Source organism: Nonomuraea sp. KM90 (assembly GCF_052246675.1).
Taxonomy (GTDB): domain Bacteria; phylum Actinomycetota; class Actinomycetes; order Streptosporangiales; family Streptosporangiaceae; genus Nonomuraea.
In genome coordinates this window covers 1-57,446 of the sequence record NZ_JBQQCB010000030.1, presented here as the reverse complement: position 1 = coordinate 57,446, position 57,446 = coordinate 1, and the positions used below count along the sequence as shown (strand labels likewise).

Sequence of the window (57,446 nt, the reverse complement as noted above, 5' to 3'; positions counted from 1 at the left end):
CTGGGACACCACCGGCGCGGCCCGGCCCCGCGTGCTGCGCGGGCACGACCAGCCGGTCGGCGCCGTGGCGTTCGCCCCCGACGGTCGGCACGTGGCCAGCATCAGCAACGACGGAACCCTGCGCATCTGGCCCGTCGACGGCACGGGCCCGCCGCGCGTGATCAAGGTCAGCTCCGAGATGCTGCGCTACGTCGCCTGGAGCCCCGACGGCCGGTACGTGGCCACCTCCGGCCTCGACGGCCTGGTCCGCCTGTACGCCACCGCCACCTACGGCGCCCCGGCGGAGCTGCGCGGGCACGAGGGCATGGTGTGGGCGGTGACCTTCAGCGCGGACAGCCGCCGCCTGGCCAGTGTGGGCAGCGACGCCACCGTCCGCGTCTGGGACGTCGCCGCCCGCGGCACCCCGCTCGAACTGCGCGGGCACCAGGGCGCGGTCTGGCAGGCGGCCTTCGCCCCGGACGGCCGCTGGGTGGCGACGAGCGGACACGACGACACCCTGCGCCTCTGGCACGACGGCCGCCCGGGCACGCCCCTGACCGTCACCGGGTTCGCCGCCACCGTCGAAGCCGTCGCCTTCCGCCCGCCCGCCGCGCACGGGGACGGCGCCGTACGGCTGGCCACCGCCCACGGGGACGGCACCGTACGGCTGTGGACCTGCGACGCCTGCGCCCCGATCGAACGCATCCTCACCGAGTCCGACACCCGCCTGGCCGCCCCGACCGCCCCCGCCGGCTGACCCTCCCGCCACCGTTGAGCGACCGCCTGCGGGCGCACGCACGGCGCCTGACGGGCGGGACCGCGCGTCCCGCCCGTCCTCGGGCGTGATCAGAAGGACAGCTCGCGCCAGTTCTTCACCTCCTCGGCGGTGAGGGCGCGGGCGAGGATGGCGGCGCGGTCCACGGCGCCGGTCAGCCGCTGGCCGCCGCCCTGGTCGGCGCCGAAGCGCAGCGGGCGGGAGGTGCAGCCGGTGATGCCGTCGGAGGTGGCCTGGCCGGTCGCCTTGCGTTCGCCGTCCACGTAGACGGTGATGGCGCCGGTGCGGTCGAGGGTGACGACCAGGTCGATCCAGCGGCCGGTGGGCAGGGTGGTGTTGACGGTCACGTTCGTGCCGGCGCCGATGAGGCGCAGCGTGTTGCCGGGGGTGAGGTCGATGAGGACGCCGTCGGTGCCGGGGTCGCCGGACGGCTGGGAGTCGAACAGCCGGCGGTAGCCGCTACCGCCGATCTTGACCTCGGCGGCGAAGGTGGCCTCCTGGACGAACCCGAGCGTGGTGGGGGCGGTTTCGAGGTAGGTGTTGCCGTCCAGGACGAGGCCGCTGCCTGTCGGGGCGGTGGTGTCGTAGGCGGGGGCGCCGCCCGTGACGGTGGCGTCGCGGCCGTTGCCGGAGGCGTCGGTGACCGTGCCGCCCTCCTTCGGGTCCCAGACGACCAGGACCGAGCCCGGGGCCGGCGGGGCGCACGGGTCCAGGGTGAGCACGGCGCCGGCCGCGCCCTTCCACGAGTCGCCGGTCACCGCGGCGGCGGCGAGCGCGGCCCGGCGGGTGCCGTCGGACGGTCCCGGGGTGACGGTGAAGGAGGCGGTGCGGGTCAGGCCGGGCGCGACGGCCGCGAGGTGGCGGGTGGCCGGCTCGACGGTCCAGCCCCGGGGCACGGTGAGCGTCACGTCGGAGGCGGGCACCGAGCGGCGCCGGGTGGCGGTGACCGCGACCTCCGCCTGGAACGGCGTCCCCGGCACGGCCCCGGCGGGCACGTTCAGGGCGACGGCGGCCTCGTTCTGGATGGTGTACGTCTTGCCGGCCCGGGCGTTCCAGCTCAGCGTGTCGCCGTCGCGATGCGGCCCGACCTCGTGCCCCTGCTCGTCGTGGACCCGGTAGCGGCCGGCGAGGAACGTCGACCTGACCTTGATCGGGCCGGTCCTGCCGGGGCGCACGGTGACGGTGTCGGGGGCGCCGTTCTTCCAGGTGGCGTCCACGGTGACGTCGCCTCGGGCGCGCAGCCCGGTCACCGATCCGTCGCGCCACGCGGACGGCAGGGCGGGCAGCACGTGCACCACGTCGTGCTGGCTCTGCACGAGCATCTCGGCGATGCCGGAGGTGGCGCCGAAGTTGCCGTCGATCTGGAACGGCGGGTGGGTGTCCCACAGGTTGTCCAGGGTGGAGGACTTGAGCTGTTCGGCGAGCATCTTGTGGGCGTGGTCGCCGTCCAGCAGCCGCGCCCAGAAGTTGATCTTCCAGGCCTTGGACCAGCCGGTGCCGCCGTCGCCGCGCGCGGTGAGCGAGATCTTCGCCGCCTCCGCCTCCGGGCTGCCCGGGGCGATCTGGTTGCCGGGGTGCAGGGCGTACAGGTGGGAGACGTGCCGGTGGGTGTCGGTCGGGGAGTCCCAGTCGCCCTTCCACTCCTGGAGCTGGCCCCAGGAGCCGATCCGCAGGCCGGGGTCGAGCCTGGCCAGGGCCGCGCGCACCTCGGCCTGGAAACCGGCGTCCACGTTCAGCTTCCCGGCCGCGGCCAGGGCGTTGCCGAGCACCTCGCGGACGATCTGCTGGGACATCGACGCGCCGGCGGAGAAGTCGCCGTGCTCGGGGGAGTAGCTGGGGGAGACGACGAGCCGGCCGTCGCGGGGATCGGTGTGCAGGAAGTCCAGCCAGAACTCGGCCGCGCCCTTGATCACCGGGTACGCGGTGTCGCGCAGGTAGGCGGTGTCGCCGGTGAAGCGGTAGGTGTCGTAGAGGTGCTGGGTGGTCCAGGCGGCGGCCTCGGGGAACCAGAAGGAGCTGGCCCAGTCGTGCACGCCGGTGAAGCCGAACGGGTTGGTCTCGTTGTTGACCACCCAGCCGCGGGCGCCGTACATGTCCTGGGCGGTCTTGCGGCCGGGCGCCACCAGCGCGGAGATGTAGCGGTCGTACGGGGTGGTCGTCTCGTGCAGGTTGGTCTGCTCGGCGAGCCAGTAGTTCATCTGCAGGTTGATGTTGACGTGGTAGTCGGCCGACCAGGGCGGGCTGGTGGAGTGGTTCCACACGCCCTGCAGGTTGGCCGGGAGCACGTCGTTCTCGCGGGAGGAGGAGATGAGCAGGTAGCGGCCGTAGGCGAAGAACAGGGCCTCGAGCGCCCGGTCGTCGGCCGCGGCGCCGCCGGCGTAGTTCCTGCGCAGCTGGTCGGTGGGGACCTGCGGCGCCCGCTGGCCGAGGTCCAGCTCGACCCGGTCGAACAGCTCGCGGTAGTCGGCGACGTGCGCCCGCCGCAGCTCGTCGTAGCCCTTCGCGGCGGCCGTGTCGACGGCGGCGGTGACCTTGGCGTGCGGGTCCTCGCCCCGGTAGGCGGGGTAGGTGCCGGCGTAGTCGGTGCCGGCCGACAGCACGAGCACGGCGCTGTCGGCGCCGGTGACGGTGATCCTGTCTCCGTCGTCGGTCCTGGTGCCGCCCTGGGCGACCACCTGCACCTGCGCCTCGAAGCGCATCCTGTTGTCGCCGAGCTGCCCGCGGATGGTGAGCCGCCCGCCGGAGGCGGTGACCGTCTTGTCGTCGCGCGGCGAGGTGTGCCGCAGCGTGAACGACACCTTCCCGCCCTGGTCGGCGGAGAGCCGGCCGACGATCACGTTGCCGGGGTTGCTCGCGAAGAACTCGCGCGTGTGGCGGACGTCGCCGGCGGTGTAGCCGACCCGGGCGACGGCCTCGCGCAAGCTCAGCTCGCGCCGGTAGCCGGTGGGGCTCTGGGGCGCGTCCGGGAAGTCCAGGAACAGGTCGCCGAACGTCTGGTACGCGCCGAAACCGGTCTTGGGCTGCCCCAGCTTGGCCGCCACCGCCTCCGGCGTCATCCTGCCGTCGCGGTCGATCCGCTGCCGCACCTCCTCGATGGCCCCCGGGCGCGGCGTCCTCCAGTTGCCGGAGTCGTAGCCCGGCGACCCCGGGCCACCGGTCCACAAGGTCTTCTCGTTGAACTGGAGCCGCTCCGACGCCACGCCACCGAACACCATCGCGCCCAGGGGGCCGTTGCCGATGGGCAGCGCCTGGGTCTCCCAGTCGGTGGCGGGCTTGTCGTACCAGAGCGTCAAGTCATCGGGTGTCTCGGCGGCGGCGGGAGCCGCTGATGCGGGGGCGGACAGCCCGGTGGCGAGCATGAGAGCGGCGATCAGGCCGGGGCCGAAGCGCCGCCGTGGGGGGTGAGGCACGATTCCTCCGATCACAGGAGTGTTGATCCAAGGAGATAGCACCGAAACCCGGACGTAACAAGAGGGGCATCCGATGTCTTCGGAGACCTGGGTGCCCGTCATGATCCCCTTCGCGAGGGCGTCAGAAGGGGAATTGATCGGATGTCCTTGTCCATGAGATCCCCGTCCGGCCCGGGGGCGGCCGGACGGGATCGCTTCTTCTTACAGGCGGGTGGTGAACTCGTGGGTTCCCGCGCCCACCTCCCGCGGCTCGGCTTGCGGCAGGTCCACCAGCGCCGAGGTGCCCGGCGGCACGGTGGCGGTGACGGTGAGTGTCGTGCCGTCCGTGTTCCAGGAGACCGCCGCCGGCCCGTAGGGGGTGTCGAGGCGGGCCGAGGCGTGGGTGAGGCCGCCGCCGGGGCGGGGGGCGATGCGCAGCCGGCGGTAGCCGGGCTCGTCCGGGGCGAGGCCGGCGACGGTGCGGTGCAGGAAGTCGGCTACGGCGCCGAGGGCGTAGTGGTTGAAGGAGGTCATCTCGCCGGGGTTGACCGTGCCGTCGGGGAGCATGCTGTCCCAGCGTTCCCAGATGGTGGTGGCGCCCATGGTCACCGGGTACAGCCAGGACGGGCAGTTGCGCTGGGTCAGGAGCTGGTAGGCGGTGTCGTAGGCGCCGACGGAGCAGAGGGCGTCGCAGATGAGCGGGGTGCCGACGAAGCCGGTGCCGATGCGGTGGTCGTCGGCGGCGACCAGCTCGACCAGGCGGCGGCCGGCTCGCTCGCGCTGGCCGGGGCCGTCGAGCAGGTCCAGGCAGAGGGCGAGGGCGTAGGCGGTCTGGGTGTCGCAGGCCAGCCGTCCGGACGGGGTGACGAACTCGCGGCGGAAGGCCGCCCGCACCTCGGAGGCCAGTTCGGCGTAGCTGGTGGCGTCGCCGGAGTGGCCGAGCAGCGCCGCCGTGTCGGCCACGACGCGGGCGGTCCAGGCGTGGTAGGCGGTGGCGACGAGGGCGTGGTCGGTACGCGCCTTGCCGGGGTTGTCCGGGGGCGCGGCGGGGTCCAGCCAGTCGCCGAACTGGAAGCCCTCGTCCCACAGGTGGTCGGCGCCGGTGAGGGAGGTGACCTGGTCCACCCAGGCGGTCATGCTGGCGTACTGGGTGCGGAGCAGGCCGAGGTCGCCGGTGCGCTGGTAGAGCACCCAGGGGACGAGCACGGCGGCGTCGCCCCAGGCGGCGGTGGGTGAGACGTCGAAGGCCAGCGGCACCCACGGCACGTAGTGCGGCACGGTGCCCACCTCGGCCTGTTCGGCGGCCAGGTCGGCGAGCCAGGACGTCAGCGGTCCCGCGCAGTCGTAGAGGAAGGCGGCGGCCGGGGCGAAGACCTGGATGTCGCCGGTCCAGCCGAGGCGTTCGTCGCGCTGGGGGCAGTCGGTGGGCAGGTCGACGTAGTTGCCGCGCATGCTCCAGCGGACGTTGTCGTGCAGCCGGTTGAGCAGCGGGTCGGAGCACTCGAAGTCGCCGATGGGCCGCATGTCGGTGTGGCAGACCACGGCCACGACGTCGGAGGCCGGGTCCAGCTCGCCGGGCCAGCCGTCGATCTGGGCGTAGCGGAAGCCGTGGGTGGTGAAGCGCGGCTCCCACTCCTCGGGCTCGGCGTCGCCGCGCAGCGTGTAGGTGTCGAGCGCGGCCGCCTGACGCAGGGGCCGGATGGCGAGCGCGCCGTTCTCCAGGACCTCGGCGTGCCGCAGCGTGATGGTGTGCCCGGCGGGGCCCTGCACGCGGATGCGCAGGCGGCCGGCGATGTTCTGGCCGAAGTCGAGGATCGTCTCCCCGTCCGGGCCGGTCAGGACCGCGACCGGGCTCAGCGTCCCGGTGCGGCGCACCGGCGGGCCGGTGGGCGCGACGAGCCGGGCGGCGTCGTGGGGGAGCGCGTCGGCGGGCAGCCAGGAGGAGTCGTCGAAGCCGGGCTCGGACCAGCCGGACGGGAGCAGCCGGGCGTCGTGCTTCTCGCCGTCGTACAGGCTGGTGGCGGTGACCGGGCCGGGCGCGCAGCGCCACCCGTCGCCGTCGGTGGTCACGACGTCGGTGCTGCCGTCGGCGTAGGTGATCTCCAGCTGGGCGATGAGCGCGGTGCGGTCGCCGTAGAGGTCGGTCTTGCCGCCGAGGAAGCCGATGCGGCCGCGGTACCAGCCGTCGGCCAGGGTGGCGCCGAGGGTGTTGCCGCCCTCGCGCAGCAGCTCGGGGACGTCGTGGGTGCGGTAGCGCAGTCGGTGGGCGTAGCTGCTCCAGCCGGGGGCGAGCACGTCGTCGCCGACCACCCGGCCGTTGAGCTCGATCTCGTACAGGCCGTGCGCGGTGACGTACAGGCGGGCCCGCTCGACGGCGGCGCGGGCGCTGAAGTCGCGGCGCAGCAGCAGCGCCGGGCCGTCGGGCACGCCGAGCAGCTCCAGCGGCGGCGCGGCGGCGGCCGCCTGCCAGTCGGCCGGGTCCAGCAGGCCGGCCTCCACGTAGGACCAGGGGCTCCAGTCGCTGACCGAGCCGTCGGCGCCGTGCACGCGCACCCGCGCGCCGCGCCGCTCGCGCGACCCGAGCGGCGCGCCCGGCCAGGGCACGAGCACCGACTCCGCCGAGTCGACGCGGCCGGTCGTGGTGCCGTCGCCGAGCTCGATCTCGTACGCCTGCTGCCGCCAGCCGGGGGTGTCGGCGGTGACGGTCCAGGACAGGCGGGGTGCGGGTTCGCCGATGCCGAGGGGCTCGCGATGGTGTTCGAAGGTGGGCGTGCTGACGTTAAGCAAGGCGCTCCTTAGCCCTTGATGGCGCCGGCGGTCATCCCGGCGACGATCTTGCGGTTGAAGAAGATGAACAGCACCAGGGGCGGGATCGTGATCAGGACGATGTCCATGAACAGCAGGTTCCACTGGGTGTTGTACTGGCTCTGGAAGTTGTAGAGGGTGACCTGCACGGTGGCGTTCTCGTCACCGGGCAGCAGGTAGAGCGGGTTGACGAAGTCGTTGAAGATCTGCACCGAGCTGGTGAGGATGACCGTGATGGTCACCGGCCGCAGCAGCGGGAAGATCACCCGGAAGAACAGCCGCAGCCCGCCGCAGCCGTCGATCTGGGCGGCCTCGTCCAATTCGCGGGGGATGGCGGCGATGAACGCCCGGAACAGCAGCATCGCGAACGACAGGTTGAAGGCCACCTCGGCCAGGATCAGCCCCGGCAGGGTCTTGAACAGCCCGAGCGCCTGCAGCAGCCAGATGGTCGGCACCACCGCGGGCGGGATGATCAGCCCGGACAGCACGAGGAAGTCGGCCAGCTTGGCGACCTTGCCGGGACGGCGCTGCAGCACGAACGCGGCCATGGCGGCGAAGACGACGATCAGCGCCACGGAGGCGACGGTGATGATGGTGCTGTTGACATAGGCGCGCAGCAGCACGTAGTCGCGGGCCTCGATCACGGCCAGGAAGTTCTCGACGATCGGCCAGTTCGTGGGCCAGGCGAAGTCGAGGTCGGTGGCCTGGGTCTGGTCCTTGACGGCGGTCAGCAGCATGAGCGCGAACGGGACCAGGAAGATCACGGTGGCCAGGACCAGGGCGACCGCTTCCGCGCTGAGCCTGCGGAGTGCTCTCATGCGGTGACCTGCCTCCTGCCGAGGAAGTAGTTGAGCGGCACGGCGATGGCCGTGACGATGAGGAACAGCAGCACGTTCCCGGCGGTGGACAGGCCGAAGAAGCCCGCCTGGTACTGCTTGTAGATGATCGAGGCGATGGTGTCGCTGGTGAAGCCGGGCCCGCCGCGGGTCATCGTCCAGATCAGGTCGAACGAGCGCAGCCCGCCGATGAACGACAGGATGATCACCGAGTACGTGGCCGGCCACGACAGCGGCAGCGTCACGTGCCGGAACCGGTGCCAGGCGCTGCCCCCGTCCACGGCGACGGCCTGGTAATACTCCGACGGGATCGACATGATGCCGGCGATGTAGATGACGGTGGCCAGGCCCACGCCCTTCCACACGTCCACCAGCGCCACCGACAGCAGCGCGGTCGAAGCGTCGCCCAGCCAGTCGCGCCCGTCGATGCCGACCAGCCCGAGGGCCTGGTTGACCAGGCCGGTGTCCGGCTTGAGCAGCATGCTGAAGGTGATGCCGACCGCCACCGTCGAGACCAGCACGGGGAAGAACACCACCGAGCGCAGGAAGCCGCGCAGCCGCAGCCGGGAGGTGAGCAGCACGCCGAGCAGCAGGCCGAGCACGACCTTCAGGCCGCTGGTGACGACCGCGTAGACGAGCGTGTTGACGAAGCCGATGCGCAGGTTCTGCTCGGCCAGGAAGTCGCGGAAGTTCTCCAGACCGACGAAGGTGCTGTCGAACAACGTCCAGCGGGTGAGCGCGAAGTAGAAGGCCATGGCCGTCGGCACCAGGAAGATGACCAGGTAGACGACGGCGGCCGGCAGGTACAGCCAGTAGGGGTAGGCCGCGTTGCGCCGGCGGCGGGAGGCGCGGGCGTGACCCGGCGCGGCAGCCGGGCCGGGCCCCGTGCGGGGCCCGGTGTCCTGCTTCGTCACCACCCTGCGAGCCCCAGCTGCTTGGCCTGCTTCTCCACGTCCTTGTCGTACTGGGCGGCCCCCTCGGCGGGCGGCGTCAGTCCCGAGCCGACGGCGACGGTGATCTGCTCAAGGGACGGGCCCTTGACCGGGGAGACGAACTCCAGCGCGGGGGCGGTGGTGCCGCCGTCCACGTAGGCCTGCAGGTCCTTGGCGGCCTGGATGGCGTCCTCGGGCAGCTTGGCCCCCTGGATCCGGTACGGCCCCGTCGGTGGCACGACCTTGTTGACCGCCTCGGCCGAGGCCGGCGAGGCGATGAAGGCGAGGAACTTCTTGGCCGCCTCCAGGTTCTGGGTGGTCTTGGCGATGTAGATGCCCGGGGGCTCCCAGACCGTGGCGCCGTTCTTGGCCGCGTCGGTGCCCGGGATGCCGAAGAAGCCCACGTCGGTGGCCGCCTGCGGCAGCGTGGCGATCACCGGCGGCAGGGCGGAGCTGAGCATCGCGTAGTGCGCGCCCTTGCCCTCGGCCAGCATCTTGACGCCCTGGTCGTTGGTGGCCGAGCCGAAGCCCTCGTTGAGGTAGCCCTTGGCGTGCACCTCGGCCAGGTGGTCGAACCCGGCCTTCGCCGCGGGCGTGGACGCGAACTTGACCTTGTTGGCCGTGTAGTCCTGCGCGAAGGTCGGCACCGCCGCCTGGACGTTGTAGTAGTCGCCCAGCACGAACAGCTGCGAGGTCCAGGTGTCCTTGAACGTCGTGATCACGGGGGTGATCCCGGCCGCCTTGATCTTGTCGTTGTTGGCCATGAACTCGGCCCAGGTCTTCGGCACCTCCAGCTTGAGCTGCTCGTAGATCTTGCGGTTGTAGAGGATGCCGCCGCCGGTGAGGGTGCCCGCCGGGACGCCGTACACCTTGCCGTCCTGGCTCACCACCGGCAGGAAGTCCTTCTGCACGTTGGCCAGCACCGGGTCGCCGGTCAGGTCGACCATGGTCTGCGCCGGGTTGAGCGCCTGGAGCAGCGAGCCGGAGTTGTACCAGAACACATCCGACATGTCGCCCGTCGAGAGCCGGGTCTTGACGATGTTGTCGCCCTCGCTGCCTCCCGGGCGGGTCTCGGTCTCGATCTTGATCTTGGGATTGGCCTGCATGAAGGCGTCCGCGAGCGCTTTGGCCGTGCCGGTCGTCCCGGGGCTGTTGTCGACGAGGAACTTCAGGGTGGCCGAGCCGTCGGCGGCGGGCTCCGAGCCGGCGCCAGAGCCCGAGCCGCACGAGGTCAGGGCCGCCATCGCGAGAACGGCCAGGGCCGCTCCAGTCATGCGGTGCGAGGTCTTCACAACGCCCCTCCGGGTTCGTTGAAACGTTTTAAGCGTCCCCCGATGCGAGTTAACGTAGGCGTTACACGGCAGAGCGTCAAGAGGACGATTGGGGAACGGTCCCCAATCGTGATTCTCGTCAGGAGGGGCATCCGGGCAAGGATGCGGGATCTGCTGGGTAACGTTACCCATCGCGTACGATGCGGCGGGGCTCGTACAATCGGGCGGCGTCGCGTTCAGGAAGGCGGCACATGGTCACACGAGACCGGCAGCGCAGAGTGACGATCACCGATGTGGCCCAGCACGCCCAGGTCTCCACCACCGCGGTGTCGAAGGTGCTGCGCAACGCCTACGGCGTCAGTGAGGCGATGCGGGCCAAGGTGCAGGCCGCCATCGACGAGCTCGGCTACCGCCCGCACAACGCGGCCCGGGCCATGCGCGGGCGCACCTTCACCATCGGCGTGCTGCTGCCGCACATCCGCAACCCGTTCTTCGCCGACATCCTCGACGGCCTGACCGAGGAGATCTCCGCCAGCGGCTACCAGGCGATCATGGTCCAGAGCGGCGGCCGCGACCCCGCTGCGGAGCGCCGCGCGAGCGACGCGCTGGTGGACCGGCAGGTGGACGGCGTCCTCTGGGTCGCCCCCGCCTGTCCCAAGGCGCAGCTGGAGAAGATGGCCACCGACACCCCCACCGTGGTGCTCGGCCGCCACGACCGCTCGGCGCTGTACGACTGCGTGCTCGACGACGACGAGGTCGGAGCCGAGCTGGTCGTCGAGCACCTCATCACGCTCGGGCACCGCCGCATCGCGCACATCACGCAGAAGGACACCATCGGCGGCCGCTCCGCCGCCCTGCTGCAGACCATCCGGGCCGCGACCTACGAACGGGTGATGACCGAGCACGGCCTGGCCGGCCACATCGCCGTCGCCGCCACCTCCTACACCGAGGAGGGCGGCTACGAGGGGGCGCGCGAGCTGCTGGCGCGTGACCCGCGCCCCACCGCCATCTTCGCCGGCGCCGACCAGGCCGCGTTCGGCGCCCTGGCGGCCGTGCACGAGGCCGGCCTGGCCGTGCCCGGGGACATCTCCGTGGCCGGCTACGACAACGCCCGGATGACCGGCCTCGCGCACGTCGCGCTGACCAGCGTCGACCAGGACGGCGCCATCATGGGCAAGACCGCCGGCCGGCTGCTGCTCGAACGCATCGGCGGGCGCACCTCCGCGGTGCGCTTCTCCGTCACCCCGACCCTCGTGCCCCGCCGCTCCACGGCGCCGCCCGCGACCCGGTAGCCACCCGCCTGTGGCGGCGGGCGGCGAGAGGTGCATTTCGTGCTAGCTCTGGCGCACTCCGGCCTAGCTGCGTGCCCGGCCGGGACGCAGGATTTGGCTTGGCGGAAACCCCTCACAGCCGGAAGGCACCACCGTGAAATTACCGCGCTCAGCCCCTGGCCGCCGTGTCGCCCTGGTCGTCGCCGCCCTGACAGTCCTGGCCCCGGGAGTGCAGCTGATCGCCACGGGCACCGGAGCGGCGGGCGTCCGCGACGACTGCGCCGGCGTGCCGTGGATGGACAGGTCCAAGTCCCCGGAGCGGCGGGCCCGCGCGCTGCTCGCCGCCTCCACCCTCGACCAGAAGCTGCGCTGGCTCGACGAGCACTCGGCCAACGACCCGGCGCGCACCACGTTCACCACCGCCGCGCCGCGCGAGCTGCCGCCCGGCGAGTTCGTGCCCGTCACCTTCACCATGCCGCCGCAGGTGCCCTGCACCCCGGCGATCCAGTACACCGACGCGCCCTCCGCGATCGCCGGCGCGGGCGCCGGGGTGACCGTCTTCCCGGCCAACGTGTCGCTCTCCTCCTCGTGGGACCGGGCGCTGGCGTACGAGAAGGGCGTCGCGATGGGGCACGAGGCCTGGCGCAAGCAGCGCAACGTGCTGCTCGGCCCCGGCATCGCCGGCGGACGCGACCCGCGCAGCGGGCGCACGTCGGAGTACCTCGGCGAGGACCCGGTCCTGTCCGGCCTCATGGCCGGCGCGTACAGCAGGGGCGTCGGCGCGAACGACGCCGAGCCAGTGCAGGCGCAGCTCAAGCACTTCGTGGCCAACGAGCAGGAGACCGACCGCAACAACAGCTCCTCCAACGTGGACGGGCGCACGCTGCGGGAGATCTACACCCTCCCGTACGAGATCGCGATAGACCGCGGCGACGTCGGCTCCGTCATGTGCTCCTACAACCAGGTCAACCACGACTGGGCGTGCGGCTCCCAGCAGTTGCTCGGGCAGATCCTCAAGCGGGAGATCGGGTTCGACGGCTGGGTGGTGTCCGACTTCGGGGCCCGGCACTACCTGACCGACGACCCGCCGTCGCTGAAGGCGGGCCTGGACCAGGAGCTGAACGCCTGGCGCTACTGGACGCCGATGGCGATCAAGGAGCAGATCGCCCATGGCCGGCTCAGCGAGGCCGACGTGGACGCGGCGGCGTACCGGATCGTGCGCGCGCACATCGCCTCCGGCCTGTTCGACGTGCCCCGGCTGAGCGCCCCCGACGCCGACGTCTCCACCCCGCAGAGCCAGGCGCTGGCCCGCAGGCTGGCCGAGCAGGGCTCGGTCCTGCTCAAGAACGACGGCGCCCTGCCGCTGTCGCGGTCGGTCAGGAAGATCGCCGTCATCGGCCCGACCGCCGCCAACACCCCGGCCACCGGCGACATCGACGCCTCCAGCGTGTGCCTGCACACCGCGCCGAACATCCCCTGCACGGCCAAGGCCCCGCTCGACGCCATCACCGCGCGTGCCCAGGCCGGCGGCGCCACGGTCAGCTACGCCGACGGCACCGACCTGGCCGCCGCCGCGGCCACGGCGGCCGCCGCCGACGTGGCCGTCGTGTTCGGCCACTACCGGGAGGGCGAGTTCGCCGACCGCCCGAACATCTCCCTGGACGCCGGCGGCGACGCCCTGATCGCCGCCGTGACCGCCGCCAACCCCCGCACCGTGGTGGTGCTCCAGACCGGCGGGCCCGTGCTCATGCCGTGGATCGGCTCAGTGAGGAGCGTGCTCGAGGTCTGGTACGCGGGTGAGGAGATGGGCCCGGCGATCGCGTCGCTGCTGTGGGGCGACACGGCGCCCAGCGGAAAGCTCACGCACTCCTTCCCGAGGTCCGAGGCCGACCTGCCGACGGCGGGCGACCCGCGCCGCTACCCCGGCACGTTCTCCGACGGCTCGGTCGTCCGCCCGCCCGGCAACACCGAGCCGCGGCAGGTCGAGTACGGGGAGGGCCTGCGGGTCGGCTACCGCTGGTACGCGGCCCAGGACATCGAGCCTCTGTTCCCGTTCGGCCACGGGCTCACCTACACCACCTTCGCCTACGACCGGCTCCGCGTCACCGCGCACCGGGACCTGCGGGTGAGCTTCCGCCTCACCAACACCGGCAGGCGGGCGGGCACCGAGACGGCGCAGGTCTACGTCGAGCTGCCGCCCAGCGCGAACGAGCCGTCCAAGCGCCTGCTCGGCTGGGAGAAGGTCACCCTGCGGCCGGGCGAGTCCCGTACCGTCCGGCTGACCCTCAGCGCGGCCGACCTCGAGGACCTGCATCTGCTGCAGTACTGGAACACCGGCACCGGCAGATGGACCACCGCCAGGGGCGTCCACCAGGTCAGCGTCGGCACCTCCTTCGACACCTCCCTGCGCGGGCGCTTCGTCATCCGCTGAGCGCACGCTCCCCGCGACGAGCGGCGTCGCGCCGCTCGTCGCGCGGGGGCGGGGAGCACGCGTCAGCCGACCTGCCGCTGCTCGGTCCACGAGCGCAGGCGTATCGTGTTGTCCCTGAACTGCGTCCGGTACGCCGACGCGCTCATCCCGTAGTGCGCCCGGAAGCGGCGCGCGAAGTTGTTGGCGTCCGGCCAGCCGACGGCCTCGCCGATCTGGGTGATGGAGTGGTCGCCGTGCAGCAGCATGGCCGCCGCCAGCTCGACCCGGAACCGCGACAGGTAGGCCATCGGCGGCAGCCCGGTCTCCGCCTTGAACCGCCGCACCAGGTAGCCGCGGCTCAGGTGCAGCTCCGCGGCCAGGTCGGTGAGCGTCCACGGACGCGTCGGATCGGCCTCCATCAGCCGCATGGCACGGACGACCATGGGATGGCCGGGCCCGGTGGCCGCCTCGGAGCCGACGGCGGTGCTCGCCACGAACCGGGCCACGCCGCCGAGGAACTGGATGAGCCGGGCGATGACCTCGCTCCGGTAGAGGCTCAGGGGCCGGAACCGCAGCCGGTCGAGCGCGTCGAGCGGCTCGACGCACTCGGTGAGGGCGGTCGAGTCGAGCCGGGTGGTCAGCATGCCGCGGCGCTGCCCCGAATAGGGGCCGGTCCACAGCAGATGGTTGAGCAGCGGGTCCTCACGGGCCCACGCCAGCTCGCGCTGCAGCAGATCGCTGGAGAAGCAGCAGTTGAACACGTCGAGCCGCCGGCAGCCCTCGTAACCGTGCCAGACGCCGGGCCGCAGCAGGACGACATCGCCGACGGCCAGCGGCTGACGCCCGGCCAGCGAGACGTGCACCCCTTCCCCGCCGGTCACCACGGCCACCTCGACGAAGCTGTGCGCGTGCACCGGATGGCTCTGCTCGTGCAGGTAGTGACCGGCGTAGGCCAGCGTGCCCTCGGTGAAGTGCAGCAGCCCGCCCGCGCGGTCGATGGGTGGCTCGTCCATGCCCGGACTGTATCCACCGCGGGCCGGCCGCCGCCGACCGCCGTCAGGGGGCCGGCGGCACCCGCTGGGGCCGGGCGTCCCGGGCTCCCGGGGCGTGGCCGAGGTAGGCCGCGCCGTTGACCCAGTTCTGCGTGAGCCACCGCGCCGCCTCGTTGAGATCGCCGTCGCGGATCGCGGCGATGATGCGCCGATGCTCGTCGACGCTGAGCCGGGCCCGTTCGGCGCCGCCGAAATACATCGCGTCGTAGCGCTTCAGCAGGGGCTTGGTCTGGCAGATGAGCCGCATCAGGTGCGGGTTCGCGCAGGCCGACAGCAGCAGGCCGTGCCACTGGTCGTCGAGCGTGGCCAGGTCGCCCCCGCTCTCCACGGCGGTGCGCATGTCGTCGTTGAGCCGGTCGAGCCGGTCGAGCAGCCCGAGGAGATCCTGCGGGGTGCTCCAGCGGAGCGCGAGCGCTTCGAGCTCGCCCACCAGCGGGTAGAGCTTGCGCGCCTCGTCGAGGTCGAGCGGCGGTACGTGAAAACCGCGCCGTGGCTCGGCGACCAGCAGGCCACGGTCGGTCAGCTCGACCAGCGCCTCCCGCAGCGGGGTCCGGCTCACCCCCAGCTCGGTGGCGAGGCGGACCTCGTTCACCCGGGCCGCGGCCGCCAGCCTGCCGTCCAGGATGCGGGCGGTGACCTGGTCGGCGATCTCCCGCCGGAGCGGGGCGGAGTTGCTGTCCACCCCGGCATCATATTGCGTTCAAGCCGCAGATTCTGTATTCAATTTCTATGAATTGTATACAGCAACAGTTCGACGTCGCTCGCGCCCGGATGGAGACACCCGGGTGCACGCAGGTCACCCACCTGGACAACGCGGGGACCGCCCTGCCTCCCGCGACCGTGACGGACACGATGGTCGCCCACCTGCGCGCGGAGGCGCTTCGCGGTGGCTACCGGGCGGCGGCCGACGCCGCGCCGCGACTGTCCGCGGTCCGCGAGTCCATCGCCACCCTGCTGAACGCCGGGAGCGCGGACATCGCCCTGGCCGACAGCGCCACCAGGGCGTGGCAGGCGGTGTTCTACGCCCTGCCGTTCCGCCCCGGCGACCGCATCCTGACCTGCCGGGCCGAGTACGCGAGCAACGTCATCGCCTTCCTGCAGACCGCCGAGCGCACCGGGGTGCGGATCGACGTGGTCGACGACGACGCCGACGGACAGCTGGACGTGGCGGACCTGCGGCGGCGCCTGGACGAGCGGGTCCGCCTGATCGCCATCACCCACGTCCCGACCCAGGGCGGCCTGGTCAACCCCGCCGAGGAGGTGGGCGAGATCGCCCGGGAGGCGGGCGTCCCGTTCCTCCTGGACGCCTGCCAGTCGGCCGGCCAGCTCGACCTCGACGTCGAACGGCTGCGCTGCGACGCCCTCAGCGCGCCCGGCCGTAAATACCTGCGCGGCCCGCGTGGCACCGGCTTCCTCTACGTCCGGCCCGAGCTCCGCGAGCGGCTCCAGCCCGTGGTCCTCGACCTGCACTCGGCCACCTGGACCCATCCCGACCGCTACCGGGTGCGGGAGTCCGCGCGGAAGTTCGAGACCTGGGAGCACAACGTGGCCGCGGCGCTCGGCCTGGGCGCCGCCGTGGACCACGCGCTGTCCTGGGGGACCGCCGCCATCGAAGAGCGCGTCGGCCTGCTCGGGCGGCGGCTCAGGGAGCTGCTGTCACAGGTGCCCGGCGTACGGGTGCACGACCAGGGCACCCGGCGGTGTGGCATCGTCACCTTCACCGTGGACGGCGTGCCCGCGGCCGAGGTGCACGACCTGCTGGCGAAGGCGGACATCAACACCTCGGTCTCGTTGCCGGAATACGCCCGGTACGATCTCGCCGCCCGCGGCCTGCCCGCCCTCGTCCGCGCCTCGGTGCACTACTACAACACCGACGCGGAGCTGGAACGGCTCGCCGAGGCGGTCGATCGGCTGCGCGGCTGAGGAGGGGCGGGCCGGCCGCCTCGGTACGCTGCAAGGACACCCGATCATGGAGGACACCGGTGAAGAGGCTGATCGCCCGGCTCTGGCTCGGCATCCGCGGGTCGACGCAGTGGCGGCTGCTCTACCTGTCCCAGGCCAAGTTCATGGTCGGGGTGACCGGTGTCGTCCGCGACCGGGACGGCAACGTGCTGCTGCTGCGGCACCGGTTCTGGGACGAGCGCCGGCAGTGGGGGCTGCCGACCGGCGGCGCGAAGCGCGGGGAGACGTTCGAGCAGACGGTGGTCCGCGAGGTGCGGGAGGAGACCGGGCTGGAGGTGAGCGTGGGGGAGCTGGTGCGGCTCAGGAGCGGGTTCCGGCTCAGGGTCGAGGTCGCGTACGCGGCCGCGTACGCCGGGGGCGGCACGATGCGGCTGAACCCGATGGAGATCCTGGAGGCCCGGTGGTGCGCCCCGGACGACCTCCCGGAGGGCCTGCTGGAGTCGCACCGCCTCCTGATCGAGTCGTCAGGTGGGCGGGGCGGCCGTGGTGGGGAAGGCGGGGCCGAGGTGCGCGGTGTCGTTGAAGCGGCGCAGGATCCATCGGGCCTCGGTCAGCACCAGGTGTGACACCGACGCGTTGTCGGGGCCGAGGAACGCGAACGGCCGCGACCCCGTGGCCGCCGCCAGCGCCTCGGCGATCACACCGCCGTGGGTGACGGCGACGATCCGCTGGCCGGGGTGGGCGGTGGCCAGCTTGTCGAGCACCTTGCGCACCCGCTCGGAGAAGGCGGCGGCGGGCTCGGCGCCCGGGATCACGTCCCAGCGTTCCTCGTCCGAAAGCCGCTTCGCGATCGGATGGCCCTCCGCGACCATGCGCCGGAACATGCCGCCTTCCCACTCGCCGAGGTGCACCTCCCGCAGGTCGGGCTCGACCACCGGCGTCAGGCCGAGCCGGGCGGCCAGCGGCGCGGCGGTCTGGGACGTGCGCCGCAGCGAGCTCACATAGATCGCGTCGATGGGCTCGGCGGCCAGCCGCAGGCCCACCCGCTCCGCCTGCTCGCGGCCCTCGGGCGCGAGCCCCGGGTCGCCCTGGCCGTCGACCAGGGGGAACGGCCGGTCGGGGCGAGCGGGCTCCGACTCGCCGTGCCGGACCAGGAGCACCTCGGTGGCGCCGGGCGGCGTACGGAATCGTCCCTGCCGGTACTCGACCGGCTTCCCGTTGTCAGGTCCCACAATTACCGAACATTACTCTATTGGCGATGGACGGGCCTCGCCGAGGAGCGGACGGTCAGGCGGCCGTAGGTGAGCTCGCCGCTGATCCGCACGTGCGGCCCGCCCGCCGGCCGGCGGCCCGCCGCCCTGCTGATCACCCTGCCCCATTCGGTGCGCAGCCCGTCGGTGTCGGCGCTCGCGCCGGCGGGCAGGATGATCGTGGCGCCCCCGTACGTGAGCCAGAGCTCGATGTCGATCCGCGAGTGCCGGATGACGGCCCGGGACAGGTCGAGCCGCACCCTGCCGTACTCCGACTCGACGTGCAGGCTGCGCGGGACGAGCCAGTCGCCCTCCCGGGTGATGCGCCCGCCGGTGGAGCCCAGCCGGACCACGTCGTCCGGCAGGTCGCCCACGATCGGCGCCAGCTCGTGGGCGGAGGCGGCGGTGAGCGCCCGTTCGAGTCGCAGCTCCAGCTCGGCGTGACCGAGCCGGCCGTCCGCGTACGCCTGCTGGACCAGCTCCACCGCCCGGTCCCGATCCCGGTCGGGCAGGAGGCTCATTTGCTGGCGGCCTTCTTGTACAGCCGCGTGGCCAGCGGCACGAACACGGCCAGGAGCACGACCGACCACAGCAGCGACACCGGCACCGCGTGCCGCAGCGGCCAGGCGGTGGGCACGGGGAGGCCCGGGCTGGTGTTGCCGAACAGCTCGCGCGCGGCCTGGACGAGCGTGGAGACCGGGTTCCATTCCGCGATCGGCTTCAGCGGCCCGGGCAGGCGCGCGCTGTCGACGAAGGCGTTGGACAGGAAGATCAGCGGCAACGACAGGAGGGTGGAGATGTTGTTGAACACCTCGGGGGTGCGCAGGGCCAGCGCGACCGTCGCCGTCACCCAGGAGAAGGCGTAGGCGAACAGCAGCAGCATCAGGAACCCGAGCGCGGCCTCGAGCGGGGAGGAGTGGATGCGCCACCCGACCAGCAGCCCGACGAGCGCCATCGTGACGATGCTGATCAGGTTCATGATCACGTCGCTGACGGTCTGACCGGTCAGCACCGCGGAGGGGGACATCGGCAGCGTGCGGAACCGGTCGAAGATGCCCTTCTGCAGGTCCTGCGTCAGGGTGTAGCCGGTGATCTGCCCGCTCTGGACGATCGTCATGACGAAGATCCCGGGGAGCAGGTATTCGCCGTACGACATGCCGGGCACGCTGATCATGCTGCCGAAGATGTAGGTGAACAGCAGCACGAACACGATCGGCAGCATGACCACGCCGCCCAGCAGGTCGGGGGCCCGCCGGATCTTCAGGGCGTTGCGCTTGGCGATCGTCATGCCGTCGGCGACGGCCAGTTGCAGGGCGTTCATCGGACGCTCTCCTCGGTCTTCTCGTCGGCCTGGTGTCCCGTGAGGGTGAGGAACACGTCGTCCAGGGTCGGCCGGCGCAGCCCGGCGTCGCGTACGGTGATCCGCTCGGCGGCCAGGTGGCCGAGCGCCCGGGGGAGCGAGGCCGCGCCCCCGGCGACGTGGATCGTCACCCGCAGAGCGGTGGCGTCGGTCTGCGGCTGCCCGACGGCCAGCGGTGCCAGCGCCCGCGCCACGGTCGCCAGGTCCGCCGCGTTCGTCACCGTCAGCTCGAGGCCGTCGCCGCCGACCTGGGTCTTGAGCTCGTCGTCGGTGCCGAGCGCGATCACGCGCCCGTTGGCGACCACCGCGATGCGGTCGGCCAGCCGGTCGGCCTCCTCCATGTACTGGGTGGTGAGCAGCACCGTCGTGCCGCCGCTCACCAGCTCGGCGATGACGTTCCACAGGCTCGCCCGGGCCCGCGGGTCCAGGCCGGTCGTGGGCTCGTCGAGGAACAGCACCGGCGGGTCGGCGACCAGCGCGCCGGCCAGGTCGAGGCGCCGGCGCATGCCGCCGGAGTAGCCCTGCACCGGGCGGTCGCCCGCCTCCGTCAGGTCGAAGCGCTCCAGCAGCTCGCGGGCGCGCTGCCGGCTGCGCTTGACGCCCAGGTGGTAGAGGCGGCCGACCATCTCCAGGTTCTCGGCGCCGGTCAGGTGGTCGTCCACGGCGGCGTACTGGCCGGAGGCGCCGATGTGGGCGCGCAGCCGGGGCGCGTCGCGTACGACGTCGAACCCGGCGACCGTGGCCCGGCCGGCATCCGGTCGCAGTAACGTGGTCAAGATCCGCACCGTGGTGGTCTTGCCGGCGCCGTTCGGGCCGAGCAGTCCGAACACCGTGCCCTCGGGAACGGTCAGGTCCATCCCGTCGAGGGCGGTCACGTCGCCGTAGGTCTTGACCAGACCCTCGGCCACTATCGCGTCAGGCATGAGCGGTCTCCTTGGTCGTCAGGAACGGTGGATGGCGATGTTGCCGTAGGCGGTGTGGGCACGCACCTCGACGACCTCGTCGGACTGGCCGGGGCCGTCGCTGGGGTCGAGGGCGACGTCCACGGTGCCGTACTGCGAGCTCACGTCGAGCCAGGCGGCGCTGCCCGCGCGGATGCCGAGCTCCAGCCCGCCGCCGGTGGTCTCCATGACGACCGCGCCGGACACCACCTCGCCGATCCGCGCGCTGCCGTACGAGGTCTTGATGGCGACGCCGGCCAGGGCGCGGTCGACGGTGATGTCGCCGTGGGCGTTGTGCAGCCGCAGGTCGCCGGTGATCGCGCCGAGGTGGAGCTCTCCATGGGAGTTGCCGAGCACCGCGGTGCCGTCGATCTCGCCGACGCGGATGTCGCCGTGGGTCGAGGTGATGTCGGCGTGCCCGGACGAGCGGGTGACCGAGATGTCGCCGTGGGTGGTCTTCAGGCGCAGCCGGCCGGCCTGCTCGACCCGGATGTCGCCGTACTGGCTGGTGAAGGTCACCTCGCCGAGCGGCCCCCGGCAGCGCAGGCCGGCCCCCGCCTTGGCGGTCACGCGGGAGCCGGACGGCAGGTCGATCGTCACGTCGACCGAGCCGTCCCCGACCAGCAGTGAACGCGCCCAGTTCGCGGGCGACTCCACGAGCTTGTCGAACGACAGGCCCCAGCCGTACGACGAACCGGCCCTGTCCTTGTCCGTGCGCACCAGGAGCCGGCCGTCGGCGTATTCGACCTCGGTGGCCTGGGCGACCTGCACGTCGGCGTCGTTGAGCTCGTCGCTCGGGCGGATCTCCACGACGGTGTCGGGGCGGTCGCTCGCGTTGATCCGGATGGTGGCGGTCGCCGAGTCGATGATGACGAGGATGGGTTCGGGAGTGTCGAAAGTCGGCATTGCGGTCCCCGCGTCGTAGGTTGGCATGAACATCAGCGCACCCAGCCGCTGTAGTGCTTACCGGACTGCTGGGCCGGGCCCCGGCCGGAGCGGCGGTCCTCCTTGCCGGGGTCGAGCGCGGCGGAGACCGCGCGGACGAGCCAGGCGTTGACCGACAGCCCGTCGCGGGCGGCGGCCTCCTCGATGCGGGGCTTGAGGTGCTCGGGAACCCGGAGCGAGATCCGGGACGTGCCGCCCTCCTCGGTGTCCGGCGGTGGCGGCGGGGCCGGGGGCGCCGCGGCCGGCCGGCTCCTTTCGTCCTCCTCCTGGAACGACCCGCCGCTCAGCGGTGGCGTCACGACGAAACTGGGGTCACGGCCGCGCAGGCGCACCTCGACCGAGCCCGGCGCGAGGTCATGGGTGATCTCGTCCGCGGCGGCGGACAGGGCGTCCAGCAGCGCGAGCCGGGTGGCCGACTCGAGCGTGGCGGCGAGCCGCTCGCCCAGCGCGTGGGCTTCCTCGCCGCCCGCCGCGGCGGCGATGGCCAGTTCGCGGCGAAGGTGATCGACATAGGGCGCAAGGTCCATGACGTCACTATGACACCATGATGGCGTCATGGCAAACCCCTTCGGCGGGAAGAGTGGCGTCATGTGGCGTCAGCCGCCGGTCTCGCCAGGGTGGTACTGGCGAGACCTAGTTTCGGAAGGGCCAGCTGGCGTATGTGTGCGGAGGGCTTCCAGGCGTTTCACTGGATGTGTGACCGCGGGTCACTGCTCGGAACGGGGGAACCGAAGAATGTGCACCATCACCACACCGAAGGCGCGATCGTACCGGCACGTGCTGGAGGAACAGCGCCGGCTGAGCGAGGACGCCGCGCACGCGCTGCGTACGCCGGTCGCCGCGCTGCGTGTGGAGCTGGAGGAGGCCCGGCTGAACCCGGGCAGCGTCGACCTGGACAGGCTGCTGGACCGCACCATCGGCGCCGTGAGCCGGCTCCAGGAGGTCATCGAGCAGCTGCAGCTGTTCGCCGACCCGACGCCCGCGGTCCTGGACGCGAGCCGGTTCGGAGAGCGGCTCCGGCGCTCCGCGCCCAGGTGAACCCGCGTCACCATGAGGACCTGTTGATCGGCGCTCTGACCCTGCTTTACCTGCGCGGATGCATACTGGCGAGATGAGGCGGCCAGGCGAGCTGCGCGACTTCCTGCGGTCCAGGAGGGCTCGCGTCTCCCCGGGAGACGTGGGTCTGCCCTGGCGAGCCGACGGCCGGCGGGTCGCGGGGCTGCGCCGCGAGGAGCTCGCCCTGGCCGCGGGGGTCAGCGTCGACTACTACACCAGGATGGAGCAGGGGCGTGTCGGCAACGTCTCCGACCAGGTGCTGCATGCCGTGGCCGGCGTCCTGCGGCTGACCTCCGAGGAGTTCCGCCACCTGCGCGAGCTGCTGAACGACGGGCCGGAGGCCCCGGAGGAGCCGGCCCGTGCGCCGATCCGGGCGCGGGCGGCGCTGCGCATGATGCTGGACGTGCTCGACCCGGTGCCGGCGCTCCTGGTGACCGAGGTCCTGGACATCGTGGCGATCAACCGGATGGGCGTCGTCCTCCTGGACGACTTCGAGGCCATGCCGCGCGCCGAGCGGAACGAGATCCGCTGGACGTTCCTCGATCCCAAGGCACGCGAGGTCTTCGCCGACTGGGAGGAGGTCGCGACGGAGTGCACCGCCTGGCTCAGGGGCGCCCTGGGCCGGGCCGGGAACGATCCGCGGCCGCAGGAGCTGGTCGACGAGCTGCTCGCGCGGTCCGCGGACTTCGCCCGGCACTGGGCCGATCATCGGGTGACGTACTGTACGTACGGTGTCAAGCGCATCCGGCATCCCGAGGCGGGCACGGTGACGCTCAACTGGGAGTCGTTCGCCCCGACCGCTGATCCGGACCTGTACCTCGTGGTCTACACCCCGGCGACCGGCTCCCCGTCGGAGGACATGATGACGGCGCTGGCCGAGAGCCGCCGAGGCGAGCGCGCGCACCAGGGCTTTCACGGATGCGGGCGGCACCCGGACCGGTGAGACCTCCCGGGAAACCGTGAGCTCCCGCCCCCCGCCTGGGTAAACCGCTTCCACACGACCGTTCCTCGCGCGTGTCGTCGTGTCCAGCGGTCGTCGAGTTGCCTGGTCAAGCGTGACCCCCAAACACACCCCAGCCCTCCGATTGAAGCGTATCCAGCCCGAAACCCCCCACTTGACAGGCGATTCCCCGCATGCTGCGATCAGTTCCTAGTAAACGGTTAAACAACTGGCCGTTTCCCTCGCGTTACGCCAACCCTGCAGGGAGCCCCCCATGGCGATGATGTCCCGACGGAATCTGCTCTTGAGCGCGGCGGCGGTCGGTGCCGCCGGGCAGCTCGGCCTGGCCGCCGGACCGGCGCGGGCCGAGGACGCGCGGCGGGTCGCGGCGGCGGGGCCGCTGGAGGACGGTGTCCAGCTCAAGTGGCTGGAAGGCGGTGCGCCCAAGCGGCTGGCGGCCGGGTCCACGTGGGGGGTGGCGTGGCCGAAGGGCGTGGTGCCGAAGGACCAGGCGTTCGCGTTGCGCACGGCGGCCGGGCAGCAGGTGCCGGTGCAGACTTGGGCGACGGCGTACTGGCCGGACGGGACGCTCAAGTGGACGGCGCACGCCATCGGCACCGAGGTGCCCCCGGCCGAGCAGTACGTGCTCGCCGCCGGCACCCCCACCGCGCCCGCGACCGCCGTGACGGTGAAGGACGGCCGGGACGAGGTCGAGGTGGCCACGGGCGTGATCACATGCCGGATCCCGAAAAAGGGTGACAAGCTGGTCCGCTCGCTCCTCCGGGGCACCACGGAGATCGCCCGCGACGGCGAGCTGGTCTGCCTGCGCCAGGACGGGATCGACGACGACGAGTCCGGGTCGGTGAAGACCGAGAAGTTCGCCGGCCGGACGGAGAAGGTGACGGTCGAGCAGTCGGGCCCGGTCCGCGCGGTGGTGAGGATCGAGGGCCGGCACCGGCACGGCGACCGGTCGTGGCTGCCGTTCACCGTGCGGCTCTACTTCTACGCGGGCAGCGACGGCGTCCGCGCCGTGCACAGCTTCGTCTACGACGGCGACCAGCAGCAGGACTTCATCCGGGGCCTGGGCATCCGGTTCGAGGTGCCGATGCGCGGCGAGCTGTACAACCGGCACGTACGCTTCGGGGGCCCCGGCGACGGTGTGCTGGCCGAGGCCGTCCGCGGCATCACCGGGTTGCGGCGCGATCCGGGCGCGGCCGTGCGCCGGGCGCAGGTGGCGGGCCAGGCCACCCCGGCGGTGGAGACCTGGGACACCCGGGTCAGCTCCCGCCTGCACCTCATCCCGGCCTTCGGCGACTACTCGCTGCGCCAGCTGTCGGCGGACGGGTTCCAGATCCGCAAGCGCACCAAGGCCGGGCACGGCTGGATCCCGGTGGACGCGGGCGGCCGGGCCGGGGGGCTCGGCTACGTCGGGAGCCCGGAGGGCGGGTTCGCGTTCGGCATGCGCAACTTCTGGCAGCTGCACCCGACCCAGCTCGACATCCGCGGCGCGGCCGGCGACCGGGCCGAGGTGACGGTGTGGCTGTGGTCGCCGGAGGCCGGGGCGATGGACTTGCGCTTCTACCACGACGGCCTCGGCCAGGACACCTACCCGGAGCAGCTCGAAGGCCTGGAGATCACGTACGAGGACTACGAGCCGGGCTTCGGCACCCCGTACGGGATCGCCCGCACCACGGAGCTGATGTTCTGGGCGCTGGCGGCCACCCTCGCCGCCGAGCAGATCGCCGAGCTGACGGACGCCGTCCGCACGCCCCCGCTGATCGTCGCGCCTCCCGCGCACCTGCACGCCGCCGGGGTGTTCGGCGACTGGTCGCCGGTGGACCGCTCGACCCCGGCCAGGAAGCTCATCGAGGACCGCCTGGACCTGATGTTCAAATACCACAGCGAGCAGGTCGACCAGCGGTCCTGGTACGGCTTCTGGGACTACGGCGACGTCATGCACAGCTACGACGGCGACCGGCACGTGTGGCGCTACGACGTGGGCGGCTACGCCTGGGACAACTCCGAGCTGTCCACCGACCTGTGGCTCTGGTACCACTACCTGCGCACCGGCAAGGCGGAGGCGTTCCGCTTCGCCGAGGCCATGACCCGCCACACCGGCGAGGTGGACGTCTACCACCTGGGCAAGTGGCGCGACCTGGGCACCCGGCACGGCGTGCAGCACTGGGCCGACAGCGCCAAGCAGGCCCGCATCAGCAACGCCGGCTACCGCCGCTTCTACTACTTCCTCACCGCCGACGAGCGCGTCGGCGACCTGCTGCGCGACCTGGTCGACTCCGACAGGACGTTCCTCGTCCTCGACCCCATCCGCAAGATCCGCACCGAGCCGTACGAGCCCGACCCGCACGCCCTCGGCGTCAGCACCGGCACCGACTGGAGCGGACTCGCGCTGGCCTGGCTGACGGAGTGGGAGCGCGGCGGCGACCCCGTCGCCAAGGAGAAGCTGCTCAACGGCATGCGCACGATCGCGGCGATGCCCAACGGGTTCGTCCGCGGCAGCGGCCTGTACGACCTCGACGACGGCACCTTCAAGCCGAACGGGACCGCGGTCAGCGTCGGCTCGCTCGGCGCGGTGTTCGGCCTGGTCGAGGTGTGCAGCGAGGTCATCTCCCTGACCGGCGACCAGGCGTTCACCAACGCGTGGCTGCAGTACTGCCGCCTCTACAACGGCACCGCCGCCGAGCAGCAGGCCGAGACCGGGCAGTCGTTCGGCAACCAGAACCTCCGGCAGGCCCACTCCCGGCTCACCGCGTACGCCGCCGCCAAGCTCGGCGACGCCGGCCTGGCCGCCCGCGCCTGGAAGGAGTTCGACACCGGCCACGCCGGCTACCCGAAGGCGCACGACTTCGCCTCCAGGCGGATCGAGGGCTCGAAGGTCCTCAAGCCGGTGGACGAGGCCGACCTGTCGACCAACGCCTCCGCCCAGTACGGCCTGGCCGCCATCCAGTGCCTCGCCCTCGTCGGCGACCACCTCCCCGCGTAACCCCGACGCAGGCGACCAACTCCCGCGTAACCCCCCGACGCAAAGGAGAGCACCATGCACGCCCCGCACAAAGGCGTGATCATCACCGCGGCGATCCTGGCGGCCGGTACGGCGCTGGTCGCCGTGCCGGCCGCACCGAGCACCGCCGCGGCCGCCGCCCGCCCGATGGAGAACCTGGGCCGCGGCGTCGTGGCCGTGCGCTCCAGCGGCACCAGCGTCCTGGTGACCTGGCGGCTGCTGGGGCTCGACCCCGACGGCATCGGCTTCAACGTCTACCGCTCGACGGCCGGCGGCTCGTACGTCAAGCTCAACGCCGGCGTGCTGACCGGCGGCACCAACTACACCGACTCCACCGCCGACCTGACCAGGGCCAACAGCTACCGCGTACGCCCGGTGATCAACGGCGCGGAGCAGGCGGCCAGCGGCGCGTTCACGCTGACGGCCGATCACGCCGTCGAGCCGGTGGTGCGCATCCCGCTGCGGCCCGGCGGCAACGTGAAGTTCGTCTGGGCCGGCGACCTCGACGGCGACGGCGAGTACGACTACGTCATCGACCGCCAGACCAGCCCGCAGACGATCGAGGCGTACCGCCGCGACGGCACGTTCCTGTGGTCGGTCAACCTCGGCCCGAACAGCACGAACCAGGACAACATCGAAGGCGGCTCGGCCACCGTCGACGTCGGCCACTGGGACGGCGTCACGGTCGGCGACCTCGACAGCGACGGCCGCGCCGAGGTGGCGGTCCGCGTCGCCAACGGCGTGACCTTCGGCGACGGGTCGAGGCACACCGAGAGCGACAACGTCCGCCAGTCCATCGCCGTCCTGGACGGTCGCACGGGCGCGCCCAGGGCCAAGGCGCCGGTGCCCACGGACTACCTGGCCGACGGCCCGATGTACGCCCGTTTCGGCATCGGCTCCCTCGACGGCACCGGTAAGAGCCTCGTGGCGTACATGAAGAACCGGGTCGGCACCGGCGACTTCAACCTCATGATGACCGCCTGGAGGTTCAACGGCACCAGCCTGACCAACCAGTGGAAGTGGCTGCGCGGCAACGGCGACATGGCCGACGGCCACAACACCCGCATCGTGGACGTGGACGAGGACGGCAAGGACGAGGTCACCGAGATCGGGTTCGTCCTCAACGGCGACGGCAGCCTGCGCTACTCGCTGGCCGACGAGGGCATCGTCCACGGCGACCGCTTCCACATCGCCAAGATGGACCCGAACCGCGCGGGCCTGCAGGGTTACGGCGTCCAGCAGAACAACCCGAGCGGCCTGCGCGAGTACTACTACAACGCCGGCACCGGCGGCATGCTCTGGCAGCACGTCGAGGACGGCGTCGGCGACGTCGGCCGGGGCATGGCCGGCGACATCGACCCGCGCTTCCCCGGCATGGAGGTCTGGTCCTTCTCCGGCCTCTACAACGCGCGCAGCAACCAGCTCACCGAGCCCGACACCTCGCTACGCCCGTGGCCCCACCTCGGCCTGTGGTGGGACGGGGACCTCACCATGGAGCTGCTCAACGACGGCAAGTTCGAGAAGTGGAACCCGGCCGACCCCAAGCCCACCAACGGCCTGCCCCGGCTGCTCACCACCTCGCACTACGGCGCCGTCAACGCCAGTGGCCCCAACCCCGCCCTGGTCGGCGACCTGTTCGGCGACTGGCGGGAGGAGGTCGTGTACACCAACGCCGCCCACGACCAGCTGATCATCTTCACCACCGACCGGCCCACCACGACCAGGCTCTACACCCTCGCCCACAACCCGGCCTACCGCAACGGCATGACGCTCAAGGGCTATCTGCAGTCCCATCACGTCGACTACTTCCTGGGGGCGGGCATGACGAAGCCGCCCGCGCCGAACATCACCTACGCGGGCGGCTGAGCCCTCCTTCGTGAGATGAGCCGCCCGGCTTCGGCAGCCGGGCGGCTCATCAGGCTCTCAGGCTCTTCAGGCTCTTCAGGCCATCGGGTCAACAGGGCTCAACAGGGCTCAACAGGGCTCAACAGGGCTCAACAGGGCTCAACAGGGCTCAACAGGCTCACTGCGTGGCCGCGTGCTCCTTGGCGAGCTCCTCGGCCACCCGGTCGCCGCCCGCGTTCCGCCACTGGGTGACGACGTCCTTCCACGCCGACAGCGGCTTGCGGCCGAAGGTGATCGCCGCGATGCCGTCGCCCATGATCTGGCCCATCTGCGCGCCCTTGCTCACCTGGCTGGCCGAGCGCAGGCCGTTGGCCGGGTTGGGGATGCTCCGGGGCAGGGTCGCCTTCTGCCAGTCGTGGGTGGCCTGGGCCGTCTCGGGGTAGCCGGGCAGGTAGAGGACCGACGGGGCGGTGCCGATGTACCGGAAGGGCAGGGTGTTGTTGTTCTCGGTCTGGAACAGGTCGAGCGTCTTGATGCCGCCGTCCTCCTTGGTGAAGTGCACGCCCTCGACCCCGTAGTTGGCCAGCTCGTACTCCTTGGTGCCGAAGGGCGCGCTGAGGTAGTCGGAGATGCGCAGGAGCAGCTTGATGCGGTCGGCGGGGGCCTTCTTGAAGGTGACGTAGCCGAACATGCCGGCGCCCTGCCAGGGGGTGGGGGAGGGGCCGTACGGGTAGCCCAGGTCGAGCTCGTACCGCTTGTTGATCTTGGTGAGGGTGGTCAGCGACATGGAGCCGAAGCCGTCCTGGATGGACGCGACGGTGCCGTTGTGGAAGTAGGTCTGCATGTCGGTGGAGCTGACGGTGAGGCTGTCGGGATGCACCGACCTGGCCTCGACCAGCTTGCGCATGAGGCCGAGGGCCTCCTCGAACTGCGGCGTGGCCAGGGTCGTGGCGAACTGGCCGTTCGAGAGCGACCAGGTGTTGGGCGCGCCGAGCGAGCCGGCGTGGAAGGTGATGGAGCCCAGCCCGCCGAACAGGGTCTTGTACCAGCCGAGCCCCCACTTGCGGCCGCTGCTGAGCTCCTTCATGGCGTCGAGGTACTGCTCGGTCGTCCAGGTCTTGGGGATGCCCGCCTCGTTCATGGCGGTGCGGTTGACGAACAGGCTGTTGGCCGGGGTCGGGCGCTCCAGCGGGATGCCGTAGATCCTGCCGTTGATCCGGCCCATGCCCTTCCACGCGTACGGGGGGATGTTGGCCAGGTTCGGGAACTGCTTGACGGCGTCGCCCCCGACGAACTCCGACAGGTCGGCGCACTGCGCCTGGATGAACTCCAGGGAGTGCGGCAGCGCGAGGTTCGTGAACATGATGATGTCCGGCAGGTCGCTGCCCGAGGCCATCAGGGTGGTCATCTTCTGGCCGTACTCGGGGTCGGGCACGACCGTGACCTGGAGGTCCACGTTGAGCGCCTTGTTGATGGCCTGCCAGTACCGGTTCTGCGTGACGGGGGTGGGCGGCGGGCCGAAGGTGACCACCAGCGCGGTCACCTTCGAGCCGTCGCCGACCGTGTCGTTCACCGACTGGGCGAGGGTCTCGGGGTATTTCAGGTAGAGGTTCTGCACGCCGGTGTCGTCGCCGGGGGCGTCCGGCTTCGGCCCGGCGAAGGGCACGTACGCCGGCCAGGGGACCAGTTGCTTGCCCGCGTTGGAGACGCCGCCTCCCGAGGTGCTCGCGCCGCCTCCGCAGGAGGACAGCAGCGGCGCGGCGGCCAGGCCGAGCGCGCCGGCGCCGGCCATCCTGAGCAGGCCGCGGCGGCCGATGGCGGTGTTGTCCATGACGAACTCCTCTCTCGGCGGTGTCGCCGAAAAGAGCTGGTGGGGGGTGTGAGGTCAGGCCTTGAGCGCGCCGGTGAGGACGCCCTTGGCGAAGTAGCGCTGCAGGAACGGGTAGACGCAGACGATCGGCAGCGTGGCCAGGATGACCACGGCCATCTGCACGGAATGCGGCGAGGTGGCGGCCAGCTCGCCGGAGGTCTCGGCGAGGGAGGCGCCGCCGGTGACGTACTGGCGCAGGACGGTGCCGATCGGCCACATGGCCTGGTCGTTGAAGTAGATGATCGCCTCGAAGAAGCGGTTCCAGTACGCGACCGCGTAGAACAGGCCGATCACCGCGATCACCGCCTTCGACAGCGGCAGCACGACCTTGCGCAGGATCGCCGGCTCGCCGGCGCCGTCCATCCGGGCGGCGTCGATCAGCTCCTGCGGGATCGACTGGAAGAAGCCGCGCATCACGACCAGGTTGAACACGTTGACCAGGAAGGGCAGGATCAGCGCCGCGTACTGGTCGACCAGGCCGGTGCTCTGCACGACCAGGAACAGCGGCACCATGCCGGGCGGGAAGAGGAAGGTGAACAGCACCAGCAGCAGCATCGGCTTGCCGCCGTAGACCTTCGGCCGGCTCAGCGTGTACGCCAGGGCGATGGTGCAGGCCAGGCTGAGCGCCGTGCCGACCAGGGTGATGCCCGTGCTGATGACCAGGGCGCGGGTGATGATGCCGCCGGCCAGGATGTCGGCGTAGGCGTCGAAGGAGAGCCCCGCCGGCCAGATCACCCAGCCGCCGTTGTCGATGACGTCCTGCGGGCCGGCCAGGCTGGTGGCCAGCACCGTCCAGAGCGGGAAGAGCACCAGCAGCACGACGACGGTCAGCGCCACCGCCTTGAGCGCGCGGACGGCGGGGCTGGGCCGGCCCATCCAGGCCGGTGCACCGGTGACGCTCATGCCTTGTAGACCCCCTGCTCGCCGAGCCGGTGTGCGACCTTGTTGGCGGTGTAGATGAGCACGATCCCGATCACGCCCTTGAACAGGCCGACCGCGGCGGCGTAGCCGAAGTCGCCGCCCGCGAAGGCGGTGAAGTAGACGAACGTCTCCAGCACCTCGCCGGTCTCGGGGCCGACGGACTGGCGCTGCAGGAAGAACTGCTCGAAGCCGATGGACAGGAACTCGCCGAGCCGCAGCACCAGCAGCAGCACGATGACGGGCCGGATGGCGGGCAGTGTCACGTGCCAGAGCCGGCGGCCCCAGCCCGCGCCGTCGATGGCGGCGGCCTCGTACTGCTGCTCGTCGACCTGTGACAGGGCGGCGAGGAAGATGATCGTGGCCCAGCCGCACTCCTTCCAGATCAGCTGCGCCACCACCAGCGGCCCGTACGCGTCCGGGTTGCCGATGATCGAGATACCGCCCGCGCCCAGGTCCGACAGCCAGCCGTTGACCACGCCCGCCCCGCCCAGCATCTGCTGGAACAGCGCGAGCACGATCACCCACGACAGGAAGTGCGGCAGGTAGACCACGCTCTGCACGAACTTCCTGACCGTGTCGCCGACGATGCTGTGCAGCAGCAGCGCCAGGGCCAGCGGGGCGGGGAAGAAGAAGACGAGCTGGAGCAGGGCGATGAACAGGGTGTTCGTCACCGCGTTCCAGAACTCCGGGTCGGCGAACATGCGCTCGAAGTGCGCCAGGCCCACCCACTCGCTGCCCTGGATCCCGAGGAACGGGATGTAGTCCATGAAGGCCAGCACGTTCCCGAAGAGCGCGCCGTAGTGGAAGACCAGGAAGTACACCAGCCCCGGCACCGCGAGGAGCAACAGCACCCGGTCGGCCCGGATGCGCCGTAACCGGTTCCTGCGGTGGGACGGGGCGCGTGCCTCCTCGATCGGCGGACTGGTCGCGCCAGCACCGCCACGGACCCGCGTCATGCTCACGTGCTACGCCTCTCTTGCGATGCCGAGCCCGAAACAGAATGTTCATCAAGATAAAACGGTTACATGATGGCGTCAACAGTCCGTTGCTGGGCTTAGGGCCGCGCGATGCCCGATTTTCCTGCTCATCTCGATGACGCTGGCGTTGTGGCCACTGTCCGTCAACGCCTAGGATCGGCCATCTGAAGGAAGCGTTTTCACACGGTCGCCGCGGCCGTCACTCACTTGAGGGGATCGTGGCCCCAGTTCATCAGCGAATGACGCCATCTGGTGTCCCGGACGTCGCCGTCGGGACGCTGCGCCAGATGCCGGTGTATGTAACCGATCACCTTGCGCATGTGCGCGTAGTCCGCCTCGGTCAGGGACGACTTCTTCGCGTGGAGCAGCTTGACGATCTTGCGGCCGGATTCGTGCCCGGTGGACTCGCCGCCGTCGTCCTTCTGCCCCACCGCCATCGACTCCTCCGTGCCGAGCCAGCGCTCCAGCTCCCTGGCGGTCATGTTCACCGCTCGGCCGAACTCGGCCACGACCTCCCGCTCCTCCTCGGCCATCAGGCGTCCTCGTCCTTGTGCAGGGCCGATGGTTTGTGCACGGCCTTCTTACCGCTTTTCTCGCTGCGCACCACGTACTGGGGTTCGTCGCGCGAGGCGGCAACGGTGCGGCCGGCCTCCTTCCGCCTGCTGGTGATCTTTTTCTCCACCTTGCCGTGGGTGGTCGACCCATGGCTTCGCCAGGCGACCTCGTCGCCAACTGACGGGTCTTTCCTCCGCTTCCTGGTCATGCGTTCCCCCTTGCCCCCGCCGGAGCGTTCACCCCCCGGCTCCGCTATGGAAACGCCCATCCCTTCGTCAACGCGCGGGTCACTCCCGGCCGGTGCGGAGGTGCTGCCGCAGGTGGGCGGCCAGGCCGGGGCAGTCGGTGACGGTGACGGTGAGCGCGGGGTGGCGCAGCAGTCCCACGGGTTCGCCGCCTCCGACCGGTTGGCGGAACCGTACGCACACCCCCTGGCGGGTGCTGGAACCGAAGGTGAGGCCGCGGTCGGCCAGGGACATGCGCGCGCCGATCGCCTTGATCGCCGCGTACGGGCCGGTCACCTGGACCTCGGCCACGTTGTCCAGCGAGGTGACCACCTCCCACGGCCCGAAACGCACCCGCAGCGCCCGGTCCGTCACCAGGACGTAGCTGGTGTCGGGACGGATCCGGAGCAGCCCGAGCAGCGGGCGGTACCGGCGGTCGAAGGCGAAGTCGTACCTCGTCTCCGCCGAATCCGCTCTCATGATCGCCTCGTGGGCGTGCCGACCCGCATCATGTCCGTGACCTCCCCGCGAACCGGATCACCAAACGACCGTCATGGCGACGGGCGCCGTCAGGCGACGTGGTTGCGCAGGCTCAGCTCGTCCGGGTACGGGGAGAAGTACGTCTGCTCCCGGACGTAGGTGGCCGCTTCGCCGCGGGCGTGGTGGCGCAGCAGGGCGAGGGGCACGCTGAGCGCCACCCGGCGCGCCCCGTAGGAGGCGATGACCTCGGCGAGGTCGGCGCGGCGGACCGGGTCCAGGCCGTCGCTGATCATGCCGAGGCAGTGCTGCAGGGCGTTGACGTTGCGCCCGACCGACGCCCTGACGGCCATGGCAGTGCGGAACGCGGTGCCGTACGCCTCGGCGAGCGCGTCGCGCGGGCGGGTCCCCGCCCCGGCGACCAGACGGCCGGTCTCGCGGAGGCCGTCGGGGTAGTGCGCGAGCAACTGCATCTTGTGCCTGGACTGGAAGGCCACCATCTCGCGGGGCCGCCAGTCGCTCTCCAGCAGCTCGCGCAGCCGCGCATGGGCGAAGATCCGCTCGGTGAACGCCTCCCGCAGGACGGCGTCGTTGAGCCGGCCCTCGTCCTCGACGGGCAGCAGTGGGTGGGCCTCGATCACCGCGTCGGCGAACAGGCCGCGGTTTGTGCGGGCGTGAGGTCGCGGCGGCTCCGGCGCGTCATCAGCCGGGGACCGTCCGGCGAGCGTTCCAGGCGCAGCGACTCGCGGGGTGCGGCGAGTCCGATCTCCATCTCCGGGCAGATCGGCAGCCAGTCCACGAACGGCGCCAGGTCATCGGTGAGGAAGCGGGCGCGGCTGTGCCCGCCGTTGTGCCGTACGGGCTCGCCGAGCAGGCAGCTCGACACCGCCACCCGTGGCCTGCCCCAACCGTGACCTTCACTCATGCTCCCCAGATGCCCGCAACCCAGGATCCGCACGCCACCCGGAGCATGGCGCGCGCGTGCCGGGGAAGTCTGACCTCATGGCATTGTGCCTGGTCACCGGGGCTACCGGTTACATCGGCGGGCGGCTGGTGCCCGAGCTGCTGGCGGCCGGTCACGACGTGCGGTGCATGGTGCGCTCGGCCGGGCGGCTGCGGGATCTGCCGTGGGCGCCGCGGACGGAGATCGCCGAGGCCGACGCCACCGACCCCGAGCGTACGCGCCGGGCCCTGGACGGGGTGGAGGTCGCGTACTACCTGATCCACACGATGGGCGCGACCGGCCGGTTCGCCGAGCGGGACCGCCTGGCGGCGCGTACGTTCGCGGCGGCGGCGGCCACGGCGGGCGTGCGGCGGATCGTCTACCTGGGGGGCCTCACCCATGGAGAGGGGCTCTCGCCGCACCTGCGGTCACGGGCCGAGGTGGGGGAGATCTTCCTGCGGGGCGCCGTGCCGGCGGTGGTGCTGCGCGCCGCGGTGATCATCGGGTCGGGGTCGGCCTCGTTCGAGATGCTGCGCCACCTGACCGAGCGGCTGCCGGTGATGACGACGCCGCGCTGGGTACGCAGCCGGACCCAGCCGATCGCGGTCCGCGACGTGCTGCGCTATCTGGTCGCGTGGGCGGATGCGCCGGGTACGGTCAACCGGGGGTTCGACATCGGCGGCCCCGACGTCCTGACATATGCGGACATGATGCGAGGTTATGCCGCCGTGGCCGCGCTGCCGCCCCGGCTGATCATCCCCGTCCCGTTGCTCAGCCCCCGGCTGTCCAGCTTGTGGGTGGGGCTGGTCACGCCGGTGCCGTCGGGCATCGCGCGCCCGCTGGTGGAGTCCCTGCGCAACGAAGCCGTCTGCGGCGAGCACGATATCGCCCGCCACGTGCCCGACCCCGAGAGCGGCCTGATCGGCTTCCGCCGGGCGGTGTCGCTGGCCCTCATGAAGATCAAGGAGGCCGACGTCGCCACCCGCTGGTCCTCGGCGTCCACCCCGGGCGCGCCGAGCGATCCGCTGCCCACCGACCCCGACTGGGCGGGCGGCAGCCTCTTCGTCGACGATCGCAGCCTGGCCGTGCCCGCGAGCCCGCAGGCGCTGTGGCAGGTCATCGAGGGCATCGGCGGCCGCAACGGCTGGTACTCCCTGCCGGTCGCCTGGCAACTGCGCGGCCTGGCCGACCTGCTCGTCGGCGGCGTGGGGCTGCGGCGCGGCCGCCGCGACCCGGCCCGGCTGCGGGTGGGCGACTCGATCGACTTCTGGCGGGTGGAGGAGGTCCTTCCCGGCCGGCTGCTGCGGCTGCGGGCCGAGATGCGGCTGCCCGGCCTGGCCTGGCTGGAGCTCGGCGTCACCCGCTCCGGCGACCGGACGATCTACACCCAGCGGGCGATCTTCCACCCGCACGGGCTGCTCGGCCACCTGTACTGGTGGGCGATCTCCCCCTTCCACCGCCTGATCTTCGGCCGGATGCCGGTCAACGTGGCCGCCGCGGCCCGGCGCGCCGAACGCTCCTCCGGGTCGCCCGGTCCGGCGGGCGGGGGCATGGTCGACACGGCTAGAGAGCCAGGCGCTCGGCGATGGCGGTCAGCTCGCCGCTCTGCACCTGAATGATCCGGTCGGCGAGCCGGCGCGTCGGCGCGTGCCTCCCCGCGGTCTGGACCTCCTTCGCCATGTGGACGCCGTGCTCCAGGTGCCCCTTCAGCATCGTCAGCCAGCCCCGGTCGAACCCGGCGCCCTTCCGCAACTCGGCGCCTTCCTCCGCCTTCTCCTCGGCGGGCACCGCTTCCGACCACGACGTGAGCCAGCCGGACATCTCCCGGATGTCGGCCTGCTCCTTGGGGATGATCTCCTTGGCGAGGTCCCGCACGTACGCGCTGCCGCCCCGATCGACCGCGAGCTCGGCCAGCTGGATGGTCCGGCGGTGATGCGTGATCATCTGCTGGTTGAACCGCACGTCGGCCTGGTTGTACCCCGCCGCCTGGGTGTCCGCCGCCGCGGCGCAGCCGCTCACCGCCAGCAGGCCCAGCAGCGCGATCAAGGCCATTTTCCAACGCATGTACGAAGGTACGCGGAGCGGCCGGGAACGGTTCAGCCCGGTTTTCCGGAACGCCGCTGATCGCCGGGAAACCGGCTCAGTAGCTGGGCGGGGTCGCCGCGATCAGGAAGTCGACCGGCTCCTCGCCCGGGTTGAGGTAGCGGTGGGGGAGCGAGGAGTCGAAGTAGCAGCTGTCGCCCTCCTCCAGCAGGTGCTCGGCCCCGGCCACCTCCACGACCAGCCGCCCCCGCAGGACGAGCACGCACTCCTCGGACGGATGCGCCCACGGCTCGGCCGCCGACGACCCGCCGGGCTCCAGCCGGCCCTCCAGGACCTCCAGCCGCCCGTGCCCGGGGGAGACCCGGGTGTAGGCGACCCCGCCGGTCGGGGACCGGACCAGCATGCGCTTGTCCTGCCGCACCACGGCCACGGCGGCCGCGTCGGGCTCCTGGAACAGGCTGAACAGCGGCAGCTCCAGCACCTTGGCGATCTTCCTGAGCGTCTCCAGGCTCGGGTCGGCCAGGTCGCGCTCGACCTGGCTGATCAACCCCCCGGACACGCCCGCCGCCGCGGCGAGCTGGGCGAGGGTCAACCCCCGTTCGGTGCGGAGTTTCCGGATCCTGGCGCCAATCACCCGGAGATCCTACCGGGCGTTAATGACGTTAAACTCTTATTGACCTGGTTAAAAGGCGCCCGATAGTGTGCCCGAAATGTCGTGCATGTTGAACGCCACCCAGTTCCGGGCCGAGTTCCCCTCCCTGGCCGACTCCGTGCACCTGGCGAGCTGCAGCCAGGGCGCACTGTCGTCGCGGCTCGCGTACGCGCTCCAGGAGATCGGCCACTCGCTGCGCGCCGAGGGCGCCCCCTGGGAGACCTGGATGGGGCAGGTCGGCCGGGCCAGGGAACGCTTCGCCCGGCTCATCGGCGCCGAGGCCGGCGAGGTGGCCGTGCTCTCGTGCGCGTCGGAGGCCGCCTTCCAGGCCGCCGCGTCGCTCGACTGGTCGCGCCGCCCCGGCATCGTCACCAACGACCTGGAGTTCCCGTCGATCGCGCACGTCTGGCTGGCCCAGCGCCAGCGCGGCGCCGAGGTGCGGGTGGCCGCCGACACCGGCGAGAACGTGCCGGCCGAGAGCTACGAGCAGGTCATCGACGAGAGCGTCAACCTGGTCTCCGTGCCGCTGCACAGCTACCGCAACGGCGCCCGCCTGCCCGTCGAGGACGTCGTACGGCTGGCGCACGACCGGGGAGCCCGCGTGTTCGTGGACGCCTACCAGGGCGCCGGCGTCGTCCCGATCGACGTCAAGCGGCTCGGCTGCGACTACCTGGCGTCCGGGTCGCTCAAATACCTGCTCGGCCTGCCCGGGATCGCGTTCCTGTACGTCCGGGGCGGCATGGAGCAGCAGCGCGAGCCGGAGCTGACCGGCTGGTTCGGGCGTACGCAGCCGTTCGCCTTCGATCCCCGGCTGCTCGACTTCCCCGGCGACGCCCGGCGCTTCGAGACCGGCACGCCGCCCATCCCGTCCGCCTACGCGGCCAACGCCGGGTTCGACCTCATCGAGCGGATCGATCCGCACGCCGTACAGGAGCATGTGTCCGCCCTGGTCGAGGAGCTGGCCGAGCGGCTGACGGCGGACGGTGAGCGGGTGGTGAGCCCCGCCGGGGCGCGCGGGCCGCAGGTCGCCATCGCCGACGACGACCCGAACGCGCTGGCCGCCAGGCTGGCCGAGCGCCGCATCTGGACGGCTCCGCGCGGCGACCTGCTGCGGCTGTCGTTCCACTACTACAACGACCGGTCCGACGTGGACGCGGCCGTCGAAGCCGTCAGGGCCTGCCGCAGGACCTGACCACCCCCTGGGAAGAGGTCTTCCGTGGACAACGAATCCGGGCTGCAACGCCGGCTGACCGGGCGCCAGCTCACCATGATCGGGCTCGGCGGCGCGATCGGCACCGGGCTGTTCCTCGGCTCCAGCCTGGCGATCTCCCAGGCCGGCCCGGCCACCATCGTGGCCTACGTCATCTGCGCGGGCGTGGCGCTGGTGATCGGCTGGGCGCTGGCCGAGATGGTGGTGGTCCATCCGGAGGCGGGCGCGTTCGGGGTGATCGCCCACCGCTATCTGGGGCCGTGGGCCGGGTTCGTGGTCCGGTGGACGTACTGGACGATCCAGGTCATCGCCATCGGTGGCGAGGTCATCGCGGCCGGGATCTACGTGCAGTTCTGGTGGCCGTCGCTGCCGCTGTGGCTGCCGGTCACCGTCTTCTCGGCCGTCGTGCTGGTCACGAACGCCGCCGCGGTCAAGCTGTTCGGGGAGGTCGAGTACTGGTTCGCGATGATCAAGGTGGTGGCCATCATCGTGTTCATCCTGCTCGGCGTGCTCCTGGTGACCGTCGGCCTGCCCGGCGCGGACGCCACCGGCGTCTCCAACCTCACCGCGCACGGCGGCTTCCTGCCCAACGGGACGAGCGGGCTGTTCCTGGCCATGGTGTTCGTGCTGTTCAGCTACATCGGCACCGAGGCCGTCTCGGTCACCGCCGCCGAGTCGGAGAACCCGGTGCGCGACATCCCGCGCGCCGCCCGCCGCATGGTCACCCGCCTGGCGCTGTTCTACGTGCTCGCCATCGCGATCGTCCTCACCGTGGCGCCGTGGACCACCACCGCCCAGGGCGGCTCGGTCACCGAGAGCCCGTTCGTCCGCGTGTTCTCGGCCGCCGGCATCCCCGCCGCGGCGACCGTCATGAACCTCGTCGTGCTGACCGCCGCCCTGTCCAGCGCCAACACCAACCTCTACCTGACCACCAGGATGATGCACTCGCTGGCCGCCAACCGGTACGCCCCCGCCTGGACCGGCCGCCTCAGCGCCTCCGGCGTGCCGCGCAACGCCCTCGCCCTCTCGGCGCTCGGCCTGGCGCTGGCCGCGATCGTCTCGGCGGCCAGCGAGAGCGGGGCCTATCTCGCGCTGTTCGGGGTCTCTGTGTTCGGGGCGCTGGTGGTGTGGCTGCTGATCCTGGTGACGCACCACGCCTTCCGCCGCACCCGCGCCGCCCAGGGGCTGCCGCCGTCGCCGGTCCGGCTCTGGGGCGCGCCCGCCACCTCCGGGGTGGTGATGCTCTTCCTCGCCGCCGTCCTGGTGTCGACGCTGTTCATCGAGCCGCTGCGGCCGGCGTGGTGGGCCGGGGTGCCGTTCTTCGTGATCATCAGTGTGGTGTACTTCGCCATCTCCCGCCAGAGGGTCGCGCGCGGACGAACGGCGGCGGTGGGCGATGATGATCAGGAAAGAGCAGGAGCCTGACGGGAGTCATTCCATGCAGATCGGCGTCGTCTTCCCCCAGACCGAGCTCGGCGGCGACGCGGGCGCCGTGCGCGCCTACGGGCAGGGGGTCCAGGAGCTCGGTTACCGGCACGTGATGGCCTTCGACCACGTCCTCGGCGCCGACCCGGCGGTCCACCGGGGCTGGGACGGCCCCTACGACGTGCGCACGACCTTCCACGAGCCGATGGTCATGTTCGGCTATCTGGCCGGGGTGACCTCGCTGGAACTCGTCACCAGCATCATCATCCTGCCCCAGCGGCAGACCGCCCTGGCGGCCAAGCAGGCGGCGGAGGTCGACCTGCTGACCGGCGGCCGGTTCCGGCTGGGCGTGGGGCTGGGCTGGAACCGGGTCGAGTACGAAGCCCTCGGCCAGGACTTCGCCACCCGGGGCAGGCGCATGGAGGAGCAGGTCGAGCTGATGCGCCGGCTGTGGACCGAGCCGTCGGTCACGTTCGAGGGCACCTTCGACCGGGTGACGGGAGCGGGGCTGGCACCGCTCCCCGTGCAGCGGCCGATCCCCGTGTGGTTCGGCGCGCAGTCGCCGGCGGCCTACCGGCGGGCCGGCCGCCTGGCCGACGGATGGTTCCCGCAGTTCGCCCCCGGCCACGAGCTCGACGAGGCCAAGGCCATGGTCGAGGAGGCCGCCAGGCAGGCCGGACGCGACCCCTCCACGCTCGGCATGGAGGGCCGCGTCAACTGGCGGGGCGGCGAGGACGAGCTGGACGGGCTGGCCCGCGGCTGGAGGGAGGCCGGGGCCACGCACATCGCCGTCAACACCATGCGGGCGGGCCTGCGCTCGGTGGAGGAGCACCTCGCCGCCCTGGAGACCGCCGCCGAGGTCCTCGGCCTGCACAAGGAGGCCCCGCGCCCGGAAGCCCCGCGCCCGGAAGCCCCGCGCAGGGGCTAGGACGTCACGCGGAAGGTGGCGTCGGCGCGGCCCTGCGCGTCGGTGATGGGATCGAGCCTGAGCAGGTAGTCGTAGTGGCGGACGTACCGGTCGGGGTAGTTGTACGACTGGAACGACGCCCATGACGTGGTGGCCAGCCCCGGAACCTGGCGGAAGGTCGCGTCGGCCGCGAAGGTGGCGGTGCCGTCGTCGGGGGCCAGCACGAAGTCGAAGCCGTAGTGGCGCAGGTAGTAGCCGGGGAAGTTCACCGAGGCGAAGGAGACGTGGCCGGAGCTGTTCGCCAGGCCGGGCACCAGCCGGAACTGGGCGTCCTGGGCCGGGCTGACGTTCGCGTCGATGCGCACGTCGAGGTCGGCGTGGCGGACGTAGCGGTCCTGGAAGTTGTACGACTGGATCCGGTTGATCGGCACGGCGGCGCCCCAGCGGCCGAGCACCCGGCCCTCCTCGGCGGCGGTCAGGTTGAGGATGGAGCCGTGGCGCTTGCGGTTGCCGCCCATCCCGTAGTCGGTACGGGTGCGGAAGTTCTGCGTGCTGCCCAGGTTCGTCGAGGTGATGGGCATGTAGCCGCGCCCGGTGGCGAACTGGTCAAGCCAGAGTGCCCACTCGTTCCGGCCGTTGAACTGCGCCCACATCGGCCCCTCCACGACGTTGCCGCCGCCGGTGCCGTTGGAGATGCCCATGTGCGACAGATTCCCGAGGGTCGTCCAGGAGCCGAGGATCGAGTCGGCGGCCTCGATGGTGATGTGGCCGTCCGCCGAGGCCCGGTAGTAGCGGTAGCCGCCGACGCTGGTGGGCACCTCGATGATCTGCGTGTCGATGAGGCCCTGCGTGCCGCCGCGCTCGATGTAGAGCTGCGGGGCGGTGAAGGTGCGGAAGTCGCCGGTGCGGACGTACCAGATGCGGTGCTTGGTGACGCCGTTGCGGGCCGAGTTGGTCGCCCAGTAGAGCACGTAGTCGCCGGTCGCGGGGTTGTGGACGGCCTCGGGCGCCCAGGCGTTGCCGGCGCCGGGGATGCCGCCGGCGACGTTGATCAGCCACGGGGCCGACCAGTTCACCAGGTCGCGTGACTCCCACACGACGAGCGAGGTGCTGCCCCGGTTGGCGGCGTCGCTCCACGACGTGCCGCTCGCGATGCGCAGGTCGGTCGCGACGATCCAGTAGCGGTCGCCGGCGGGGGAGCGGACGAGGGCCGGGTCGCGGACGCCGCGCGTGCCGACCGTGGAGCGCAGGACCAGCTGACCGTTGTTCAGGTCGGTCCAGCGCAGCCCGTCGTCGCTGTGGGCGAGGTAGATCTGCTCGCCGTTCGCCGACTCCCCGGTGAAGTGCGCCATCAGGTAGCCGGTGAACGGTTCGAGGGCGGCCGCCCGCTTCGGGGCGGTGACGGACAACGACGCGAACAGCAGGCAGGCGGCGGCGAGGACCGCGCTCACCCGTAACCAGGCTCTGGACATCTTCGGACTGCCTTCCGACATTGGCTGTTAGCGCTAACATCTCGGCGCGGAAACACGCGGCACGTCATCGCGGTCAAGGCGGGTGTTCACCTCGGCGCCACCTCAGTGTGATCGCGCACACCAGGTCGGTCAACACCGGAGATCAGGTGTGACAGGCACTCCGGCCTCCGGCTCCGCAGCGACCCGATCACCGGCGCGCACCGCCGCTCCGACGCCACGTTCCAGGTCACGTACGGAAGAGGTGATCGGATCGACGCGCGGCCCGCGGTGGCATGACACGGGCCCGCGCGGGCAGGGGGAGGCCCATGACAAGGGTGTGGGGACCGTAGTGGCGTTGCTGGGATTGCGGGCACCCGCTCCCGTCTCGGGCGCCGTCGAGCTGGCGACCGGGGTGGCGGGCTGGTTGCTGGGCGGGGGCCGCGAGGCTCGGGACGTGTGGGAGCGCCCGGGACGGCTGCACATCGAGACGCACGGCGTGCACGGCCCGGGCGGCGCCCGGGTGGCCCGCCGGGTGGAGCGCGCGCTGGAGCGGCATCCGGGGGTGTTGTGGGCGCGGGTGAACGCCCCGGCGTGCCGGGTCGTGGTGGCCGTGGGCGACCCGCCGCCGCTCCGTCGCGAGCTGGTGGCCCTGGTGGCGCACGCCGAGTCGGCTCCGGCCAGCGTCGAGGAGGAGGTCGCCGAGGAGGAGCTGCACCACCCGGCCGAGGGGCCGGCGCGCACCCGGGTGTTGCCGAACCTGGCGGTCGACTCGGCCGCGCTGGTCCTGTCCGGGCTCACGCGGGTGGCGCCGTGGGCGCCGTTGCCGACCGAGCTGGCGGGCCTGCTCTCGGCCGTCTCGCTGCACCCGCGCCTGCGTGAGCTGGCCGCCGAGCGGCTGCACGGGCAGGAGCGGGCGGAGTCGCTGGTGTCCATGGCCGCCGGTCTGGCCCATGCGATGGCGGCGGGCGGTTCCGGCGTGGTGCTGGACGTGGCGCAGCGGATCGGGGAGTGGCGCGAGGCCCGTGCCGACCAGCAGGCGTGGCAGGAGGCCGAGCCGCGGCTGATCCGCGGACCCGACGACGCGGCGGCCGACCCGGTCGTGGTCGAACGCCCGTGCGCGCTGCCGGACGGGCCGGTGGAGAGGTACCAGCGGCGTGTCCTGGCCGCCGGGGCGGCCGCGATGCCCGTGGCCACGCCGCTGGTCGGGTGGCGGCGCGCGGCGGCGGTGGGGCTCGCCACGCTGCCCAAGGCGAGCGAGGCGGGACGGGTGGCCTTCGCCTCTCATCTGGGGCGGGTGCTGGCGCGCAACGGAGCGCTGGTGATGGACCGTTCGGCGCTGCGGCTGCTCGGCCGGGTGGACACGCTCGTGCTGGACGATGCCGTGCTGCGTACGGGGCGCTGGGAGCTGACCGACCTGATCCCGCTGGCCGGTGCGGACGCCGGGGAGGTGGCCGAGGTCGGCTTCGCGTTGTTCGCGCCCGACGGCGACGTGCGGGCCGTGCGCCGCGACGGCGAATGGGTCCTGGGCCCGGTCGAGGACCTGGAGCTGCGCGGCCGTACCGGGGCCCGGCAGCGCAAGCGGCTGGCCGGGACCGGCGCCGAGGTGGTCCTGGGCCTGGCCCGCGGCGGGAGGCTGGAAGCGGTGCTGGCGGCCGAGCAGGAGACGGCCCCCGGCCTGGACGGGGTCGTCGCCGCGGCCCGCCGCGCCCGGCTGCGGATCGTGCTGGCCACCGACGAGCAGCGGCCCGCGCGCGGCGGTCACGCCGACGTCGTGGTGGAACGCCGGCGCGGGCTGTCGGCCGCGGTGCGCGAGATCCAGGCGGCGGGCGGGGCGGTCATGCTGATCTCGGGGGAGCGGCGGGCGCTCGGAGCGGCGGACTGCGGGCTGGGCGTGCACAGGGACGGCGAGGTGCCGCCGTGGGGCGCGCACGTCCTGGTCGGATCGGAGCTGGGCACCGCGGTCCTGCTGGTGGAGGCCGTGGCGGCGGCACGGTCCGTGGATCGCGACGGCATCGTGCTGTCACAGGCGGCCACCGGCATCGGCGCGGCCTCGGCCCTCCAGGGCGGTTCCGCGCGGCCGTCGGTACGCAGCCTGCGCGCGGTCAACATCGGCGCCGCGCTGGCCTTCGCCGACGGCGCCTGGCGGGCTCACCACCTGCACACGCAGACACCCGCCCGCGCCGTCGCCCGTACCCCGTGGCACCTGATGCCGGCCGAGGCCGTGCTGCGCCGCCTGGGCGCCGGCGAAGAGGGGCTGAGCAGCGAGGAGGCGCGGCAGAGGTGGCGGGCGGGCGGTCGTCTGGAGCCGCTGGGCAGCAGCCTGGGCGCGGCGTTCATGGAGGAGCTGGCCAACCCGCTGACTCCCGTCCTGGCCGGCGGGGCGGCGCTGAGCGCGGTCGTCGGCTCGCTGGTGGACGCCGGCCTGGTCGCCGGGATCACCGGGGTCTCCGCGCTGACCGGGGCCGCGCAACGCGTACGCACCGACCGGGCCCTGGCCGACTTGCTGGCCCGCTCGGCCGTCGGGGCCACCGTCCGCCGCGACGGCATCGAGCAGGTCGTCACCGCCGAGCAGCTCGTCCCCGGAGACGTGGTGCTGCTCGGCCCCGGCGACGTCGTCCCCGCCGACTGCCGGCTGCTGCGCGCCGACGGGGTGGAGGCCGACGAGTCGTCACTGACCGGGGAGTCGCTGTCGGCGGCCAAGGACGTCGCCCCGGTCATCGCCGCGGAGCTCGCCGATCGCCGGTCGATGTTGTACGAGGGCACGACGCTGGCAGCCGGCCGGGCCGTGGCGGTCGTCGTGGCGACCGGCGCCGACACCGAGGTCGGCCGCAGCATGGCCGCCGCCCGCCAGAGCGCCCCGGCGACCGGCGTCGAACAGCACCTGCGCCGCTTCACCCGGCACAGCCTGCCGGTGGCACTGGGTTCGGCCGCGGCCGTGACCGGAGCGGGGCTGCTGCACGGCGTGCCGGTGCGCGACAGCCTGAGCGCGGCGGTCAATCTGGCCATCGCGTCGGTGCCCGAGGGCCTGCCGTTCCTGGTCAACGCCGCCCAGCTGTCGGCCGCCCGCCGCCTGGCCGACCTCGGCGCGCTGGTGCGCAACCCGCGTACCATCGAGGCCCTCGGCCGGGTGGACGTGCTGTGCTTCGACAAGACCGGCACTCTCACCGAGGGCCGGCTCGCGGTGCGCGAGGTCCACGACGGCACCCGTGCCCGCCCCGTACGGTCGCTGGACGACTCCTGCCGCACGGTGGTGGCCGCGGCGCTGCGGGCCAGCCCGGACGCCCGGCACCCGGAGGACCTGGCCCATCAGACCGACCGTGCCGTCGTCGAGTGCGCCCGCCGCGCGCGGATCCGGCCGGGCACCGGCGCCCGCGGCTGGCGGAAGACCCTCGCCCTGCCGTTCGAGCCCTCGCGCGGCTTCCACGCCACCCTCGGCCGCGCCGGCGGGCAGGTGCTGCTCAGCGTCAAGGGCGCCCCCGAGGTCGTGCTGTCGCGCTGCGGCCGGCACCGGACCGGCGGGCGGGAACGCGAGATGACCGACGGCGACCACACCGCCCTGACCGAGCTGGCCGAACGGCTCGCCGGCGCCGGTCACCGCGTGCTCGCCGTGGCCGAACGCCGCATGCCCGCCACCCAGGAAGGGGTCGACGAGGACACCGTCCGCGACCTGACCTTCCTCGGCTTCCTCGCCCTCGCCGACCCGGTACGCACCAGCGCCGCCCCCGCGGCGGCCCGCCTGCACGAGGCGGGCGTGCGCACCGTCATGATCACCGGAGACCATCCCGCCACGGCCGACGCGATCGCGGCCACCGTGCACCCCGGCGCCATCCCCAACCACGTCCTCACCGGAGCGGAGATCGACGAGCTCGACGACGCCGCGCTGGACAAGCGGCTGCCCGAGGTGAACGTCATCGCCCGCTGCAGCCCGGCGCAGAAGGTCCGCATCATCCAGGCCTACCAGCGGCTGGGCAAGGTGGTCGCGATGACCGGCGACGGCGCCAACGACGCCCCGGCCATCCGGCTGGCCGACGTCGGCATCGCGCTCGGCCGCCGCGGCACCCCCGCCGCGCAGGCCGCCGCCGACCTCGTCGTCTCCGACGACCGCCTGGAGACCATCATCGCGGCGCTGGTCGAGGGGCGGGCCATGTGGTCGTCCGTCCGGCACGCCCTGGGCATCCTGCTCGGCGGCAACCTCGGGGAGATCGCCTTCACCGTCCTGGGCACGGCCCTGACCGGGCGGTCCCCGCTGAACGCCCGCCAGCTGCTGCTGGTCAACCTGCTCACCGATCTCGCCCCCGCGCTGGCGATCGCGCTGCGGCCGCCCAGCGAGCACGACGTCGCGCACCTGCTGCGCGAGGGCCCCGACATGTCCCTCGGCGAGGCCCTCACCCAGGAGATGTACAACCGGGCGCTGGCCACCGCGGCGGGAGCGGGCAGCGCGTGGCTGGCGGCCCGGTTCACCGGACGGTCCCGCCGCGCCTCGACCGTGGCGCTGGCCGCGCTGGTCGGCAGCCAGCTGGGCCAGACCCTGCTGACCGGCGGCCTCGACCGCAACGTCCTGGTCGCCGGCCTGGGCTCGGCCGCCCTGCTCACCGCCGTCATCCAGACGCCCTTCGTGAGCGGCTTCTTCGGCTGCACGCCGCTCGGGCCCATCGGCTGGAGCATCGCCCTCAGCAGTGCCACCGCCGGGAGCGTGCTGGGCGCCGCCCTCAGCCGCTGGCCCCTGGATCCGCCAGGTTGGTGGCCCGGCTCCGACTGAGCCGTTCGAAGACGAGCTGGGGGCGGTGGACGGCGCGCACGCCGTACACCTCGGAGATCAGCTCGGGGGTGAGGACCTGGCCGGGCGGACCGCCGGCCAGGATGCGGCCGGCGCTCATGACGTAGAGGCGGTCGCAGAACGCGGCGGCCTGGTTGAGGTCGTGCAGGACGGCCAGGGTGGCGAGGCCCAGCTCGGTGCCGAGCTCGCGGACCAGGTGCAGGATCTCCAGCTGGTGGTGGACGTCCAGGTGGGAGGTGGGCTCGTCGAGCAGGAGCAGGCGGGTCTCCTGCACCAGGGCGCGGGCGACGAGGGCGCGCTGCTTCTCGCCGCCGGACAGGGTGGCGTAGACGCGGTCCGCCGCGCCGGCGAGGCCGACGCGGTCCAGGGCCCGCGCGCACCGCTCCGCGTCCGCCACGGCATCGGGTTTGTACGGCGTGCGCCCCATGAGCACGACCTCCCCGACCGTGAAGTCGAGCTCGGCGGGCGTTTCCTGGGCCACCACGGCGGTTCGCCGGGCGGACTCCCGCCAGGGCAGGCCGTGCGCGTCGTCGCCGTCCACCCGGATGAGCCCCGCCGAGGGACGCAGCGCCCGGTAGATCGTCCGCAACAGGGTGGACTTGCCGCAGCCGTTCGGGCCCACCAGGGCGACGAACTCGCCGTCGTCCACCAGCAGGTCGGCCCCGTGGACGATCGGGCGGCCGTCGAGGTGCACGGCGACGCCGCGCAGGTCGAGCCTCATGCGACGGTCACCGCCCGGTCCACCGAGCGGCGGCGCAGCAGCCACAGGAAGAACGGCACGCCGAACAGCGCGGTGACGATGCTGAGCGCCAGCTCCTGCGGCGCGTTGACGACCCGGGCGGCGGCGTCCACGAGCTGCAGGAACGCCGCGCCGAGCAGCGCGGTGACCGGGAGCACCCGGCGGTGGTCGGCCCCGGTGAGCAGCCGGGCCGCGTGCGGCACGATCAGCCCGACGAACGCGATCGCCCCGCTGGTGGCCACCAGCACGCCGACCAGCAGGGAGGTGAGGACGAAGAGCGTGAGCCGCAGGCGGTGCACGTTCACGCCGAGGGAGACGGCGCTCTCCTCGCCGGCCATGAGCGCGTTGAGCTGACGATGCTGCAGCAGCAGGTAGACCAGGCCCACGGCCAGGACGGCGGCCGGCAGCGGCAGCATGTGCCAGCGGGCCCCGCCGAGGCTGCCCATCAACCAGAACAGCACCTGCTGGGCCGCCCGCCCGCTCTGCGCCTGCTGCAGCACGAAGCTGTAGAGGGCCTGGAAGAGGTAGGCCAGCGCCACCCCGGCCAGCACCAGCCGCGACGGGGTGATCCGGCCCGCCCGCTGGGCCAGCGCGTACACCAGCCCCAGAGCGAGGAGCGAGCCGGCGAAGGCGGCCCCCGACAGCGACAGCCCGCCCAGCGCCCCGGCCCCCAGGATCAGCACGAGCACCGCGCCGAAGGACGCGCCGGAGGAGATGCCGAGCAGGAACGGGTCCGCCAGCGGGTTGCGCACCAGGGCCTGCAGCACCGCCCCGACCACCGCCAGCCCGGCCCCGACCAGCAGCGCCAGCAGCGCGCGCGGCAGCCGGAACTCCCACACGATCTGCTCCTGCACGGGCGTCCAGGTACGCGGGACCAGCCCGGGCACCAGGCGGTCGGCGACGATGCCCCAGGCCTGCGGCAACCCGACCCGTACCGCGCCGATGCTCACCGCCAGCCACGTCGAGGCGACCACGGCCACGGCGAGGAGGGCGACGAGCAGCGCGAACCGGCCGCCGCGCCGGTGTGGCCGGCCGGTGTCCACCGGCCTGGCCCGCTGAAGCGCGCTGGTCATCGGGTGAACGCGCCGGGGTGCAGGAAGCGGGCGATGTCCTCGACGGCCAGGAGGTTGCGGTAGCCGGGATGCTGGGCCGCCACCGGCAGAGCGAGCACGCGCCGCTCCTTGGCCGCTGGGCTGTTCCTGGCGATGGCGAGGGTGTCGGCGGTCTTGGCCCGCACGGTCGGCATCGTCTCGCCCCGCAGCGTGGCGTACTCGCTGACCAGGATGGCGTCGGGTTGCGCGGCGCTGACCTGCTCCACGCTGACCTCGGTGTAGTCGCCCTTGACACCGGCCAGCACGTTCACCCCGCCGGCGGCGGTGATCATCTGGTTGGTGATGCCGGCGCCGCCGTAGGCGTTGACCGGGCCCTTGCCGCCGTCGGTGGCCAGCACCTTGACCGGCGGCCGGCCCGCGACGCGCTCGCACACGTCGTCCAGCCTGCCGCGCAGGTCGGCGGCCAGCCGGTCGGCGCGGCCGGAGACGCCGAAGATCCTGCCGAGGTTCCGCAGGTCGGTGAGGGTGTCGTCGAGGGTGTACTCGAGCGTCTCCTCAGGGCTGCACCAGCCGCCCAGGATGTACACCGGGGAGCCCGCGGCGTCCAGCTCCGCCACGGTGGCGTAGCCGCCGGCGGCGTCGAAGGCGGCCATCGCGTTGTCCAGGACGAGGTCGGCGCCCTGGGCGAGCATGACCTCCTTCTGCGGCAGCATGATCGTCGGCGAGATCTCCGGGATCCGGTCGTACAGCTCCTTCTGGCCGGGCAGGAACGCGCTCTCGGAGAAGTTCGTCCGCCCGGCGACGCGATCATGCAGGCCGAGGGCGAACAGGGTCTCCAGGGAGGGGTGGTAGCCGGTGACGACCTTGGCGGGCGGCCGGTCGAAGGTGAGGGTGCGCCCGCAGTTGGTGATCGTGACCGGGAAACCCGCCCGCGGCGCCGCATCGGGACCGGTCTCCCGGGTGGTGGCGGGCGTCTGGCCGCAGGCGGTCAGGGTCAGGGCTGCCACCAGGGCCAGGAGCTTTCTCATGAGCCGGCCCCCGCCTTCGGCGGGGCGCTGATGAGCGGCATGGGCAGGGCGGTTCGATCAGGAAGCACCTCCCCATTCTGCACATGAGTCGCAATTGCCACAAAACTGCATCAGGGTGGGGTCAGCATCGGCACCAGGAACTGGCGGGCCACCGCGGCCAGTTGCTCGTCGTCGTCGAGGTCGATGATGTGGCTGGGGGTCGCCAGGAAGGAGGCGGAGACCCGGACCATCATCTCGGCCACGAGGTCGGTGTTCAGGTCGGCGGAGACGTGGCCCGCGTGCTGCTCGCGGCGCAGCTGCCCGGCGACGAACTGGCGCACGGTGGCGAGGGTCCGGCCCCCGTCGGCGACCATGGAGGGCACCAGCAGGTCCGGCTCCGCGGAGATCAGGCCGCCGATCAGCGGGTTGCCCCGGATGGCGCGTAACGAGCTCACGAAGCCCAGGACCACGCGGTCGGCCGGGGTGCCCGCCTGCTCTATGTCGATGAGGAACCGGTCGAAGTAGCGGCGGAACTCGCGGCGTACGACGTGTTCGACCAGCGCGTCCTTCGTGGCGAACCGCCGGTAGACCGTGATCCGCGAGACCTTGGCCCGCCGGGCGACGTCCTCCATGGTGGAGCGCCGGATGCCCATCCGGCAGAACTGGTCGTAAGCCGCATCGAGTATGCGGGCGCGGAGCTCGTCGGTGTCGTCGACCTGTTCGACGGCATCAAGGTATGCGCGCTCCAGCAACGACTCCGAGTCCGAAGGCGTCATGAGCCCGGACAGCGCAGATTCCACGATCACCTCCTGCAGTTGATTCTGCCTCATGCCCCAACGGCCGCCGGTGCGGTCTTGTGATGCCCCTCACAGTGTGCTCTCATGATGATGATACACAGAAGCGCTACGTGTTTCACCGTATCAACCAGCGCTTCGTCGCTCCGACGAGGAGGCTCCGGCGAGGAGGAGGAACGCAGGCATGGACCGACTCAGCAGGCGCAACGTGCTGAAGGCCGGTGGGGCGCTGGGCGCGCTCGGCGCGCTGGGCGTCGCGGCACCGGCGTACGCGCAGGGACCGTGGACGTGGTCGGCCAAGGGCTCGGTGGCGGGCACCGGGGCCGGCACCGACCCGCGATGGGTGTGGGACGAGGAGGCCGATCCGCTGGTCGCCTCGCTGCTCGACCGGGGTGACGTGCCCAGGGTCAACGAGCTGTTACGTACCTGGACCAAGAACGGCCAGCCGTTACCGGCCGGGCTGCCGGCGGACCTGCGGGACTTCATGGAGCGGGCCCGTCAGCTGCCTTCGTGGGCCGACCACGGCAAGCTCGCGACCGCGTTCAGGTTCAACGAGAAGCGCGGCCTCTACCTCGGCCTCCTGTACGGGCTGGCCAGCGGCATGATGAGCACGGTCATCCCCAAGGAGGCCCTCGCGGTCTACTACTCCCAGGGCGGTGCGGACATGAAGGACCGCATCTCCAAGACCGCCAAGCTCGGCTACGACGTCATGAGCCGGACCGCCTTCCAGCCCGACGGCGAAATGATCGTGACCTGCGTCAAGACCCGGCTCGTGCACGCGGCGGTGCGGCACCTGCTGCCACAGTCCCCGCACTGGTCGGAGGTCGCCGAGGAGGAGGTCCCGATCAGCCAGCGGGACATGATGGTCACCTGGCACAGCCTGCCCACGACCGTCATGCAGAAGCTGGTCGCCTGGAGGGTGCCCATCCCCGCCGCCGAGTCCGAGGGCTTCCTGCACTCGTGGCAGCTGACCGCGCACCTGCTCGGCATCAAGGACGAGTACATCCCGGCGTCGTGGGCCGAGGCCAACGCCCAGGCCAGGGAGGTCCTGGAGCCGGTGCTGGCGCCGACGCCCGAGGGCGTCAAGCTGGCCGACATCCTGCTCAACCTCGGCTCCTCGGTCGATGCCGGCATCCTGTCCAAGCCCATACTCGGCGCGTTCACGCGCTTCATGCTCGGCGACCGGATCGCCGGATGGCTGAAGATCCCGAGGGAGCTGGTCTGGGATCCGCTGCTCAAGGTGTCCTGGGGGCCCTTCATCGCCGTCCGCGAGGGGCTGCTGCCGTTCCCGCTGGCGCCGGAGGCGTACTGGCTGTTCGACGAGTTCCTGCGCAAGGCCGCCCTGCTCTTCCTGTCCGAGGCGCAGCCGATCAGGATCGAGATCCCGGACACCAACCGCCCGTCCTGACACGCTGGAAAGGAGTTCGGAGCATGGCGGAGCTGAGCAGACGCAAGATTCTGATCTCGGGCGGGGCCCTGGGCGCGCTCGGGGCGCTGGGGATGGCGGCGCCGGCTGAGGCGCGTCCCCTGACGCCCTGGACCTGGGCGCCGACCGGCTCGGTCGCCGGCTCCGGCGCCGGTGCCGATCCGCGGTGGGTCTGGGACGAGGAGGCCGACCCGCTGGTCGCCTCGCTGATCGATCGCGGCGCGGTGCCCGAGGTCAACCGCCTGCTGTGGGACTGGACCCGCAACGATCAGCCGTTACCCGCCGGGCTGCCGGAGGATCTGCGGTCGTTCATGGAGCGGGCCCGCGAGCTGCCGTCGTGGGCGGACCACGGCAAGCTGGGCACTGCGGCCGAGTTCAACAAGTCCAGGGGGCTCTACCTCAACCTGCTCAACGGCGTCGGCGGCGGCATGCTGAGCACCGCCATCCCCAAGGAGGCCCGCGCGGTCTACTACTCCAAGGGCGGCGCGGACATGGAGGACCGGGTCGCCAAGACGAGCATCCTGGGGTTCGCCGTCGGATCCCTGAACGCCTACCGGCCCGACGGCTCCTGCGTCGTCGAGGCCGTGAAGACCCGGCTGGTGCACGCGGCGGTGCGGCACCTGCTGCGGCAGTCCCCCCACTGGGGCGGCGACATCCCGATCAGCCAGGAGGACATGCTGGTCACCTGGCACACCCTGCCGACCTTCGCGATGCGCAGGATGCGCGAATGGAAGGTGCCGATCACGGCCGCCGAGTCGGAGGCGTACCTGCACGTGTGGCAGGTGACCGCGCACCTGCTCGGCATCAAGGACGAGTACGTCCCCGCCACCTGGGACGCGGCCAACGCTCAGTCGGACCAGATCCTGCCCAGGAACATGGGGCCGACGCCCGAGGGCGTGATCCTTACCGACATCCTGCTGGGCCAGCTCGCCGAGCAGACCAGCCCCGGCAGCATCAGCCGGCCTCTGTGCAACGCGCTGGCCCGCTACCTGGTCGGCAACCAGGTGGCCGACTGGGACGGCATCCGGCGCGAGCCGCTGTGGGACCCGCTGATCGCCACCGCCTGGCCGAAGCTCGTGAAGTTCCGCGAGGGCCTCATCCCGCTGCCGCTGGTGCCCGAGGTCGCCTGGGTCATCGACGAGGCCGCGCGCAAGTACATCCTGTTCTTCCTCACCAAGGGCAAGGAGACCAAGATAGAGATTCCCACGACCAACCGTCCTGGATGAGCTGGACAATGACGGAATCGAATGACGCCATCGCGCGGCGGCGGTTTCTCGGGTACGTTCTCGCGGCTCCGACCCTGGTGGCCGCCGCCGAGCTCGATCCGCCGCCGGCGGCCGCCGACCCGCTGCCCTCGCCGGAGCTCCTGGACCTGCCGGCGCTGCTCGACCTCAACGACCTGATGACCGCGGCGGCGCTGCCGACCTCCGGCCTGATCTCGGTCGAGGTCCACCCGGACGGCACGGTGTCGTTCGCGTTGCCGCGGGCCGAGGTGGGGCAGGGCATCACCACCTCGACGGCCATGCTGATCGCCGAGGAGATGGCCGTGCCGCTGGAACGCGTACGGGTCACCCTGGCCGACGCCCGGCCCGAGCTGGTCTTCAACCAGCTCACCGGCGGATCGAACACGACCATCGCGACCTACACCCCGATCCGGGTCGCCGCCGCCATCGCCCGGGAGCGGCTGCTGGCGGCGGCGGCGACCGAACTCGGCTCGGCGGTCCGCGACCTGACCCTGAAGGCGGGCGTGATCACCGACCGTTCCGGCCGTGGCGTCGGCATCGGCGCCCTCGCCGGCAAGGCCGCGAGCACGCGGACCCGGCAGGTGTCCGTGGCGCTCACGCCGCGTGCGAGCTTCACCGTCATCGGCAGGCCGCACAACCGGATCGACGCGCTGGACGCGGTGACCGGGCGCAAGAAGTTCACGATGGACCTCGACGTCCCGGACGCGAAGCCGACGATGGTGTGCCGCCCGCCGACCATCAACGGCAAGGTCGGCTCGGTGGCCAACCTCGCCGAGGTCCGCACCATGCCGGGCGTCACCGACGCCGTGGTGATCTCCACCGGGGTGGCGGTGCGCGCCGAGACCTTCGGCCAGTGCATCGACGCCGTACGCGCCCTGCGGGTCTCCTGGAGACCCGGCACCGCGGAAGGGAAGTCCGACGCGAGCGTGCTGCGGGAGCTGGAGGCCGCGGAGCTGCCGATCGGGCTCAGACCGCCCACCCCGGTCGTCGAAGGCAAGTTCACCTTCCACTTCCGGAGCAACAGCGCGCTGGAGCCCAACTGCGCGATCGCCGACGTACGGGCCGACCGCGCCGAGATCTGGTCGGCGCTGAAGTCGCCGATCGTCGCCCAGCAGGCCATCGCCGCCCGGCTCGGGCTGCCGCCCGGCCGGGTCACCGTGCACGTCGTCGAGGGCGGCGGCTCCTTCGGCCGCAAGCTGTTCTTCGACGCCGCGCTGGAAGCCGCCGAGGTGTCCCGGAAGATCGGCAAACCGGTCAAGCTGATGTGGCACCGCGCCGACGACTCCCGCCAGGGCCGCGTCCACCCGATGGCCACCTCCCGGGTACGCATCGCCTACCTCGGCGACACCGTGCTCAGCTACAAGCAGCGGCACACCGGCGTCTCCACCGACCTCGGCCACGGGCTGGGCGAGATCATCACCGCCCTGGCCGCGCGGCTCCCGGTGGGCGACGTCGGGTTCTCCCAGACGTTCTTCCACCTCAGCCAGGCGACGTCCTACGACTTCGGCGTCACCAGCCGGCTCCTCGCCGAGACGGACAAGGGCTTCAACACCGGCAGCATGCGCAACGTCTACTCGCCCGACGTCACCTGCGCCCGGGAGCTCATGGTCGACCAGCTCGCCGCGCGGATGGGCAAGGACCCCTACCGGTTACGGCACGACTTCCTCCGTGACGCCCGCTCCCGGGCGGTGCTGGCGAAGGTGGCCGAGGCCGGCGGCTGGGGGCGGCCCATGCAGCCGGGCACCGCGCAGGGCATCGCGTTCCACGCCGAGTACAAGTCGGTCAGCGCCGCGCTGGTGGAGATCGACTGCCGCCCGGAGACCGTCAACCGCCCCATCCGCGACGGCGTGACCGGGCCGCGCGTCACCAAGGCCGTCTTCGCCGTGGACGTCGGCCTCGCCGTCAACCCGCGCGGCCTGGAGGCGCAGATGATGGGCGGCATCATGGACGGCATCGCGCTGGCCCTGACCTCCAGCCTGCACCTGCGCGACGGGTATTTCCTCGAGGCGAGCTGGGACAACTACTTCTACACCCGGCAGTGGAACACCCCGCCCGAGCTCCGGATCATCGTCATGCCCAGCACCTCCGAGACACCCGGCGGCGCCGGCGAGCTGGGCGTGGCCGCGTCGATGGCCGCGGTCGCCTGCGCGTACGGCCGCGCGACCGGGACGATGCCCACCAGCTTTCCGATCAACCACGGCACGCTCTCCTTCACCCCCAAACCGACCGTCCCGCCCATCCCGCCGTCCCCGACCGACGGCCTGGACCCCGCCCGCTGAGTCGAGGAGAGCCGAGTGCCTGAGTACACCTTCCGCATCAACGGGGAGCAGGTCACCGTCGACGTCGCCGCGGACGTGCGCCTGCTGTGGGTGCTGCGCGACCTCCTCGGCATCACCGGGCCGAAGTACGGCTGCGGCATCAACGTCTGCAAGGCCTGCACCAGCCACCTCAACGGCGAGGCGATCAACCCGTGCGCGATCCCCGTCGCGGATCTCCAGCCGGACGACGAGGTCACCACCATCGAAGGGCTCGCGGCCACCGCCGGCGCGGACCTGCACCCCATGCAGCAGGCCTGGCTGGACCACGACGTCGCGCAGTGCGGCTACTGCCAGCCCGGCCAGATCATGGCCGCCGTGGCGCTGGTCCGCCGTGCCGCCGCCGAAGGCCGCGGGATCACCGACGCCGACCTCGACGGGCTGCGCAACATCTGCCGCTGCGGCACGTACTTCCGGATCCGTGAAGCCATCAAGGCGGGTGCCGAGAACATGTGAGGCTTTGCCCCGAGATTACGAAACCCGATATGTCGCCTCTTGTTTGGGTAGCTGAAGGTTCTTCGCGAGCTCTCAAGGAGGAACGCGCAATGGGTTTGAGCTATCGAAAGTCCATCAAGCTCGGTCCTTTCCGGCTGAACCTGTCCCGCGGCGGCGTGGGGCACAGCTGGGGCAACCGGCTCTTCCGCGTGACGCGAACCGCGGACGGCCGCCGTACGCTGTCGGTCAACCTGCCCGGCGGCTTCCACTGGCGCAAGAACCTGCGCAACCGCTGACCGGCATCCCCCTCACCTCGTCCCCCGGCCCCGGGCAGGGCTCGCCCGACACGACCCGGCGGCCGCCGGTTGACGGCCAGCTCCACGAACGCCGGCCCGCGATCTACGAACACAATTGACGAAACATTCTCTTAACAGAGCCTCCTTCCTAGCATCAGAGCCCCGCGCCCGCAGCAGGGCGCGGGGCTGACGAAGGAGGACCACTTACGTGGACACGAGCCAGGCCCCTGGCCGCACCCCCCGGACACCCTTCGGATCCCGATCCCGCCGGCGCGGGCGCATCGCGCTGACCGGCCTGCTCATCGGGCCGCTGCTGGCCGCACTCGGCTCGCCCGCGGCCGCGGCGCCCGCCGGCACGATGGTCACCGTGCCCTGCCCGGAGCAGCTCACGGAGCAGGCCACCTGCCACCGCGGGCAGGACCGCAACGGCGCCCACTACATGATCGCCATCCCGGCGGACTGGAACGGGTCGCTGGTCATGCACGCCCACGGCGGCCCCGACCTGACCGAGGCGTCCGACCCCGAGCGCAGCCCCGACGACCTGGCCCGCTGGTCGGTGCTGGTCCGCGAGGGCTACGCCTGGGCGGGCTCGGCCTACCGGCGCGGCGGCTACGGCACCAGGATGGCGGCCGAGGACACCGAGAACCTGCGGCGGCTGTTCGTCGAGAGGTTCGGGCGGCCGCAGCGCACCTACGTCCACGGCCAGTCCTGGGGCGGCAACGTGGCCGCCAAGGTCGCCGAGATCTACGGCCGCCGGCCGGGCTCGCCGTACGACGGGGTGCTGCTGACCAGCGGCGTGCTGGCGGGCGGCTCGCGCGGCTACGACTACCGGGTGGACCTGCGGGTGGTCTACCAGTACTACTGCCGCAACCACCCGCGCCCCACCGAGCCGCAGTATCCGCTGTGGATGGGGCTGCGCGCGGACTCGACGATGACGTCGACCGGCCTGCGCGCCCGGCTGAGCGAGTGCACCGGCCACGACCTCGCACCCGAGGCCCGTACGCCCCTGCAGCAGCGCAACCTCGCCGACATCCTGGCCGTGACCAGGATCCCGGAGCGCACGCTGGAGTCGCATCTGCGGTTCGCCACCTTCACCTTCCGCGACATCGTGCACGAGCGGCTCGGCGGCCGGAACCCGTTCGGCAACCGGGGCGTACGCTACTCCGGCTCCCACGACGACAAGGCGCTCAACGCCGGCGTCGAGCGGTTCTCGCCCGACCCGTCGGCCGTGCGGGACCTGTCCTTCGACAGCGACGTCACCGGGGCGGTCGCCCTGCCCGTGCTCACCATGCACGCGATCGACGACCCCACGGCCTTCGTCGAGCACGAGGCGGCCTACCGCGCCAGCCTGGAGGGCGCCCGCGCCGGCGACCACCTGGTGCAGGCCTTCACCCGGGAGAGCGAGCACAGCGCCCTGAGCGCCTCTGAGTATGCCGCCGCGATGTCGGCGCTGTCCGGGTGGGTGCGCACCGGAGCCAAGCCCACGCCCGAGTCGCTCGCCGCGTCCTGCCCGGCCTTCGACACCGTCTACGGCACCGGCTGCCACTACGATCCCGGCTTCGTACCGGGTGACTACGCCTCCCGCGTGCTGCCACGCCCGGGCGCCCGCCACTGGCCCGCGCTCACGGCGGAGCGGGAACGGGCCCTGGCCCGGCGTGGCGGCGTGGGCATCGCTCCCTGAACCGGGGAGCGTGGGCGGCGGCGCCCGGCTCGCCGCCACCCACGCTC

The 57,446-nt window shown here is 72.0% G+C and carries 46 protein-coding genes and 1 pseudogene (1 of these 47 running past the window's edge); 20 read left to right on the top strand and 27 right to left on the bottom strand.

All coding sequences use genetic code 11. The features are described 5' to 3' along the window. Positions 1–736 carry the end of an nSTAND1 domain-containing NTPase gene (locus ACTWPW_RS27585; protein WP_443170329.1) on the top strand. Its footprint begins 2,969 nt before the window's first position, so the window shows 736 of its 3,705 coding nt (coding positions 2,970–3,705); its start codon lies off the left edge, out of view; the stop codon is at positions 734–736. Between the two features lie 89 nt (positions 737–825). Here the strand turns inward: ACTWPW_RS27585 and ACTWPW_RS27580 are convergent, their stop codons facing one another. The 5 genes from ACTWPW_RS27580 to ACTWPW_RS27560 form a co-directional block, all read right to left on the bottom strand. Next, entirely contained in the window at positions 826–4,164 is a 3,339-nt protein-coding gene (locus ACTWPW_RS27580) for a glycosyl hydrolase family 95 catalytic domain-containing protein (RefSeq protein ID WP_443170328.1), read from the bottom strand. Positions 4,165–4,365: 201 nt separating this feature from the next. After that, positions 4,366–6,930 (bottom strand): family 78 glycoside hydrolase catalytic domain, encoded by a 2,565-nt coding sequence (locus ACTWPW_RS27575; RefSeq protein WP_443170327.1) that lies wholly within the window; start codon positions 6,928–6,930, stop codon positions 4,366–4,368. Positions 6,931–6,938: 8 nt separating this feature from the next. Further along, positions 6,939–7,766 (bottom strand): carbohydrate ABC transporter permease, encoded by an 828-nt coding sequence (locus ACTWPW_RS27570; RefSeq protein ID WP_364130762.1) that lies wholly within the window; start codon positions 7,764–7,766, stop codon positions 6,939–6,941. Beyond that, positions 7,763–8,698: a carbohydrate ABC transporter permease gene (locus ACTWPW_RS27565; RefSeq protein WP_375113694.1), complete on the bottom strand. Its 936-nt coding sequence runs from the start codon at positions 8,696–8,698 to the stop codon at positions 7,763–7,765. The genes ACTWPW_RS27570 and ACTWPW_RS27565 overlap by 4 nt, the downstream gene beginning before the upstream one ends. Next, positions 8,695–9,990: an ABC transporter substrate-binding protein gene (locus ACTWPW_RS27560; RefSeq protein WP_443170326.1), complete on the bottom strand. Its 1,296-nt coding sequence runs from the start codon at positions 9,988–9,990 to the stop codon at positions 8,695–8,697. The genes ACTWPW_RS27565 and ACTWPW_RS27560 overlap by 4 nt, the downstream gene beginning before the upstream one ends. A 248-nt stretch (positions 9,991–10,238) precedes the next feature. On the opposite strand from ACTWPW_RS27560, the gene ACTWPW_RS27555 reads away from it, so the two are divergent. Both ACTWPW_RS27555 and ACTWPW_RS27550 read left to right on the top strand, forming a co-directional pair. Further along, complete coding sequence (locus ACTWPW_RS27555; RefSeq protein WP_443170325.1) at positions 10,239–11,279, top strand: LacI family DNA-binding transcriptional regulator; 1,041 nt, start codon at positions 10,239–10,241, stop codon at positions 11,277–11,279. A 133-nt stretch (positions 11,280–11,412) separates the two neighbouring features. Further along, a complete protein-coding gene (locus ACTWPW_RS27550) occupies positions 11,413–13,689 on the top strand; it encodes a beta-glucosidase family protein (RefSeq protein WP_443170324.1) in 2,277 nt (758 codons plus the stop codon). A 62-nt stretch (positions 13,690–13,751) separates the two neighbouring features. On the opposite strand, the gene ACTWPW_RS27545 is transcribed toward ACTWPW_RS27550, so the two are convergent. Next, a complete protein-coding gene (locus ACTWPW_RS27545) occupies positions 13,752–14,681 on the bottom strand; it encodes a helix-turn-helix domain-containing protein (RefSeq protein ID WP_443170323.1) in 930 nt (309 codons plus the stop codon). A 43-nt stretch (positions 14,682–14,724) separates the two neighbouring features. Further along, complete coding sequence (locus ACTWPW_RS27540; RefSeq protein WP_443170322.1) at positions 14,725–15,402, bottom strand: GntR family transcriptional regulator; 678 nt, start codon at positions 15,400–15,402, stop codon at positions 14,725–14,727. Positions 15,403–15,449: 47 nt separating this feature from the next. On the opposite strand from ACTWPW_RS27540, the gene ACTWPW_RS27535 reads away from it, so the two are divergent. Next, a complete protein-coding gene (locus ACTWPW_RS27535) occupies positions 15,450–16,643 on the top strand; it encodes an aminotransferase class V-fold PLP-dependent enzyme (protein ID WP_443170321.1) in 1,194 nt (397 codons plus the stop codon). Positions 16,644–16,702: 59 nt separating this feature from the next. Continuing rightward, positions 16,703–17,248, top strand: coding sequence for an NUDIX hydrolase (locus ACTWPW_RS27530; RefSeq protein ID WP_375113688.1), 546 nt, complete (start codon positions 16,703–16,705; stop codon positions 17,246–17,248). Here ACTWPW_RS27530 and ACTWPW_RS27525 read toward each other — a convergent pair. From ACTWPW_RS27525 to ACTWPW_RS27500, 6 genes are read right to left on the bottom strand one after another with little or no spacing between them, the layout of a single operon-like run. After that, entirely contained in the window at positions 17,147–17,854 is a 708-nt protein-coding gene (locus tag ACTWPW_RS27525) for a histidine phosphatase family protein (protein ID WP_375113687.1), read from the bottom strand. The two genes, ACTWPW_RS27530 and ACTWPW_RS27525, sit on opposite strands and share 102 nt — an antisense overlap. Positions 17,855–17,871: 17 nt before the next feature. Beyond that, positions 17,872–18,393 carry a DUF1707 SHOCT-like domain-containing protein gene (locus tag ACTWPW_RS27520; protein ID WP_443170320.1) on the bottom strand — a complete coding sequence of 174 codons (522 nt, stop codon included), beginning with the start codon at positions 18,391–18,393 and terminating at the stop codon, positions 17,872–17,874. After that, positions 18,390–19,193, bottom strand: coding sequence for an ABC transporter permease (locus tag ACTWPW_RS27515; protein WP_375113685.1), 804 nt, complete (start codon positions 19,191–19,193; stop codon positions 18,390–18,392). The genes ACTWPW_RS27520 and ACTWPW_RS27515 overlap by 4 nt, the downstream gene beginning before the upstream one ends. Then, positions 19,190–20,155 carry an ATP-binding cassette domain-containing protein gene (locus ACTWPW_RS27510; protein WP_443170319.1) on the bottom strand — a complete coding sequence of 322 codons (966 nt, stop codon included), beginning with the start codon at positions 20,153–20,155 and terminating at the stop codon, positions 19,190–19,192. Before ACTWPW_RS27510 ends, ACTWPW_RS27515 begins: the two co-directional genes overlap by 4 nt. A gap of 18 nt (positions 20,156–20,173) precedes the next feature. Next, positions 20,174–21,079, bottom strand: a complete 906-nt coding sequence (locus ACTWPW_RS27505) for a DUF4097 family beta strand repeat-containing protein (RefSeq protein WP_375113683.1) — start codon at positions 21,077–21,079, stop codon at positions 20,174–20,176. 32 nt (positions 21,080–21,111) lie between these two features. After that, complete coding sequence (locus ACTWPW_RS27500) at positions 21,112–21,645, bottom strand: hypothetical protein (protein ID WP_375113682.1); 534 nt, start codon at positions 21,643–21,645, stop codon at positions 21,112–21,114. 208 nt (positions 21,646–21,853) lie between these two features. On the opposite strand from ACTWPW_RS27500, the gene ACTWPW_RS27495 reads away from it, so the two are divergent. From ACTWPW_RS27495 to ACTWPW_RS27480, 4 genes are all read left to right on the top strand, one after another. Beyond that, positions 21,854–22,156 (top strand): histidine kinase dimerization/phospho-acceptor domain-containing protein, encoded by a 303-nt coding sequence (locus ACTWPW_RS27495; RefSeq protein WP_443170318.1) that lies wholly within the window; start codon positions 21,854–21,856, stop codon positions 22,154–22,156. Between the two features lie 73 nt (positions 22,157–22,229). Next, positions 22,230–23,117, top strand: coding sequence for a helix-turn-helix domain-containing protein (locus ACTWPW_RS27490; protein ID WP_443170317.1), 888 nt, complete (start codon positions 22,230–22,232; stop codon positions 23,115–23,117). 271 nt (positions 23,118–23,388) lie between these two features. Beyond that, on the top strand, positions 23,389–26,115 hold the full coding sequence (locus ACTWPW_RS27485; protein ID WP_443170316.1) for an exo-rhamnogalacturonan lyase family protein: 2,727 nt from the start codon (positions 23,389–23,391) through the stop codon (positions 26,113–26,115). A gap of 54 nt (positions 26,116–26,169) precedes the next feature. Continuing rightward, complete coding sequence (locus ACTWPW_RS27480; RefSeq protein WP_443170315.1) at positions 26,170–27,999, top strand: rhamnogalacturonan lyase family protein; 1,830 nt, start codon at positions 26,170–26,172, stop codon at positions 27,997–27,999. A gap of 157 nt (positions 28,000–28,156) precedes the next feature. On the opposite strand, the gene ACTWPW_RS27475 is transcribed toward ACTWPW_RS27480, so the two are convergent. From ACTWPW_RS27475 to ACTWPW_RS27445, 7 genes and pseudogenes are all read right to left on the bottom strand, one after another. Continuing rightward, positions 28,157–29,809 (bottom strand): extracellular solute-binding protein, encoded by a 1,653-nt coding sequence (locus ACTWPW_RS27475; RefSeq protein ID WP_443170314.1) that lies wholly within the window; start codon positions 29,807–29,809, stop codon positions 28,157–28,159. Positions 29,810–29,863: 54 nt separating this feature from the next. Further along, positions 29,864–30,751, bottom strand: a complete 888-nt coding sequence (locus tag ACTWPW_RS27470) for a carbohydrate ABC transporter permease (RefSeq protein ID WP_375113676.1) — start codon at positions 30,749–30,751, stop codon at positions 29,864–29,866. After that, positions 30,748–31,725 carry an ABC transporter permease gene (locus ACTWPW_RS27465; RefSeq protein WP_375113675.1) on the bottom strand — a complete coding sequence of 326 codons (978 nt, stop codon included), beginning with the start codon at positions 31,723–31,725 and terminating at the stop codon, positions 30,748–30,750. Before ACTWPW_RS27465 ends, ACTWPW_RS27470 begins: the two co-directional genes overlap by 4 nt. A 224-nt stretch (positions 31,726–31,949) precedes the next feature. Beyond that, positions 31,950–32,279, bottom strand: coding sequence for a DUF3140 domain-containing protein (locus tag ACTWPW_RS27460; RefSeq protein WP_443170313.1), 330 nt, complete (start codon positions 32,277–32,279; stop codon positions 31,950–31,952). Beyond that, complete coding sequence (locus ACTWPW_RS27455; RefSeq protein ID WP_375113673.1) at positions 32,279–32,509, bottom strand: hypervirulence associated TUDOR domain-containing protein; 231 nt, start codon at positions 32,507–32,509, stop codon at positions 32,279–32,281. Before ACTWPW_RS27455 ends, ACTWPW_RS27460 begins: the two co-directional genes overlap by 1 nt. Positions 32,510–32,588: 79 nt before the next feature. Then, positions 32,589–33,005 carry a hypothetical protein gene (locus ACTWPW_RS27450; RefSeq protein WP_375113672.1) on the bottom strand — a complete coding sequence of 139 codons (417 nt, stop codon included), beginning with the start codon at positions 33,003–33,005 and terminating at the stop codon, positions 32,589–32,591. An 89-nt stretch (positions 33,006–33,094) separates the two neighbouring features. Next, a pseudogene (locus tag ACTWPW_RS27445) lies at positions 33,095–33,927 on the bottom strand (DUF523 and DUF1722 domain-containing protein). Between the two features lie 77 nt (positions 33,928–34,004). On the opposite strand from ACTWPW_RS27445, the gene ACTWPW_RS27440 reads away from it, so the two are divergent. Continuing rightward, positions 34,005–35,564 carry an SDR family oxidoreductase gene (locus ACTWPW_RS27440; RefSeq protein ID WP_443170312.1) on the top strand — a complete coding sequence of 520 codons (1,560 nt, stop codon included), beginning with the start codon at positions 34,005–34,007 and terminating at the stop codon, positions 35,562–35,564. Here ACTWPW_RS27440 and ACTWPW_RS27435 read toward each other — a convergent pair. Together ACTWPW_RS27435 and ACTWPW_RS27430 are read right to left on the bottom strand one after the other, a co-directional pair. Then, positions 35,509–35,997 carry a DUF305 domain-containing protein gene (locus tag ACTWPW_RS27435; protein WP_443170311.1) on the bottom strand — a complete coding sequence of 163 codons (489 nt, stop codon included), beginning with the start codon at positions 35,995–35,997 and terminating at the stop codon, positions 35,509–35,511. The two genes, ACTWPW_RS27440 and ACTWPW_RS27435, sit on opposite strands and share 56 nt — an antisense overlap. 88 nt (positions 35,998–36,085) lie before the next feature. Then, the gene (locus ACTWPW_RS27430) at positions 36,086–36,622 is read right to left on the bottom strand and encodes a helix-turn-helix domain-containing protein (protein WP_375113667.1); all 537 of its coding nucleotides are present in this window, start codon (positions 36,620–36,622) and stop codon (positions 36,086–36,088) included. Positions 36,623–36,707: 85 nt separating this feature from the next. On the opposite strand from ACTWPW_RS27430, the gene ACTWPW_RS27425 reads away from it, so the two are divergent. Genes ACTWPW_RS27425 through ACTWPW_RS27415 form a run of 3 tightly spaced genes read left to right on the top strand, consistent with a single transcriptional unit; the run spans position 36,708 to position 40,203 of the window. Continuing rightward, positions 36,708–37,832, top strand: a complete 1,125-nt coding sequence (locus tag ACTWPW_RS27425; RefSeq protein ID WP_443170310.1) for an aminotransferase class V-fold PLP-dependent enzyme — start codon at positions 36,708–36,710, stop codon at positions 37,830–37,832. 24 nt (positions 37,833–37,856) lie between these two features. Then, positions 37,857–39,275, top strand: a complete 1,419-nt coding sequence (locus tag ACTWPW_RS27420) for an amino acid permease (RefSeq protein ID WP_443170309.1) — start codon at positions 37,857–37,859, stop codon at positions 39,273–39,275. A 13-nt stretch (positions 39,276–39,288) separates the two neighbouring features. Then, the gene (locus tag ACTWPW_RS27415) at positions 39,289–40,203 is read left to right on the top strand and encodes an LLM class F420-dependent oxidoreductase (protein ID WP_443170308.1); all 915 of its coding nucleotides are present in this window, start codon (positions 39,289–39,291) and stop codon (positions 40,201–40,203) included. Here ACTWPW_RS27415 and ACTWPW_RS27410 read toward each other — a convergent pair. Then, on the bottom strand, positions 40,200–41,654 hold the full coding sequence (locus ACTWPW_RS27410; RefSeq protein WP_443170307.1) for a glycoside hydrolase family 43 protein: 1,455 nt from the start codon (positions 41,652–41,654) through the stop codon (positions 40,200–40,202). The two genes, ACTWPW_RS27415 and ACTWPW_RS27410, sit on opposite strands and share 4 nt — an antisense overlap. Positions 41,655–41,970: 316 nt before the next feature. On the opposite strand from ACTWPW_RS27410, the gene ACTWPW_RS27405 reads away from it, so the two are divergent. Next, a complete protein-coding gene (locus tag ACTWPW_RS27405) occupies positions 41,971–46,392 on the top strand; it encodes an HAD-IC family P-type ATPase (protein WP_443170306.1) in 4,422 nt (1,473 codons plus the stop codon). Here the strand turns inward: ACTWPW_RS27405 and ACTWPW_RS27400 are convergent. The 4 genes from ACTWPW_RS27400 to ACTWPW_RS27385 all read right to left on the bottom strand — a co-directional run bounded on the left by ACTWPW_RS27400 (position 46,343) and on the right by ACTWPW_RS27385 (position 49,984). After that, on the bottom strand, positions 46,343–47,131 hold the full coding sequence (locus ACTWPW_RS27400) for an ABC transporter ATP-binding protein (protein WP_443170305.1): 789 nt from the start codon (positions 47,129–47,131) through the stop codon (positions 46,343–46,345). The two genes, ACTWPW_RS27405 and ACTWPW_RS27400, sit on opposite strands and share 50 nt — an antisense overlap. Then, positions 47,128–48,222, bottom strand: a complete 1,095-nt coding sequence (locus ACTWPW_RS27395; protein ID WP_443170304.1) for a FecCD family ABC transporter permease — start codon at positions 48,220–48,222, stop codon at positions 47,128–47,130. Before ACTWPW_RS27395 ends, ACTWPW_RS27400 begins: the two co-directional genes overlap by 4 nt. Continuing rightward, entirely contained in the window at positions 48,219–49,229 is a 1,011-nt protein-coding gene (locus ACTWPW_RS27390; protein WP_443170303.1) for an ABC transporter substrate-binding protein, read from the bottom strand. The genes ACTWPW_RS27395 and ACTWPW_RS27390 overlap by 4 nt, the downstream gene beginning before the upstream one ends. 110 nt (positions 49,230–49,339) lie before the next feature. Then, entirely contained in the window at positions 49,340–49,984 is a 645-nt protein-coding gene (locus ACTWPW_RS27385; protein WP_375113865.1) for a TetR/AcrR family transcriptional regulator, read from the bottom strand. Between the two features lie 202 nt (positions 49,985–50,186). Between ACTWPW_RS27385 and ACTWPW_RS27380 the strand changes: the two genes are divergently transcribed. From ACTWPW_RS27380 to ACTWPW_RS27355, 6 genes are all read left to right on the top strand, one after another. Beyond that, positions 50,187–51,410, top strand: coding sequence for an oxygenase MpaB family protein (locus tag ACTWPW_RS27380; protein ID WP_443170302.1), 1,224 nt, complete (start codon positions 50,187–50,189; stop codon positions 51,408–51,410). 23 nt (positions 51,411–51,433) lie between these two features. Further along, positions 51,434–52,654 (top strand): oxygenase MpaB family protein, encoded by a 1,221-nt coding sequence (locus ACTWPW_RS27375; protein WP_375113657.1) that lies wholly within the window; start codon positions 51,434–51,436, stop codon positions 52,652–52,654. A gap of 8 nt (positions 52,655–52,662) precedes the next feature. Beyond that, positions 52,663–54,951, top strand: coding sequence for a molybdopterin cofactor-binding domain-containing protein (locus tag ACTWPW_RS27370; RefSeq protein ID WP_443170301.1), 2,289 nt, complete (start codon positions 52,663–52,665; stop codon positions 54,949–54,951). A gap of 15 nt (positions 54,952–54,966) precedes the next feature. Further along, positions 54,967–55,443 (top strand): (2Fe-2S)-binding protein, encoded by a 477-nt coding sequence (locus tag ACTWPW_RS27365; RefSeq protein WP_443170300.1) that lies wholly within the window; start codon positions 54,967–54,969, stop codon positions 55,441–55,443. An 89-nt stretch (positions 55,444–55,532) separates the two neighbouring features. Further along, a complete protein-coding gene (locus tag ACTWPW_RS27360; RefSeq protein ID WP_364117111.1) occupies positions 55,533–55,718 on the top strand; it encodes a DUF4236 domain-containing protein in 186 nt (61 codons plus the stop codon). A gap of 208 nt (positions 55,719–55,926) precedes the next feature. Beyond that, the gene (locus tag ACTWPW_RS27355; protein ID WP_375113654.1) at positions 55,927–57,399 is read left to right on the top strand and encodes a hypothetical protein; all 1,473 of its coding nucleotides are present in this window, start codon (positions 55,927–55,929) and stop codon (positions 57,397–57,399) included. Positions 57,400–57,446 lie beyond the last annotated feature (47 nt).

Bases quoted from the DNA above. Each gene is read 5' to 3' on its own strand.
- ACTWPW_RS27570 (WP_364130762.1), bottom strand. From the start codon at position 7,766: ATGAGAGCACTCCGCAGGCTCAGCGCGGAAGCGGTCGCCCTGGTCCTG.
- ACTWPW_RS27560 (WP_443170326.1), bottom strand. From the start codon at position 9,990: ATGACTGGAGCGGCCCTGGCCGTTCTCGCGATGGCGGCCCTGACCTCG.
- ACTWPW_RS27555 (WP_443170325.1), top strand. From the start codon at position 10,239: ATGGTCACACGAGACCGGCAGCGCAGAGTGACGATCACCGATGTGGCC.
- ACTWPW_RS27545 (WP_443170323.1), bottom strand. From the start codon at position 14,681: ATGGACGAGCCACCCATCGACCGCGCGGGCGGGCTGCTGCACTTCACC.
- ACTWPW_RS27535 (WP_443170321.1), top strand. From the start codon at position 15,450: ATGAATTGTATACAGCAACAGTTCGACGTCGCTCGCGCCCGGATGGAG.
- ACTWPW_RS27520 (WP_443170320.1), bottom strand. From the start codon at position 18,393: ATGAGCCTCCTGCCCGACCGGGATCGGGACCGGGCGGTGGAGCTGGTC.
- ACTWPW_RS27515 (WP_375113685.1), bottom strand. From the start codon at position 19,193: ATGAACGCCCTGCAACTGGCCGTCGCCGACGGCATGACGATCGCCAAG.
- ACTWPW_RS27510 (WP_443170319.1), bottom strand. From the start codon at position 20,155: ATGCCTGACGCGATAGTGGCCGAGGGTCTGGTCAAGACCTACGGCGAC.
- ACTWPW_RS27505 (WP_375113683.1), bottom strand. From the start codon at position 21,079: ATGCCGACTTTCGACACTCCCGAACCCATCCTCGTCATCATCGACTCG.
- ACTWPW_RS27500 (WP_375113682.1), bottom strand. From the start codon at position 21,645: ATGGACCTTGCGCCCTATGTCGATCACCTTCGCCGCGAACTGGCCATC.
- ACTWPW_RS27495 (WP_443170318.1), top strand. From the start codon at position 21,854: ATGTGCACCATCACCACACCGAAGGCGCGATCGTACCGGCACGTGCTG.
- ACTWPW_RS27490 (WP_443170317.1), top strand. From the start codon at position 22,230: ATGAGGCGGCCAGGCGAGCTGCGCGACTTCCTGCGGTCCAGGAGGGCT.
- ACTWPW_RS27485 (WP_443170316.1), top strand. From the start codon at position 23,389: ATGGCGATGATGTCCCGACGGAATCTGCTCTTGAGCGCGGCGGCGGTC.
- ACTWPW_RS27480 (WP_443170315.1), top strand. From the start codon at position 26,170: ATGCACGCCCCGCACAAAGGCGTGATCATCACCGCGGCGATCCTGGCG.
- ACTWPW_RS27475 (WP_443170314.1), bottom strand. From the start codon at position 29,809: ATGGACAACACCGCCATCGGCCGCCGCGGCCTGCTCAGGATGGCCGGC.
- ACTWPW_RS27470 (WP_375113676.1), bottom strand. From the start codon at position 30,751: ATGAGCGTCACCGGTGCACCGGCCTGGATGGGCCGGCCCAGCCCCGCC.
- ACTWPW_RS27465 (WP_375113675.1), bottom strand. From the start codon at position 31,725: ATGACGCGGGTCCGTGGCGGTGCTGGCGCGACCAGTCCGCCGATCGAG.
- ACTWPW_RS27460 (WP_443170313.1), bottom strand. From the start codon at position 32,279: ATGGCCGAGGAGGAGCGGGAGGTCGTGGCCGAGTTCGGCCGAGCGGTG.
- ACTWPW_RS27455 (WP_375113673.1), bottom strand. From the start codon at position 32,509: ATGACCAGGAAGCGGAGGAAAGACCCGTCAGTTGGCGACGAGGTCGCC.
- ACTWPW_RS27450 (WP_375113672.1), bottom strand. From the start codon at position 33,005: ATGAGAGCGGATTCGGCGGAGACGAGGTACGACTTCGCCTTCGACCGC.
- ACTWPW_RS27440 (WP_443170312.1), top strand. From the start codon at position 34,005: ATGGCATTGTGCCTGGTCACCGGGGCTACCGGTTACATCGGCGGGCGG.
- ACTWPW_RS27435 (WP_443170311.1), bottom strand. From the start codon at position 35,997: ATGGCCTTGATCGCGCTGCTGGGCCTGCTGGCGGTGAGCGGCTGCGCC.
- ACTWPW_RS27425 (WP_443170310.1), top strand. From the start codon at position 36,708: ATGTTGAACGCCACCCAGTTCCGGGCCGAGTTCCCCTCCCTGGCCGAC.
- ACTWPW_RS27415 (WP_443170308.1), top strand. From the start codon at position 39,289: ATGCAGATCGGCGTCGTCTTCCCCCAGACCGAGCTCGGCGGCGACGCG.
- ACTWPW_RS27410 (WP_443170307.1), bottom strand. From the start codon at position 41,654: ATGTCCAGAGCCTGGTTACGGGTGAGCGCGGTCCTCGCCGCCGCCTGC.
- ACTWPW_RS27400 (WP_443170305.1), bottom strand. From the start codon at position 47,131: ATGAGGCTCGACCTGCGCGGCGTCGCCGTGCACCTCGACGGCCGCCCG.
- ACTWPW_RS27395 (WP_443170304.1), bottom strand. From the start codon at position 48,222: ATGACCAGCGCGCTTCAGCGGGCCAGGCCGGTGGACACCGGCCGGCCA.
- ACTWPW_RS27390 (WP_443170303.1), bottom strand. From the start codon at position 49,229: ATGAGAAAGCTCCTGGCCCTGGTGGCAGCCCTGACCCTGACCGCCTGC.
- ACTWPW_RS27385 (WP_375113865.1), bottom strand. From the start codon at position 49,984: ATGACGCCTTCGGACTCGGAGTCGTTGCTGGAGCGCGCATACCTTGAT.
- ACTWPW_RS27380 (WP_443170302.1), top strand. From the start codon at position 50,187: ATGGACCGACTCAGCAGGCGCAACGTGCTGAAGGCCGGTGGGGCGCTG.
- ACTWPW_RS27375 (WP_375113657.1), top strand. From the start codon at position 51,434: ATGGCGGAGCTGAGCAGACGCAAGATTCTGATCTCGGGCGGGGCCCTG.
- ACTWPW_RS27370 (WP_443170301.1), top strand. From the start codon at position 52,663: ATGACGGAATCGAATGACGCCATCGCGCGGCGGCGGTTTCTCGGGTAC.
- ACTWPW_RS27360 (WP_364117111.1), top strand. From the start codon at position 55,533: ATGGGTTTGAGCTATCGAAAGTCCATCAAGCTCGGTCCTTTCCGGCTG.